Raw genomic sequence first — 57,671 nt, forward strand, 5'->3', positions numbered from 1 at the left:
CTTCTGGTTGGCAAATCAAGTGGTGTCAGAAGTGGCGTACAGCAATAAGAAATATTATCCTTTGCAGATTGATCCACGTACGATGCTGACGGTTAAGACGTGGTATGGCAACATGAATTCACCACGTTTGGTTGCAACGTGGGCATTGACGATTTAACGATTCTTGCAACGTCGACCACAAGAAGACGCGGACCGCTTGGTAGCAACGTGGGTCGGTCACGAAACACCAGGTTTAAACTTTGAACAGTTGGGCTTCCCAGCAACGTGGACGGAAGATGATTTTTATTTCTGGCAGATTGATCAATACGCAATCTGGTCAGAAGAATTGCAACGCGGTGCCAACACGCCATTGAAGTTGTTATGGGATTTGGTTGCCCACCGCCCATTGCTACCAAATAGCGTGCAAGCGTCATATAACGGCGTGATTGCCGGTCGCCCAATGGATGAGATGGTCCAGAGCCGTCGTTTGAAGATTGGGACGATTCGCGAACACTTGTTGACCGCGGCGATTTGGCTACCGATGAATGATTTTCCGTATAAGAACTATTTGACGCCGGATGTGGTTGCTCACTTTGAGCAAAACCTAACCGGACCAATTAACGATTGGGAGTTTAGCATGGTTCGTACATCTGACGATCCACTAGAATTCTTCCTATTCCGTTTGTATGAGATTTATTTGACGAAGCAAGAGGAGGCCGCTCGTGGATAAAACAGCATTGACTGCGGTTCTAAAAGAAAAGTTTGGCTTCGACTCATTTAAGCCGGGTCAAGCAGAAGTGCTTGAAGCATTAACTGCTGGAAAAAACACCTTGGCTATGTTGCCAACTGGTGGTGGTAAGTCATTGATTTACCAAATGATGGGGAATATGCGTGATGGTTTGGTTATCATCGTGACACCGTTGCTATCATTGATGCAAGATCAAGTTGCACGCTTGAATTATGCCGGCGAGTCAAAGGTGGTGGCCTTGAATTCAACGTTGCCACAGGATGCCCGTCGTACGATTTTGCGTAGTTTGGACCAATACAAGTTCTTGTTTGTGTCACCAGAAATGTTGGGACAAACTGTTGTGCAATCTGCTTTGCGTAAGGTGAAGATTAACTTGTTAGTGGTAGACGAAGCACACACGATTGTCAGTTGGGGACCAGATTTCCGACCAGACTACTTAGCGTTGCCACAAGTTCACAAGAAGCTTGGTCAACCACAATTGTTGTTGTTGACAGCTACGGCAACGCCAAAGATGATGAACGATATCACAGTGCCATTTGGATTGCCTGAATCAGACTGGTTCATTTATCGTCAATCCGTAGATCGCCCAAACATTTACTTGCACACGGAAACGTTAGCAAACGAAGGTCAAAAGCGTGAACGCTTGGCCGATTTGGTGCGCCAACTACAGGGACCAGGAATTGTTTATTTCTCAAGCCGTAAGTTGGCCACCTCAATGGCTGATTGGTTGGCAGAAAATACGGATCGTCGTGTGGCAGCTTACCACGCGGGACTTGATACGATGTCACGATACCGCATTCAACAACAATTTATGTTGGGCCAAATTGATGTTATTGCAGCGACGTCAGCTTTTGGGATGGGGATTGATAAGGATAATGTTCGTTATGTGATTCACTACCACTTGAGCAATGATTTGGCTAACTATCTCCAAGAAATTGGACGCGCTGGTCGTGATGGCGAGCAGTCAGCTGCCATTTTGTTGTATGTGCCTGGTGATGAAAACTTACAGCTTAATATGATTGATGGCACCATTCCGAACCGCGAAGTGGTCATGGGTTACTATGATAAGCGATTCGGTGCCGACGAAATCGGTCGTGACAAGGCTAACTTACTTGATTTTTATGCTAAGCAAGGCATGAATCCGGATGAAGTCGCAACGATGTTTGAGGCCCGTCGTCAACAGCGTCAACAAGATTTGTACAACTTAGTTAATTACGCAAAGTCTGATGCGGGGTTACGTCGTCAATTGTTGGATCACTTCGGGGATGATGCCAAGTCAAATGATGAGGCTAAATCGGTCGGTGTCGTTGATTGGCACCCAGAAGAGTTGGCCTTGGTTGCAACTGAAGCACCGGCAGAATTAGCAGGTGTGACGGATTGGCGCACGCAAGTCGCAAAACTTTTTAATTTAGGTTAAGGATTAGATGTGACACTCAATTTTGAATGCGAGTTAGTGTATGCTTAGTAGTATTCAAAAGAGAAAGTTAGGAGACCAATCATGACCGAGAAGAATAATGAACAACAGCCATGGGAGGCATCTTTTAAAGATGAAGCAACCGGTCAATACTCACGAACGCAAAACCGACGCAAGTCTCAACGCGTAAGTATGGTTGTTGGAATTTTGGTATTGATTGTGATTGCTCTGTCATTTGTGCCTGTCTATAAGTATTTGCAAGCGTTGAATAAGCCAGTTGATGCCACAACTAGCACTGAATTACCAGCAACGACTTCAACAAAGACAACCACTACTACGAGCAAAATTACGGAAACTGCAAAGTCAGAGTCACGTGCTAAGAAAGCGGCCAGTGCTTCTGAGAAGAAAGCGAAAGCAGCTAGTCAATCGGCAGCAGAAGCGTCAAGCAAAGCTGCTTCTGAATCAGCTGCTTCGTCATCTGAAGCCTCATCATCGTCAAGTTCAAGTTCAGAGTCTGACGGTAACACGGTGAAGTTTGAGTCTGGTACTTTGTATAGTTTCGCAGTTGCCAATGGGACGACGCCTGAAGCATTGTACTCATTGAACCCAGGATTGACTGCCTCAAATTATTCAACCTACTATGGTCAAGATTTGAAGGTCAAGTAATCTATAAAAGACACATTCCGATAGGAGTGTGTCTTTTATTTTGTGTGAATTTAACGTACAATTAGTTGTTATCTAAATGAGTGAGGACAATTGATTATGAATCCGATTCAAATCGCAATTGACGGACCAGCTTCTGCTGGAAAGTCAACGATTGCCAAAATCTTGGCATCAGACTTAAATTTTGTGTACGTTGACACTGGTGCAATGTACCGTGCAATCACGCTGGCTGCTTTTCAAGCGGGTGTGGATCCAAATGATGAATCAGGCGTAACAGCTCTGCTGCCTGACTTGACCATTACGTTCCAACCTGGTGAACCAGTGCAACGTGTCTTCTTGAACGGTCAAGAAGTAACCGAAGAAATTCGTTCAGTCGAAGTGACGGCCAATGTGTCAGCTGTTTCTTCGTATGCTGCTGTTCGTGAAGCGATGACAGCCTTGCAACGTGATATTGCGTCAGAAAATGGTGTTGTCATGGACGGTCGTGATATTGGAACAACGGTGTTGCCAAACGCGCAAGTCAAGATTTTCTTGATTGCATCGGTTGCTGAGCGTGCACAACGCCGCTTTAAGGAAAACCAAGCTAAGGGGATGGATACATCTCTTGCAGAGCTTGAGGCAGCCATTGAAAAGCGTGATTATCTAGATTCACACCGCGAGATTTCTCCTTTGAAGAAGGCGGATGATGCAGTTGAATTGGATACAACTGGCTTGTCAATCGACGGTGTCGTCGACGCAGTTAAGGCGATTATTGCGGAAAAGACGCAAAACTAACAAAAAACATAAAGAAAGTTGTAAAAGACTACTAGTAATTTATAAAAGGATTCGGTATAATAACTACTAGAGTCGTGTGACCAGGAGGATATATTGTAATGAACGAAGAGAACAACGAGCTATTGGCAGCTCTTGACAGCGTAGCCGAAGTTAAGGTTGGCGATGTAGTTAAGGGTGAAGTCTTGGCAATTGACGATGCTCGTCAAGTTATCGTAGGTATCGAAGGTGCCGGTGTTGAGGGTGTTATCCCAATGCGCGAATTGACGGCTGACCGTGATGCAAACGTTAACGACCTTGTCAAGGTTGGAGACGTATTGGACTTGGTAGTTGTATCAACTATCGGTTCTGACAAGGAAGGTGGATCATACCTATTGTCAAAGCGTCGCTTGGAAGCTCGTCGTGCTTGGGAAGAAATCGCAAGCAAGCACAATGTTGATGACATTGTGGAAGCACCTGTAACGCAAGTCGTTAAGGGTGGATTGGTTGTTGACGTTGAAGGTGTACGTGGATTCGTACCTGCTTCAATGATCGAGAACCGTTTCGTGCAAGATTTGAACCAATACAAGGGTCAAACTATCCGCGCGAAGATTATCGAGATCAACGCTGCTGACAGCCGCTTGATCTTGTCACGTCGTGACGTTTTGAACGAAGAGCGTTCAGAAGCTTTGTCACGCGTATTCAACGAATTGTCAGTTGGTGACGTCGTTGAAGGTAAGGTTGCCCGCATGACTAACTTCGGTGCATTCATCGACCTTGGTGGTGTAGACGGATTGGTACACGTATCTGAAATCTCACACGAGCGCGTTTCACAACCATCAGACGTTTTGTCAGTTGGTGAAGAAGTTAAGGTTAAGGTTTTGGGATTGGATCCTGAAAAGGAGCGTATCTCATTGTCAATCAAGGCTACGCAACCTGGTCCTTGGGAAGCTGCAGCTGCTGAAGCTCCAGAAGGAACTGTTTTGGAAGGTACTGTAAAGCGCGTTGTTGACTTTGGTGCCTTTGTTGAAGTGTTCCCTGGTGTTGAAGGTTTGGTTCACGTTTCACAAATCTCACACAAGCACATTGCTAACCCAAGTGATGTTTTGAAGGCCGGTGACAAGGTTAAGGTTAAGGTTTTGGAAGTAAACCCTGACAAGCAACGTTTGTCATTGTCAATCAAGGCTTTGGAAGAGGCTCCTGCACGCGAAGAGGGTTCAAACAACAACGACCGTCCTCGTCGTCAACGTCGTCCTCGCCAAGAGCAAGCACCAACTAACTACTCAACTTCAGAAGAAGAGGGTTCAGCTACGTTGGGTGACGCCTTTGGAGATATCTTCAAGGACTTCAACTAATAAGCTTTAAATAGCGCAAAAGATTAAGCGTGTGTTGGGTTGTCTCAACGCACGCTTAATTTCGTTAAAACACGATTTTCTACTGGTCACGACAACAGACAGTGCCGGTGAAAACCGGTACAATAGAGAATAGTAAGTAACCGCCAGTCATCCAATGGGTGATTGGCAGAAAAGAGGGTAACATGGGATTTCCTGTTGTGGCCGTTGTTGGCCGCCCAAACGTTGGTAAGTCTACGATTTTTAATCGTATTGCCGGCGACCGTATTTCAATTGTCGAAGATACCCCAGGTGTAACGCGTGATCGTATTTACACACGCGCTGAGTGGTTGACCCGTGAATTCCGTTTGATTGACACTGGTGGAATTGATATGGCTGATGAGCCATTCATGACACAAATTGTGCAACAAGCTGAAATTGCGATTGACGAAGCTGATGTTATTATCTTCATGGTTTCTGCCCAAGAAGGTTTGACTGAAGCTGACGAACGCGTTGCAAAGATTTTGTACCGTTCAAAGAAGCCTGTTGTTTTGGCCGTAAACAAGGTCGATAACATCGAGATGCGTTCAGAAATCTACGAATTCTACGCACTTGGATTTGGCGATCCATTCCCAATCTCTGGTGCCCACGGTACTGGATTGGGAGACTTGTTGGATGAAGTGGTATCTCACTTCCCAACGACTGATCAAGAAGAAGAAGACGATTCAATTCGCTTCTCATTCATTGGTCGTCCTAACGTTGGTAAGTCATCATTGGTTAATGCCATTCTTGGTGAAGAACGTGTTATCGTTTCAGATATTTCTGGAACGACGCGTGATGCCATCGACACGCGATTCACATCTGCTGAAGGCGATGAATTTGTGATGGTCGACACGGCTGGTATTCGTAAGCGTGGTAAGGTGTATGAGAATACTGAAAAGTATTCAGTTATGCGTGCCATGCGTGCCATTGATGATTCTAACGTTGTTTTGATGGTTTTGAACGCCGAAGAAGGTATTCGCGAACAAGACAAGCACGTGGCTGGATATGCCCACGAAGCTGGTCGTGCGATTATCATCGTCGTTAATAAGTGGGATACGCTTGAGAAGGACAACCACACCATGGCCGACTTCGAAAAGCAAATTCGCGATGAGTTCCAATACTTGTCATACGCCCCAATTATTTTCGTTTCTGCTAAGACAAAGCAACGTTTGAACAAGTTGCCTGAGTTGATTAAGCAAGTTAACGAGAACCACCAAAAGCGTGTACAATCAGCAACGTTGAACGAAGTTATCATGGATGCCTTGGCATTGAATCCAACGCCAACGGTCAACGGAAAGCGCTTGCGTGTTTACTACGCGACTCAAGTTGCTATCCAACCACCAACATTCGTGGTCTTTGTTAATGATCCTGAATTGATGCACTTCTCATATGCACAATTCTTGGAAAACCAAATTCGTAAGTCATTCGACTTTACTGGTACGCCAATTCACTTGATTAAGCGTGCTCGTACTTAATGAATGAGATTAAACCTCGTGGCGATTATCGTTGCGAGGTTTTTATTTGTCGGTGACCCAAGAATAACGAACGATTGATAAGTGCTGAAAAACAAATATTCAGTGAATAAAACATGAAAATGTGGGAAAAACCGCGTTATATCAACGTTTTTAGCACATTGTGGGTTGTTATGGGGTTTTAACTATGCTATTCTAAATAACGAAATCAAAGAACGATTCGTTCAATTTCGTACATTTGGGATATTCCATTAAGCTATTAAGCAGGAGGAACATTAGCATGGCTAACAAGCAAGATTTGGTAGAAAAGGTTGTTCTTTCAACTAACTTTACGAAGAAGGATGCAAATGAAGCTGTTGATGCAGTATTCGCTGCAATCCAAGAATTCCTTGCAAAGGATGAAAAGGTTCAATTGATCGGCTTCGGTAACTTCGAAGTGCGTGAGCGCGCTGCTCGTAAGGGTCGCAACCCACAAACTGGTGAAGAAATCGAAATCGCAGCTTCAAAGATTCCTGCATTCAAGCCTGGTAAGGCCTTGAAGGATGCCGTGAAGTAAGACTTCCTGAGAAAGAGGTGAGCCTATTGGCTCATCTCTTTTTTTCTATCAGTTCTCCATACTCTGACAATATTTTTTGTGCTAAACTACATGTATGACTTGTGAAGGGAAGCGAAGTTGATGGAGAATCCAAAGAAAATGGTGACGATTGCTGGCTCAGATATTTTAGCTGGCGGTGGGATACAGGCTGATTTGGCAACCTTTAATGAGTATGGCTATTTTGGGCTTAGCGTGATTACGAGTATTGTCACGGTGACTAAGGATGACTTTACGATTCATCCTGTGCCGTTGGACGTTCTTGATGCGCAACTTCAGTCAATCTTCGCTTTGGATGATATTGCTGGTGTGAAGGTTGGATTATTGCCGACTGTCGGTCACGTGCACATGGTGGCGGATTATCTACGTCGGTATGCGACGGACGTGCCGGTGATTATCGATCCGGTGATGGCTTTTAAAGAAACGGATGACGTGGATGTTGCCGAGTTGGTGGCAGCCTTCCAAAAGGACTTGTTGCCACTTGCATCTATGACGACACCTAACTTGGTTGAAGGCGAATTGCTTGCTGGTATTAAGATTAAGGATAAGGCCGACTTAGCAAAGGCTGCGGAAATTATTCGTGGCTTTGGTGCTGAGGCCGTTGTTGTAAAGGGAGGCGCACGCTTATCTGGTGATGAGGCGACTGATGTTGTCACAACTGGGGCAGAACCGACCTTTCTAGGCTCTCAGAAGCTCAACAGTGCGTTTAACAATGGGGCTGGATGTACATTTGCCTCAGCCATTGCGAGTCAACTAGCGACTGGTAAAACGCCGGTAGACGCGGTGAAAGATGCCAAAGATTTTGTTTATTGGGGAATTAAAAACGGTGTCGCATTAAACGATGATTTTTCGGTCGGCAATGTGTGGCAAGCTGCCCGCCGTTTAAGGGGTAAATAATATGAAAACAAAACAATTAACAATCGCAGCAGTTATTATCGCTGTTAATATTGTGCTGAGTTACGTTGTGAAATTGCCGACGCCAACTGGCTTCGTGTCGTTGGTTGAAACGGGAATTTTCATCGCTGCTTGGCATTATGGTTCAAAAACAGGGGCCTTTGTTGGAGGATTGACGGGCTTACTACTTGATTTGCTAGCTGGTTACCCACAATGGATGATTTTTTCATTCATTATTCACGGCCTCGAAGGTTGGGTGCTTGGGCAATTTGCGATGGATGAACGTATTGGCAAGCGTGTCTGGGGTAATTTCTTAGGTGGTTTGGTTATGGTCGTTGGGTACTGGATTGCCGGGGCATTCTTAATTTGGCTAACTGGTGGTGCCAAGATGACTATGCCAAGCGCAGCTTTGGCAAGCTTGACTGGCGTACCCGCAAATATCATGCAAGTCTTGGTAGGCTTCATTCTAGCGTTGTTGCTAAGTGTGCCATTCCGCAAGGTGTTGCGTAAATAATACAGAAAAGCTGTCATTTCGTAGGATGACGGCTTTTTTACTGCCCGAAAAAATGATATTGAACTGAACCCCAAAAATTGGAGTGAAGTTTAAGCAGATAACTGGTCGGAAAGATTTCGGTATTGAACCGGAGTTTTTCCGGCCAGTTTTGTTTTTATCCGCTTGTTGTTGTAGTAATAGACATAGTTAGTTATGGCGGACTTTAATTCGTCATAGCTTTGATAGTGGTTGTTATGTACCGTTCCTACCTTCAAGATGTGGAAGATACTCTCAGCCATTGCGTTATCTAGGCATGTCGCTTTGCGACTCATGCTTTGGAACACACGGTTAGTCTTTAACCGTGATACATACTCATAATTTTGATACTGGAAACCTTGGTCAGAGTGAATTGTCATTCGATAATTCAACTCTGGTCTGTTTTCTAGCAGCTCATCTAACGGCTGTGTGACAAACTCGACGGTTGGATTTAAATCGATATTCCAAGTGAGAATTTCACCACTATAAACGTCGATATATGCAGTGAAATAAGCACGTTCTGCCATTGTGCCTGATCCCCAGCGAACTTCCGTGACGTCAGTGAGAACCTTCTGATATGGACGGTCCGTTGTGAACCGACGGTTAACACGATTTGGTGATATGTGACCAACAGTGCCAGCGTAAGAATTGTACTTCCGTGTTAAACGTTTGAAAGCAGTACAGAGAAGCCCATTGATCTTCATGATTTTCAGCACAACCTTATGGTTGGTATTGAAGCCACGATTACTAAGTTCTTGTGTGACACGACGATAACCGTAGTCGGGGTTATCGTCACGAATTGATGTAATCGCATCGATCAACTCACGTGGATACTCCTTGTACGCACGCTTGCACGAATCGTGATAACTACTGCTAGACATCTCAGCTACTTGAAGAAGCAACTTTAATTTGCACTTCAATTCTTGCCTTAGCACAGTGATTACTACCGCTTTGTCTTGGTTTGTAATTTTTTCTTTTCCTGTGCTAAGGCCTCTAGTTTTTCCAGATAGGCCACCTTGATGCGAAGTAGTTCGTTCTCTTCTTCAAGCTGCTCTTATGATGAGATTCCGGACTAGTTTTTCTAGTTTGGTAAAATATCATCATAGGAGTATTTTTATTTATGGTTACACGTTATGAAGAGGACTTTAAAAAGTCCATCGTGGAGATGGTTAAAGCGGGCCGTCGGCCCGATGAATTATCCAAGGAATACGGTCCTTCAGCCGATTTAATTCGGAATTGGGTCAAAAAATATGCGCCTGTAGAAGTGAATGGCGAATCAATATCAGCTGATGAATTGAAGAAGTTGCGTAAGGAAAACGCAATTTTGAAAGAAGAGCTCGAAATTTTAAAACGTGCGGCGGTGTTGCTGGCAAAACATTAGTTTTGCGCGGTAGAAGTGTTGTTTTACCAATTATCCACAAAAATTTGGTACAGGGGCACCGCATCACACGCGTTCTGAGTGCTTTGAAAATTCCAATGTCCACTTACTCTGACTGGATCCATTGGGAGCCGAGCGCACAAGAAATACAACACAACAAATTGAGAATTGCCGTCGAATCAATTTACACAGCCAATAAAGGCATTTATGGTTATCGACGAATTGCTAAAACCATGCGCGACTTATTCAAACTAGCAATCAGCGACCGCTTTGTATGGCAATTGATGAGTGAAGCTGGCTTGAAATCGCGTATGCAAAAGCGATATAACAAGCCTACAACAGTCAATGACAAAGATCAGATGCCAAATCTCATTATCAATCTGGATGACCTAAGTGGCGTAATTACAACTGACATTACGTATATCCAGTTGACCGATAAGACATGGGTTTACATGGCTAGTGCATATGATCCGGAAGACCGTAAGGTGCTGTCGTATCGAATCGCAGATACGATGACAGCTCAACTAGCAACCTCAGTAATCGTTAAGGCGCTAAGACGAGGTGAAAAACCACTGTATGTGCATAGCGATATGGGAAGCCAGTATACCAGCGAATTGTTTGAAAATACACTGGAGTCCATAGGTATTAGGCACTCTTACTCCCGTAAAGGGCACCCTTACGATAATGCCCGCATCGAAAGTTTTCACTCGTTACTCAAGAGGGAGCTGATCTACCAACAGGATTTCGAGAGTATCGCTGATGTGCAAGCCGCTGTTGGATGGTACGTCAACTGGTATAACAACAATCGTATATCACTCCGTGATGCCGCCTAGACCAATTTCTAGATGACATAAACGCGATTATACAAATTTGCCTATACACCGGCGTTTACAAGCACTGACTTTGTGAAGTCCAAAAATCACTCTGACAAGTGCTTATTTGCTATACCCTCAGACTTGTGAAATTCAACAAAATCCAAACTAGACCACCGTAACTCCATAGCCTCCGGCAGGCACAGGGGCAAAACCCCTGGACCCCATTAAAAAATGACCCAAAATCTGTACGAAATCAGGTCATTTTGAAAAATTTTCGTGGTACGAGCCCTAGCGGGCTCTAAAAAGAGGTCCGGAGTCTTGACATCAGAGCCAGCTTCTTAATCTTGTCGTGTTCTTGCTTATTCATGGTTTGGTTCCGCCTTCGTTTATCAGGTTTTAGACGACCGGATTCCAACGCGCGTTCCCACTGCCAAATTTGAGCAGGAGTCCGTATACGGAACTTCTTCGCTGCTACAGGTAGAGAAGCGTGATGTTCTAATCGCCATCTTATAACCTTGATTTTAAAGGAGTATGAATAGTTTGTCTTGCTTCGACTTGGATTATTAAGACCTTCGATCCCAAGCATCTTAATGTTGGTTAGCCAATTAAGAATGGTGGCGTCACCTTTGATTCCAAACTTCTTCCGTATCTGCTTAGGTGGCACGCCTTTCAGATACATACTAACTGCTTCAAGTTGTACTTCCTTTGAAAACATAACAAAACCCCGTAAGTTAGATTTACTCCAACTTACGGGGTTCAGTTCATATTCTAGAAATCTAGGTTTTTTACGTTTTTGAAAGCAGGGTGAGTATGAGTAATAAAAAAGTAGCGTCAACTGGCGCAATTTTAGCAGCAAGTGTCCTCTTGATCGGGTTGATTATGCGATCACCCATTAAGACACTCCCCTTGATGTTAACGCAGATTTCAGGTGAGTTGGGCGTTGATAAAGGACAACTGGGTATTTTGACGACGATTCCGTTGGTCATGTTCCTGCTGATTTCTAATTTTGCATCAAAGACGATGGCGTTCTTTGGTTTAAAGAAGGCGTTGGGCTTGTCATTGGCATCAATCTTCTTGGGGACAGCATTGCGCTTGGTCGTGACGATGCCAACGATGTTGATTGGTACGGTTCTGGTTGGTGCAGGAATTGCGCACTTGAACGTCTTTATGCCAACGTTCGTCGCGTCATATTTCTCACATAAGGTGGGTGTATACACATCAATGTACTCACTTACGATTATGATCGGGTCAGCGACGTTTAGCCTATTGACGGCACCGGTGGTGGCAACGTTTGGTTGGCACGCCGTGATGTGGTTGCTGGTCTTGTTACCAGCCATTGTACTTGGTTTCTGGATTTATACGGCTTTGCGTGTGCCAGAAAAGGTACCTGCGACGCGTGGTCGTCACCACGACACTAACGCACCCAAGAAGAAGATTTGGACCAACATTAAGGCATGGCCATTCTTGGTTGTCTTCGGTGTACAAGCGATTATTAATTACACGGGTGTGGCCTGGCTGCCAACCATGATGGCGCAGCATCATGTTTCAGCCGGCTCAATCTCTGTGATTATGTCATTCTATTCATTTATTGGGATGCCAATTTCGATTTTGGTACCAAATATCCTGGTAAACATGCGTCGCAAGGGGACTTTGGTAACCATCGCAGTCGCTGCCGTGATGTCACTAATCGGTGCAGTGATGCTATTTGATCAAGAAACGTCTTCAGTTGTGTACTGGTTCTTCTTGACGATTTTGATTGGTTTTGCAACGTCATTTTTCTTCTTGTACACCATGACGATGTTTGCTGCTAAAACATCGTCACCAGTCGAAACGGCTCGTTTGTCAGGAATGGCCCAAGCTGGTGGATATTTTATGTCTGCTTTCGGCCCAATGTTGTATGGGATGGCCTTTACCGCTAATCCAAACGGGGTTATCCAAAACGTGGTTTATCTTGTGTTGGTGATTGTGATGATTATGGCTGCCGTGATGATGGCGATGACCAAGCATTTGTTTGATTAAATGATTACGAGATGTTGTTCAGTGGTGAACAACGTCTCTTTTTTGTATAATAAACATACGACAAAAATAATTTGGGGGACATTATGGCACGTAAGATTGGAATTATCGGCCTTGGCAACGTTGGGGCTGCGGTGGCGCACGGATTGATTGCACAAGGGGTGGCCGACGACTACGTCTTTATTGATGCAAATGAAGCGAAGGTAAAAGCTGATCAAATTGATTTCCAAGACGCAATGGCAAACTTGGAAGCACACGGTAACATCGTGATTAACGATTGGGCGGCTTTGGCAGATGCCGACGTTGTGATTTCAACGTTGGGAAACATTAAGTTACAACAAGACAACCCAACCGGCGACCGTTTCGCTGAGTTAAAGTTTACAAGTAGCATGGTCCAATCAGTCGGCACGAACTTAAAGGACTCTGGTTTCCACGGGGTACTGGTTGTGATTTCAAACCCGGTTGACGTGATTACGGCTTTGTTCCAACACGTGACTGGTTTCCCAGCTCACAAGGTTATCGGAACAGGTACTTTGCTTGATACAGCGCGTATGCAACGTGCAGTTGGTGAGGCGTTTGATTTGGATCCACGTTCTGTTTCAGGTTACAACTTGGGTGAGCACGGTAACTCACAATTCGTCGCTTGGTCAACGGTACGCGTGATGGGTCAACCAATCGTGACGTTGGCTGATGCTGGCGATATTGACTTGGCGGTCATCGAAGAGGAAGCGCGTAAGGGTGGCTTCACAGTCTTGAATGGTAAAGGCTACACGAGTTACGGTGTTGCAACGTCAGCAATCCGTATTGCCAAGGCTGTTATGGCTGACGCGCATGCTGAATTGGTTGTCTCAAACCGTCGCGATGACATGGGAATGTACTTGTCGTACCCAGCAATCATTGGTCGCGATGGTGTCTTGGCAGAAACGACGCTTGATTTGACAACGGATGAGCAAGAAAAGCTTTTGCAATCACGTGACTACATCCAACAACGTTTCGACGAAATTGTGGATACACTCTAAAAACACAAAAAGTGGCTTCAATCTGGTGATTGGACCACTTTTTTCTAATTGTGCATGAAAGGAAGGCTTATGAAGCTTTTGCATACTGCCGATTGGCATATCGGTAAAGAACTGGGTGGCTTCTCATTGCTAGAGGAACAAAAAGCCGCTTTTAAAAAGATTTTACAATTGGCGCTGGATGAACAAGTTGACGGTATTATTGTGGCCGGTGATTTGTATGACCGTGCCATTGCACCAACAAGTGCTGTGACGGCATTGGAGGCGATGCTACGCGAGATGAATTTGACGCATCATTTGCCAATTTATGCAGTTTCAGGAAACCACGATGGGGCAACGCGTCTGGGGGCCGGTCACGAATGGCGTGAACAAACTAATTTATACATCAATACGACTTTGGCAGAAGCTTTTACGCCGGTTGAAACTGAGGAAGCGCAAATTTTCATGCTGCCATTCTTAGAACCAACGGCTGCGCGTGTGTACTATCAAGTGGCTGAAGATGAAATTGCGGACTATCAATCGATTGAACAAGTCATGGCGCGTATTGTGCCCGAGATGGTCGCAAACTTTAATCCAGACAAGCGCCATATTTTGGTAACGCACTATTATGTGACGGGTTCAGACAACGAAGATTATGAATTTACGAGTGAGACGAACTCGCGTGTCGGCGGCCTGAAGGGCATTACGGCTGGACAATTTGCAGACTTCGATTATGTCGCCTTGGGTCATTTGCACTTGCGCGAAGCCAGTCCAACAAAGACGATTCGGTACTCTGGTTCACCAGTTAAGTTCAATACCAAGGAAGCTCAAACTGAAAAGGGTGTATACATTGTGGATGTGACCGCTGACGGCGTTGAGACCACGTGGCATCCGATTGCGCCGACGAAGGATTTGATTGTCTTGCAGGAAACGTTTGAAACGTTAACTGATCCAGCTTTCTATCAGCAATATGACCGCGCACATGCGAACTTCTTCAGTATTCGTATTCAAGGTGCTGCACAGTCTTCAAACGCGCGTGCAGATTTGACGGAGATTTACGGAGATGTTGTGGAATTACAATATGACATGCCGAAAATTGCTTTGGACCAGCAGGTTGTGCCGGAACCGGTTGATGATGATATTTCGAATGAAGACTTGATTGGTCAGTTCTACGAAGAAGTGATGGGTGAGTCGTTGACGCCAATGCAAGAAACGCTGGTGTCAGATACGTTAGTTGCGATTTCACAAGCGGAAGAAGGATAATATGCGACCTATTAAATTACATCTTGAATATTTTGGGCCGTACGAAGATACGACCGTTGATTTTGAACGTTTTACGGAATCGAAGTTGTTTTTGATTACGGGTGATACTGGTGCTGGTAAGACGACCATGTTCGACGCAATGACATATGCGTTATTTGGGGAAGGGACTGGTGATCGTAAGCCAGAAGCGATGCGTAGTGAGTTCGCACCAACCACGGCTGAAACGGCGGTGACGTTCTGGTTTGAGCATAATGGTCAGTACTACCGCATTGCCCGTAAGCCAACGCAACAATTAAAAAAGAAGCGTGGTGCCAAGTCAGATGACGATACGACGGAGCGTAAGGCTGAAGTGTCGTTTGCTGAAGTGGATGATTCTTTGCAAACACCGATTGCCGATTTGGGTGAAAAGACAACGCTAGTTAATGAAACCGTCCAAGAGTTGTTGCACTTGACGGCGGACCAATTCCGCAAGATTATTTTGCTACCACAGAATTAATTCCGTGAATTCTTGGCGGCTCAAAGTGATGACAAGATTACGATTTTACGTAGCCTATTTGGCACGGAAATTTTTGATGCGTTTACTGAAGCGTTGAAGAATCAACGTAAGGATACAAACAAGCAAATTGAAAGTTTGACGAATGAACTACGGGCAGCACTGAAGCAAGTCAGCTGGGATGTGCCAAACATCACTGAAATTGCGCCAACACCAACTGAACAGGTGGCCTACTTAGCTACTCAAGTTGCTACTGCACAAACAGCGGTTGCACAACAAACGACAGTTCATGAGCAAACGGTTGCTACTTTGACGACCGCGCAAGCTGCGTTACAAGCCGGTGAAAAGTTGGCTCAAGCAATTGAACGTCAACAGGCTTTGCAGGCACAGGCAACGCAATTAGCGACGCTAGCTGATGAAATCGCAGCTAAGCGTGCTGACTTGGCACTCTTGGATTGGGGGAATGGCCAACGAGATTTGGTTGCGAAGGTAGATGATGCCAAGCGAACAGTGCAACGATTGACTGAGGAGTCGACCCAGACCGCAAGCAAGTTAGTTGAGGCTGAAAAAGCGGTAGAAACGGCGCGTCAAGAACAAGCGACGTTAACAGCTGGTGAACCGGCGGTAGTCGCGCAACGCGAACGCTTGACGCTGGTGACAGAAACGTTACTACCAAATGCGAAGCGTCAAGCCGACTTACAAAAGACGATTAATACGTCCGAGAAACGCTTGACGGAATTGTATGATATGCAGGCTGGAACAGCTAAACATGTTGCAGAAGTTGAACAAAAGATGACGGATGCGAACGAGCGCTTGACATCACTAGCTGATGTCGCAACGCAACAAACCGCGTTGGCGGGATTTACTGGTCGTATCGCGTCGCTATCACAGGCCCAAACGCGTTTGAACCAACAGCAAGTTACCTTGGCAAACACGCAAGAAACATATGAAACCGCACAACACAAGTTAGCCACTGCGCAAACAACATTAGCGGAAGTGATTGCAATGCGTGAATCCAAGGCAGCGCTTCGTCGTAATGTGATGATTCAGCAATTGCATAATGAACTGAAGGTTGGCGAACCTTGTGCTGTTTGTGGTCAGATTTACACTGGTGAAAATGAAGATCCACATGCCGTCCAAACGACGTACGAAGATTTAAAGGTCGCCATAGCCGAAGTGGAAGAGGCCGAAACAGCTGAGCAACGTGCCATCGCGGATGAAGCGGGTGTGAAGGCATCGGTTAATGAGCTGGAAGACGCAGTTGCGAAGGAGACGACATCCTTTGGCCAAGCAAAGGCCGACCTAGCAGAAGAATATGAGACGCTTTATGCCGATTGGCGCCAAGTATTTCCAAATGATTTATTGCCGGATACGTATGATTCAGGTGTTGTGACTGCACGTTATGATGCCATGAAGGCTATGATCGAACAGAATGCGACGCTACAAGCTAAGACAACGCGCGAAATTACTGATTTGACATCAGAACTAGGCAAGTTGAAAGAGCAAGTTGCATCAACGTCGGCACAATTGCAAGAGCAAGAACGTCAATTAACAATTGACCGAGATGCATTGGCAAAATTGAACGCGTTAGGTGAGTTGAGAGATGTTGCAACTTATGAAGATGAGCGCCAAACGTTGGCCGCAGAAATTGCCGCTTTTGAGAAGCAACAACAAGTTGTGCAAGAAGCGGTTCGTAGCGCCCAACAGACGGTCCAGACGTTGCAAGGGCGTCAGGCGGAGCTAACGGCGGAATTGGAGGCTGCTAATGAGCAATTTGCGACGATGTCAGGGCGTTTGGGTGCTGAGATTAAAGCTGGCCCTGTAGCGGATGAGACAGCCTTTAAGGACTTGTTGGCGCGTTTGGATGCCGAAAAGTCGTTGATGACGACTTTGAGTGCAGAAATCGCGACGTATGACACGCAAGTTGCTGAAAATAAGCAACAATTGGAGGCGGTTACGACTGAAATTGGTGACCAAGCCGCACCTGACCTTACAGCGCTTCAAGCGCAGCAAGATGCTGCTAGCGAAGCGGAAACAATCGCGCGTGACCGCAAGGCTAAATTACAATTTGAGCTAGATAAATTGCGTAAGGAACACGAAACGGTCGTTGATTTGGAAGCACAAATTACGGCGATTACAGCTAAGTCAGCCGATTTGATTAAGTTGACGCAAGCGGTAGATGGCGTCAATGCCAAGAATCTTCGTCTTGAGCCGTATGTCCTGCGTAGTTTCCTTTATGAAGTGTTGGCGTACGCGAATGAACACTATATTGGTAATCTGTCAGCCGGGCGTTACCAATTTGTCCTATCCAACCGTCAAGCTGGTCGAGCAAACCAAAATGGTTTGGACATCGATATTTATGATCAAGACGCGGGTAAGGTACGTTCAACGAGCACGCTGTCTGGTGGTGAATCATTTATCGCAGCGCTGTCTATCGCACTTTCGATGGCCGAGGTTGTGCAACACCGTGCCGGTGGGGCGAAGATTGATGCGTTGTTCATTGATGAAGGATTTGGATCACTTGATGGGACCACACTGTCACAAGCGATGGAAGCACTGGCGTCAGTCGAACAAAGTGGCCGTTTGATTGGTGTTATCTCACACGTTGAGTCAATGAAACAGCAAATTCCACAGCAAATGGTGGTCACAAAACAAGGTAGCGGACGTAGCAAATTAACTTATCGTATGGTATAAAGTAGACTGAAAATGTAGGGGGCTTTTAGACCGCCGACGTGGCCAAGGCGGCTTTAACCGGTGCGTCTTTGGTCTTGCGCCTGACTAAAGTTGGGGGTTTTAGACCATCAGCTGCTGTGATAAGAGAATGTAACCGATTTCATGAAACTTTTAGATTGAAACGACTTTTTTTCTGGTTAATAATGGTTTTCGCACAGAGAAAAAGTAAGGTAAAAAAGTTTCATGAAGGAGGTGCGCTATGCTTTTTCTAGTTCAAAATCAGGACAGCCAAATCGTATTCCACTTCCAGGGTGAAAACGGCCACCAGGTTGAAAGAATTAACGCAACCGACTTATACACTATGGTGCCTCGTCGTCGCGCTGAACTATTAGTGACGCTAATGGCTGGTGATAATATGACGGATGTGATGCTGCTGAAGCAAGAAGCGGGTCTGGCGCAAGTGGACACGCAGATTTTAACAATTCACCAATTGCATGATTTAACGTTGGTTGAGTACAAAAAAGCTGATGCCCGCCAAGCCAATCGTGAAAACACATTGATGATGACAATGACATTGGTAATTGTGGCACCAATTTTGTATATGTTATTAGATTTGGTGGTACTACGTCGGTTTGGATTATCTGTTTTAGACGCTGAGATTGGGGCTTTTGGTATTTTGGCTGTTGTGTATGTGGCCTGGTTTATCATGACCTATACAAAGCTTGGTGAGCGCATTGAAGAATGGGTGATGATTCACTTAGCCCAAATTCGACGAACGGGTGAACAATAGCGTATAATACAGTTATTAACTGAAAAGAGGCATTTCACCCATGAAGAAGTCAGAAAAGCTAGCTAAGAAGCAAGCCACTCGTTTGACGAAGGAAACAGAATTGCAATTGAAGCGTGGATTGATTCACATTGAATTGGTTGATACGCCAGATGAAATTGCATCATTCTTGTCAGAAGATAAGTAATTAAAAAGCGCTGGCAAACGATTGTTAAAGTCGTTTGCCAGCGCTTTTATTAGTTGTACCAACCGTACGGAACTTCAGCGATTAGTTGATCGATAGCGAGTTGGTGTTGTACGTTATACATTTTTGGGTGACTAGCGAGTGGCACAAACTCCAATGCCAAAGTTTCATCCCCATCAGCTTGCAGTTCACCATCAACATGCGTGACTTCAAACAAAAACATTGGGATTTGCGCTTTGTCACCGCTCGGAAAGACGTGGTGGAAGTTTGTATCTACACCAACCAAAGCAGTAATTTCAACATCGATACCAGCTTCTTCTTTGAATTCGCGTTGCAAAGAAGTCATTGCTGACTCGCCCAGATTTTGCATTCCCCCAACCAGGCTCCAGCCAATCTCACCGTCGCCACGCTTCTCAAGGAGTACATTTGTTCTCGTTTCGTCGAATAAAATACCGGCCACACCAGGCATAATAATTTCATCGTGCCCGATTTTGGCGCGTAGGTCTTTGAAATAATTCTCCATTACCATTGTGAATACCCCGAATCGTTGTTTTCTCAATTGTATCCGTTCAGTCGCGGAATTTCAAAAAGCACTTTTGCCTGTGATACAATAGGCGTATTAAGACTACTAACCTTTACACAGGAGATTTTGGCATGACTTTTGATGAATTTAACATTGAATTGGGAACGGTGCTCTACCTTGATAGTGTTTCCGAGCGTGAGGAAGCTGAAATCGCTAAAGGGAAGTTGCCAGAAACTGACGTACATGCTGACTATCAAGCGCAGCGTGAAATGATTATGCGATCATTCTTGGCGTTTGCTGATTTGCCAGCTGAAGAGGGGGCGGTTGCCAAAGCTTTGGCGAACTTGCACACTGATCTATCAGATGGCGAACGCACAACGTTGTTAACCATTCGCAACCTACACAATCGTGAGGCGGTTGGCAACTTTACCGAAGATGATGCAGAAGAGCTTGAAGATGCGGTTGAAGCAGCTGAAGCTTACTTGATGAACCGCATGGCCGACGTGCTAGCTGACTAATAGAACGAGGACAACATGATGAAAGCACTGATTGTGCCCCAACCGATTGCAAATGACGTAATGCTTGGCCAACAAGCACTAATTGCCTTTCCGTATGCACCTGATGAAGGTGTAACAGAATTTTTGATGTTATCTGGTAAAGAGCCACTACCAGAAGAATATTCACTTGGTTTGGCAATGGGTTACCAACTTGGCATCGTCACGATTAATCGCGTGTCAAAGTCACGTGATGTCCCTGGTTTTTACGAATGGGAAGTCGCACCTAAGATGCTAGTGGCGCCCAAGGCAATGGACATTGCGCCAGATACGTTTGTTGATGTTGCGCCAACTGATTATGAAGAACTTGAATTGGAAACGATTGGCTTGTTCGCTTGGATTGCTGAGCCGCACGCTGACTTTAGCGAGGCGCTACAAGCCCATGCGGATGCTTTGATTGCGATTGGGTCAAAGCAAATGCCAGCCAAGTACCGCGAAATATTGGCACGTACTGGCTCATGGCAAGAAGTGGATGCGGCGTGGGAAGATGATCAATTCGAACATCGCAATCACCATATGTTGGAACATGGTATTCCAGAAATTAATTTTGGGCACACACACGCACATGATGACGTGCCAACATTTAAGTTGAAGTCAAAACACGATTCTGAATAGTAACGAAACGGGCCTCCCACGTGGAGGTCCGTTTTTTCGTCTAGTAACTCGGGTCTATATAAGCTAAAATTAAGGTTATCACAAACGAATTACAGGAGATTTTATGCTAACCTCATTTTTGGTTTTAGAAATTACCGCCCTGATCTCATTGATTTGGGCTTTGAAGTTTAAGATTACAAAATTAACATGGATTACGATGTTGATTGTGACAATCTTAAACGCGGGTTACGTGTACTGGTTGATGCCAGTACCAACGTTGTCACAATTGGTGATGCCAGTTGCGGTTAAATCGGCAATTGTCGTTGTGTGGGCGTTGATTACCGGCGCATCAGCACAAGTTGTACAACGCGTGACAAAGCGCGGCACACACATCAGCCTTGAAGGGTTGACGATTTGGCCATTCATTATTCCGATCATCGCATTCTTGATTTCATTGGGAGCTGGTGTTTCACAAGCGTTGACGGTGCGTCCAATGTACAACTCTGTGCAAGCGACGGTTAAGAAGGAAGCACCCTTGACTAAGGATGATCAACCAATCGCCTTGTCAGCCCAAGCCTCACAAAATATGATGAAGAAGGCTTTCTCTCAAGTGCCTGATTCTTCTATGTACCGTTTGGGGGATTTGTCAGCCCAATATATCAACGGTAAGCCATACTACGTGGCACCAGTTGAATTTAATGGCTTCATGTCATGGTTAATGAACCGGACGTTGCCAGGATACTTTATTATTTCGGCCACGGATATTAATGACACGGCCCACTTTGTGAAGGAAAAGCTGGATTACTCAGAGACTAGCTGGTTCTCACACAATATCGCACGTAAGATTTACATGCGTAATCCAAAGTACGCCCAAGTGGGTGAACCGATTTTGGAAATCGACAACAATAACCAAGCCTACTGGGTACAGACGTTGCTCAATGTGCGTTGGGCTGGTCAATTGATGTACGACGATATCCACGTGTCATTGACGAATGCGGACACGGGTAAGACGACAGTCTACAGCACAAAGGATTTGCCAGCATGGGTTGATGCCGGTGTGTCACCAGAAGCAGCAACGCGTATGAACCGTGCTTACGGTAATCCATATGCCTTCAACTTCCGTCACAAGAATCAAATCAAGCCAACTGAAAATGGTTCAGAAAGTGGCGTGACGCCAGTCTTTAACAACGACCGTTCAATTTCATACTTTGATGATTTCACAACGGTGACGTCAAATGCGGACTCCGACAAGGGATACTCATTGATCGACACACGTACAGGTAAGCTATCATTCTACACGGGTAAGAACGTCGGTATCATGGATTCTGATGGGGCGATTAAGGTTGCTAAGCAATTGCATCCCCAAAACAAGTGGCACGGTTCAAACCCAGTTATCATGAACATTGACGGTACGCCAACTTGGGTGGTATCAATGATGGACCAAAATGAGCGTTTCCGTGAGTACGCCTACATTAAGGGAGCTGACCAAAACGTCATTGGTGAAGGAGCAAATGCTTCTGACGCCTTGGCTGCCTACCGTAACGCCTTGGCTGGTAGTGTGCAAACAGCGAGCGCTAACGATGCCTCAATTAAGACGCAAACGATTACAGGTAAGGTTGCCCGTGTTAACGCCAACGCCACATTGGATGATAAGCAAGTCGTGATTTTCAAGCTTGAAAATGATGAGACGATGTACACGCTTGATCCTTCTAAGATGCAAAACGCCTTGTTGATGCAAGCAGGTGATGATGTCACGTTGAAGGTGAAGACGGTTAAGGGTGCATCAGTTGCTAATGTTATCAATTTAACAAACAACTCTTTGAAGTAGTTCATCAATCTCAGGTATAATGTAAGTAACGAGATTGAAAAAAGAGGTAGACATGATGGGCAAGGGAACAATCAAGTCAAATGATTTTGCACGCGGGGCAGCGTCAAAGGGTGCTGTTACCCGTGATCAAAAGTTGTCTGCACGTGAGGCTTTGTTGGCAAAAGCACGTGCTAAGGCCAAGGCTGCATCTGAAAATAAGTAGCATCGAGCGCTAGGTACCTTTTTGTTGGCATTCCTAGCGCTTTTTATGTATGATATATTATTGACTTTATCAAAGAAGGAAGAGTGGTACATATGGCAACATTTGCAGAACGAATGCTTGATGAATTGTCTGGTGGACAATTGGAAGATGCGAAGAAGTCATTCGCCTCATCACTACGTTATGATGATGATGACACGATTTATTCATTAGCAGAAGAATTGTATGGTTTGGGGTTCTCAACGCAAGCCAAGCGTGCATATCAAAAGTTGTTGGACAAGTATCCTGACGAAGATCAATTGCGCACGGCCTTGGCTGACATTGCGATTGATGAAGATAAGACGGATGAAGCGATTACTTATCTAGCCGAAATTTCACCTGATTCAACGGCTTACATTGAATCATTGTTGGTGTTGGCTGACTTGTACCAATCTGAAGGACTAAACGAAGCCGCTGAAGCCAAGTTGCGTGAGGCCTTTGACCTAGCACCTGAAGAAACGATTATTCAATTTGCTTTGGCTGAGTTCTACTTTGCCACGGGTCGTTATGAGACGGCCATTCCGTTCTACCGTGACTTGTTGAAGGCCGGTGAGCGTCGCTTCTCAGGTTTGGATATCGCATCACGTATTGGTGTTGCTTACGCTTTGACGGGTAATTTTGCGAATGCATTGGGTTACTTGGAGCAAATCAAGGATGCCGATTTGACGCCAGACGTGCGCTTCCAATTGGGAATGACGTACGCAGTTGATCCTGAAAAGGTCGACAAGGCCATCGATACGTTGGAAGAGTTGCAAGAACTCGATCCATCATACGCTGGTTTGTACGAGCCTTTGGGACAATTGTACGAAGACAAGAACGATTTGGAACAAGCTTTGATTACGTACCAAGCCGGTATTGCTGTTGACTCATTTAACACGCAATTGTACACGCGTGCTGCTGCCGTTGCACAAGCACAAGGTGAAGACGAAGAAGCTGACCGTATCTACCGTGAGGCCTTGGAGAACAACCCAGAAGATTTGACGTTGACGATTGGTTACTCAAACTTGTTGGTTGCCATGGGAGACCACGTTGGAAACATCAACTTGTTGAACGAGTTCTTGGCTGATGATGATGCCGAAGCTGATCCACAATTGTACTGGAACTTGGCGCAAAGCTACACGGCTTTGGAAGACTTCGAGATGGCAACGAAGTACTGGAACGCCGCTTTGCCATTCTTCTTGGACAACATTAACTTCTTGAAGCCTGCTTACTTCTACTTCCGTGAAGAGGGTGAAACGGCCTTGGCTGAAGAAGCTTTGTTCAATTACACGCAATTAGCACCTAACGACCTTGAGATGGCTGAACTATACGACCAACTCAAGGAGGAAAAGGGTCTCTAAAATTTAAATTGATGAAGCGCATGTGCTAGTTACATGCGCTTTTTCTTTGCGCATTTTTCACAGGTTCGAACAGTTTGTGAAGTTGAGGGTTATCGTGTTAATTCAGCCATTGAGACGTGATACAAAAGAAGTATAGAGAAAAGCATTTTGTATTAGATGGAAGGATACATACTATGTCACATGATTTGCTACGTCGACACGACGCATTTGGAGATTTGTTGGATAAGATGAACGCATCATTGATGCAAGCGCCAGCATTTGGAGCTGATGTAAAGTCAGACGTTGTTGAAAAGGATGATCACTATGAAGTGGTCGCCGACATTCCAGGGGTAGACAAGGATGACATCAAGGTTGATTATGAAGATGGCACGTTGCAAATTTCAGCAACGCGTCACGAAATCAAGGACCACTCTGACAAGGATGGGAACATTCTGCAATCAGAACGCAGCTTTGGTTCAGTCGGCCGTTCTTACTACCTACCAAACGTAGACCGCGAAAAGGTTTCTGCTAAGTACAAGAACGGGGTGTTACACATCACGTTGCCTAAGGCTGAAGTCGCTAAGAAGTCAGCGATTAAGATTGAAGATTAAAACCATATCGAAAACGTCGGTTTGTTTAGCAGACCGGCTTTTTTTGTGCTAAAATTAGAATATTATCATATTAGGAAACGAGGACACTGCCATGGATGCATTGCAATTATCACGACGATTGGCGACTGTAGCGTCATATGTTCGCGATGGTGCGCGTTTAGCAGATATTGGTTCTGACCACGCTTATTTGCCAGCAAACTTGTTGTTGAACAAGCACATTTCATTCGCGATTGCGGGTGAGGTGGCACAAGGGCCACTGGACAATGTCCAAACTGAAATTAACCGTCACCGCCTTGGGGATGTTTTGGTGCCCCGCTTGGCGAATGGCTTGGCTGCTGTCACGCCAGAAGATTTGATTGATACGGTCACGATTGCCGGTATGGGTGGTCGCTTGATTGCACAAATCTTGGCGGACGGTCACACAGACGGGCAACGTTACCAACGTTTGATTTTGCAACCGAACATCGATATTGATGTGGTTCGTACTTGGTTGATGGACAATGATTATCAACTTGAAGACGAAACGGTTGTTGAAGATGACGGCCATTTCTATGAGGTTTTGATTGCAGTCCCTGGTCATGCCGACTACTCTGAAACAGAGTTGAAGTTCGGACCATTCAACTTGGAAAAGCGTCCTGAAGCTTGGCAAACCAAGTGGCAACGTGAATATGACCGTGTGAAGACAATCATGGCTAAGTTGGAATCAGCTAACAAGCAAGATTCAGATGCATACCGTGAGTATCAACAACAAGTAACTGAAATTAGTGAGGCGTTGGGGTTATGAAAGCAACTGAGTTAATCGCCAAGATTGAAGCCTATGCACCACGTGACCTAGCCTGGGAACGTGATCCAATCGGGCTTCAACTTGGTGATCCAAATCAAGAGATTCATACAGTGATGACAGCACTCGATGTGCGTCCAGAGGTTGTGGCAGAAGCGATTGCGAATAATGTTGATTTCATTTTTGCACACCACCCAATGATTTTCCGCCCAGCGAAGAATTTGGATTTGTCGGTGCCACAAAACAGGATGTATGCGGATTTGATTAAGCATGACATTGTCGTTTATGCGGCGCACACAAATTTGGATGCAGCATCAGGTGGTATGAATGATTGGTTGGCAGAAGCACTTCAGCTGACTGATGTGACACCATTGATTCCGAATGCTGATGGCAAGACAGGCCTTGGTCGTATCGGGTCACTAGCGACGCCACAAACAGTGACAGATTACGCGACATTCGTGCGCGATTTGTTCAATGTGGCGCACGTGCGCGTGATTGCGAACGACATGAACCGTTCCATCCAACGCATTGCGGTGCTTGGTGGGGATGGCGGTAGTGAATACCCAGATGCCTTGGCAGCTGGTGCTGACGCTTATGTGACAGCTGATTTTTACTACCACACGGCGCATGATGTCTTGGCTGATGATTTTGTGGTGATTGATCCGGATCACCACATGGAGGCCATTGCTAAGGATAAGCTAGTTGAATTAGTAAATGCTTGGCAAACCGAAAACAATTGGGACCTAGACCGTGTCTTCGCCTCAACTGAAAACACGGATCCATATACGTATATTTAATTAAAGGGGAATTACTATTATGTCTGAAGAACTATATCCAAACTTGGTTGACCGTTTTATCCGTTACGTGAAGGTCAACACGCGTTCAAACGAAGAGTCAACAACGGTGCCATCAGATCCTAAGGAAGTTGCTTTCTTGGCTGATTTGGCTGAAGAATTGAAGGGTCTTGGCCTAGAAAACGTGCGTACGATGGCTGACGGTTATGTCTTTGCCGAATTGGCTTCAAACATTGACGCTGATGTGCCTGCAGTTGGTTTCATTTCACACGTTGATACGGCTGACTTTAACGCTGAAGGTGTTAACCCACAATTCGTTGAAAACTACGATGGTGAGTCTGACATCAAGTTGAACGACGACTACACGTTGTCACCAGCTGATTTCCCTTCATTGAAGAAGTACAAGGGACACACGTTGATTACGACTGACGGAACGACTTTGCTTGGTGCCGACGACAAGTCTGGTGTTGCTGAAATTATTTCAGCTGCTGAATACTTGATTGCCCACCCTGAAGTAAAGCACGGTAAGGTTGTCTTTGGATTCGGACCTGACGAAGAAATCGGTATTGGTGCCGATAACTTCCACGTTAAGGAATTCGGTGCTGACTTCGCTTACACAGTCGATGGTGGTCCATTGGGTGAGTTGGAGTGGGAGACGTTCTCAGCTGCAGCCGCTAACATTAAGATTCAAGGACGTAATGTGCACCCTGGTTCTGCCAAGGACACGATGGTTAACGCCTTGCAAGTTGCAATGGACTTGCACGCTGCTTTGCCAGCTGGTGATCGTCCAGAGTTGACGGAAGGTCGTCAAGGATTCTTCCACATCTTGAAGTTGAACGGTACACCTGAAGAAGCCGAAATGTCATATATCATCCGTGACCACGACCGCATCATCTTCGAAGAGCGTAAGCAAGCCTTGCGTGACATCGTTGAAAAGATGAACGGTGAATTGGGCGTTGAGCGTATCAAGTTGGATATGTACGACCAATACTACAACATGGGTGAAGTGTTGAAGGATGACATGACGTCAGTTGACTTGGCTGAGGCTGCTATGAAGGCTTTGGACATCGAGCCAGTTATCGAACCAGTTCGTGGTGGTACTGACGGTTCAAAGATTACGTTCTTGGGATTGCCAACACCAAACTTGTTTGCCGGTGGTGAGAACATGCACGGTCGTTTCGAATATGTTTCAACGAAGGTGATGCACCAAGCGGTTGATACGATCTTGAAGATTGTTGAATTGAACGCAGCAAAGTAATTTTAAATAATTTCAAAAGGCTAACTAGTTAATCTAGTTAGCCTTTTTGTTACAAAAAGTATGGTAATGGTAACGCTTACATGTTACACTAATCCTATTAACTGGATTTATTTCCAGCGTATTAGGGAGCATGAATTATGGCTAAGACATTAGCAATTAACGCCGGATCTTCATCATTGAAGTTCCAACTATTGGAAATGCCGGCTGAAACAGTGATTGCCAAGGGACAAATCGAGCGTATTGGTTTGCCTGAAAGTGTATTCACGATGAAGTTTAACGGGGAAAAGACTGAAATCGTCCGTGACATCGCTGACCACAAGGAAGCAATTGAAGAAATGCTTGAGCAATTCCGTGCACAAAACGTGGCTGACAAGAGTGAAATTACAGGTGTTGGGCACCGTGTTGTGGCTGGTGGTGAATGGTTCAACAAGTCAGTTATCGTGGATGAAGAAGTGTTGCACAAGATTCACCGTTTGGCGGACTACGCACCATTGCACAATCCAGCCAATGCAACGGGAATTGAAGTATTCCAAGAGTTGTTGCCAGATGCTATTTCAGTAGCAGTCTTCGACACGGCTTTCCATCAAACGTTGCCACGTGAGAATTACTTGTACCCATTGCCATACGAGTACTACACGAAGTATGGTGCACGTAAGTATGGTGCTCACGGAACGTCACACCGCTACGTTGCGGAACGTACGGCGGATATTTTGGGTAAGCCGCTTGAAGAGTTGAAGATTATTACGCTTCACTTGGGTGCCGGTGCCTCAATCACGGCCATCAAGGATGGTAAGTCATTTGATACATCAATGGGCTTCACGCCGTTGGCTGGTTTGATGATGGCAACGCGTGCTGGTGATGTTGATCCATCATTGATTTACTACATCCAAGAACGCGAAGGCTTGTCAAACGGCGAAATGTTGAAGATTTTGAACAACAAGTCTGGTTTGCTTGGAGTTTCAACGTTGTCATCTGACATGCGTGACTTGGAAGAAGTTGCTGATACCAACGAGCACGCTAAGTTGGCATTGGATATGTTCTTGAACCGCGTCATCCGTTACTTGGCTCAATACACATTCGAAATGGGTGGCGTTGATGCCATCGTATTCACAGCTGGTATCGGTGAGAACGCCGCAAACGTTCGTGAAGATATCATTGATCGTTTGGACTTCTTGGGTATTAAGTTGGACAAGGAAGCGAACAATGTCCGTGGTGTTGAACGTGTCATTTCAACTGATGATTCAACAGCTAAGGTATTGTTGGTACCAACGAATGAAGAGCTTGAAATCGCCCGCGATGTTGAACGTTTAAAGGCGCAAGCAGGTAAGTAATCGTTAAGGTTCGCCTGTTAGACTATTGTCATTGAAACCGAAAAGGGGGAGTCTAAGATGTTTACATTGATTATCATCGCAGTCATTGGCCTCTGGTTCTACGGCAAGCACCGCATCAAGCGTGCGGTGGCCCACGTTGAGCAACAAATGCCATTTTCTGATCAAAGCATGAACGGTTCACGCCGTGATGCCTTTGAAGGACAATTCGAAGAAATTAAAACTACGAAAATTAAGTAAGCAAATACGCCATAACGTACTCGTTATGGCGTATTATTTTTGCTATAATGGTTAGAAAGTTCTGATGTAGATGAAAAATAGATTAATCTGCGCGTATGGGACGTTTTAAGCGGTCGTCAGAGAACGGCCAAAACGATATAAGGGGACACTTCATGAAGAAATTGTTGATTGCTAACCGTGGGGAAATTGCCGTTCGTTTAATTCGAGCTGGTAAAGAATTAGGGATTAAGACGGTAGCTATTTTTGCCAAGGAAGATGAGTTTGCCGTTCACCGTTTCAAGGCGGATGAATCTTATCTAGTCGGTGAAGGTAAGGCACCGATTGCCGCTTATTTGGATATTGACGATATTATTCGAATTGCTAAGGAAACTGGCGCCGATGCCATTCACCCGGGGTATGGGTTCTTGTCTGAAAACGACGAATTCGCGACGGCTGTTGAAGCGGCTGGCATTAAGTTTGTCGGGCCACGCGTTGAACACTTGAAGATGTTTGGTGACAAGATTACGGCTAAGCAAGCTGCAATTAAGGCTGGTGTGCCAACGGTGCCAGGAACTGATCACCCAGTTGAATCAATTGAAGAGGCGTTGGCTTTCGGTGCTGAGCACGGCTATCCCTTGTTTGTTAAGTCAGCAGCTGGTGGTGGTGGTCGCGGTATGCGTGTGGTTGAACACGATGATGAACTGCGCGAAGCCTTTGAACGTGCTGCTTCTGAAGCCCAACAAAGCTTTGGTAAGGCTGAAATTTATCTAGAAAAGTATCTACAAGATCCTAAGCACGTTGAAATTCAAATTTTGGCGGATGAACAAGGCGAAGTCATGCACTTGTTTGAGCGTGACTCATCAATTCAGCGTCGTCACCAAAAGATTATTGAGTTTGCACCAGCGGTTTCTGTATCCATTGATATGCGTCGTCGTATCCAAGATGCCGCGGTCAAGTTGATGCAAAGTGTCGATTATCAAAGTGCTGGAACCGTTGAGTTTTTGGTTGATGGAGACGATTTCTACTTCATCGAAGTTAACCCACGTGTGCAAGTAGAGCACACGGTGACCGAAGAGATTACTGGCGTGGACATTGTGAAGTCACAATTGTTGATTGCCCAAGGTTACGGCTTGCACGAAGCGCCATTAAACATTCCGGCCCAAGATAAGTTGTTGGCGGTTGGCGTGGCAATTCAATCACGTATTACGACGGAAGACCCAGCCAATAACTTCATGCCTGATACCGGTAAGATTGATTGGTACCGTTCACCAGGTGGAACTGGCATTCGTCTAGATGCTGGTAATGTGTACGCTGGTGCCACTGTGACACCATTCTTTGACTCATTGTTGGTTAAGGTTGTGGCACACGGAACTGACTTCACTGAAGCAGTTGATAAGATGCAACGCGCCTTGAACGAGTTTGCCATTCGTGGAGTTAAGACGAATATTCCATTCTTGAAGAATGTTTACGCGCACCCAACGTTCCGTGCAGCTGATGCGCCAACCACGTTTGTGGACAAGCACCCAGAATTGTTTGAAATTGCGCCAGAAAAGGAACCCGATCGCAAGTTGTTGCGCTATGTCAGTGAGACAACGGTTAACGGTTTCCCAGGCATTGATCACGATTACCAGAAGCTCTATGAGCCATTGCATTATCAAGCAAATGCTGATTTGGTGTTGCCGTCTGATTTGGTAACGGCCAAGGACATCTTGGACGCCCAAGGACCAGATGCGGTGGCACAATGGGTGAAGAACCAAGATAAGGTTTTGTTGACGGACACGACGATGCGTGACGCGCACCAATCATTGTTCGCCACACGCATGCGTACGAAGGATATGTTGGCAATTGCGGATGAAACGCAATTGGTGATGCCGAACCTCTTCTCAAACGAGATGTGGGGTGGTGCCACATTTGATACGGCCTACCGTTTCTTGGGTGAAGATCCATGGGAGCGTCTCCGTGCATTGCGTGAGAAGATGCCACGTACATTGATGCAGATGCTGTTCCGTGGTTCAAACGCCGTTGGTTATCAAAATTACCCAGATAACGTGCTTGAAGAGTTTATTCGCTTAGCAGCAACGAACGGGATGGATGTGTTCCGTATCTTCGATAGTTTGAATTGGTTGCCACAAATGGAAAAGTCAATCCAATATGTGCGCGACAACAACAAGATTGCCGAAGTTGCGATGGCTTACACGGGTGATATTTTGGACCCAACGCGTAAGAAGTACACGCGTGATTATTACGTAAACTTCGCTAAGGAGTTGCAGAGTGCCGGTGCGCACATGATTGCGATTAAGGACATGGCGGGCTTGTTGAAGCCTGAAGCTGCTTATGAGTTGGTTAGCGCGCTGAAGGATGCGGTTGATGTGCCAATTCATCTTCACACGCACGATACAACTGGTAATGGTGTTTACACATATGCACGTGCGGTTGATGCAGGGGTGGATGTTATCGACGTCGCGATGTCAGCTTTGTCAGGTACAACATCACAACCATCGATGGGTGCAACGTACTATGCCTTGAGTGGCAACACGCGTCAACCAGAATTGAACATGCCAGCTGTTGAGCACATTAACAGCTACTGGGCCCAAGTTCGACCATACTACGGTCAGTTTATGAGCAAGATGGTTGGTGCCCAAACGGACATCTTCGAAGTCGAAATGCCGGGTGGTCAATACTCTAACTTGCAACAACAAGCGCAAGCATTGCGTTTGGGTGACCGTTGGGATGACGTGAAGACGATGTACGCTACTGTTAACCAAATGTTTGGTGACATCATCAAGGTGACACCGTCATCAAAGGTTGTTGGGGACATGGCGCTGTTCATGGTTCAAAATGATTTGACGCCAGAAAAGGTGTTGGCGGAAGGTCAAACGCTGGACTTCCCACAATCAGTTGTTGATTTCTTTGCAGGTGATCTTGGCCAACCGGTTGGTGGTTTCCCAGAAGATTTGCAACAAGTCGTGTTGAAGGGTCGCAAGCCATTGACGGTACGTCCTGGTTCATTGACGCCAGCGGCCGACTTTGAGGCGATGACGGCTGAAATCGAAGCGATTTTGAAGCGTAAGGCAACACCAGAAGAGATTATTTCGTACATCTTGTACCCACAAGTGTTTAAGGACTATGTGGCCAACCAAGAAAAGTTTGGTCCAATGACGTTCTTAGATACACCAACATTCTTCCAAGGGATGCGTGTTGGTGAGCGTGTGGATATCGAAATGGGACCTGGAAAGGTTGTTATCTTCCAACTCCAAGAAATTGGTGAAGTTGATCCAGAGGGTATGCGTACGTTGTACTTTGATGTGAACGGTACGCCAATTGAGATTGATGTGCTAGATGAATCTGTCCAAGTGACAACAGTTGCTCGTCGTAAGGCAGAGCCAACGAATCCAAATGAGATTGGCGCAACAATGGCTGGTAATGTGTTGTCAGTTCACGTTGAGAATGGTCAAGCGGTGAAGCAAGGTGACGTCATGATTGTGACAGAAGCCATGAAGATGGAGACAACTGTGCAAGCGCCATTCGATGGAACGGTTAAGTTTGTCCACGTTGCTGCTGGTGAAGCAGTGGCGGGTGGTGACTTGTTGATCGAAGTTGAACCAGGATAAGGAGAGTTCACATAAAAATCATATTCTTTGGCTAGAATGTACCTAAAGTAAGCGATGTAACATACTTTGGGGAACAGAGGGAAGAACATGTTTTTTAAGAGACGCGAACGCCTATTTCGGAACTGGTGGAACAGTGGTTTGCAGCCTGATGATGTTGAAAACGAGCTTAAAACGACGTACAACATCCATGAAAAATTGCTGATTGTAGCGAATATCGTGCTGTTTTTTCTAACAGCCGGACTATTCTACGGGGAATTGTGGCCCTACAGTGGCATCTCATTAGTTGCGCTAGTGGTTGCGATTGTATTACTCGCTATCAGGCTACTGATGCGAGCGGTCTTGTTTAACGATATCGTGCGTTACCGTGATTGGTATCATGTGCAGACACAGATTGAAAAGTTAATGAAATAACATAAAACGCAGTCAACTACTAGTTGTTGACTGCGTTTTTGCGTAAAATAGAATTACTGAAAAATGATGAGGTGAAGACATGCGACAATGGTGGCAAAGTAAATTAATTTTAGGCGTTGGCATGGTAGGCATGTTGCTATACGTCTTGCAGAGCGTGATTGCGACGATTATTTGGCCAGCGTATCGGATGGTCGCCTATCCATTGGCGATTCTCACGGCGCCTGATTCACAATATGCGACGGCATTTAAGGGATTGCAACTGATTGCTGGCTTATTGATTGCAATCAGTCTAGCAGCGCTATGGCGTTATTCACGCTATAAGGACTACACGGACTTGGTAAAAACGGTGCAACAGTTGATTCTGGTTTGGTTGGCTGGCGTCTTGTTAAACTTTATTTGGCCATTGAACAGTATCGTGGAGGCAGTTCTGCGACCGGCTGTATCAGCTCGTAATATCGTGTTTGGATTGTTAATCATCTTGCTTGGTTGGACAATCTGGCGCGTGGGGAGTGCGGCCCAAACACACGACATGACGACGTTGGCCAACGGCTTAAAGCTCTTTGCAATTTTGTACGTCCTATTTAATTTTTTGGAATTTGCAGTGACGTTAATTGGCTGGCAATTATCAGGATTCTTTGATGTGCTAGCGATTGACGTCTTAGCGGTTGCCATGGGATACATCAGTTGGTACTTCATGCGTTTAGCTGAATAACCCTTTTTTCTACCATCCGTTTAACACAGTGCTACACTATAAGTGTTGAAAGAGATATGAAATGAATAAATTCAGACTAACTCTGAAGGAGGATGGAAAGATGTATTTGACAATTACTGACGCTGCAATGGAAAAGATTAACCCAATTTTGAAGGCTGAGCCAGGTCGTCGTTTGATTATGATGTATGAAGACGGGGTTTCACCTTATTCACACCACGGTGAAGTTGCCATGCAAGTTTCATTCGTGTTCGCTGTTATTCGCGGTGATCAACCTTTGGAGCCATGGTTTGACGAGACAATCGATTCAAACATCGGCCCATTGCCAATCAAGGGTTACTCAAAGGACTACATGGTGCCAAACATGGTTTTGGACGTTAAGAAGTTCGGTGGGGTTGTGTTGCGTGGTGACGCTGGTGTTATCGATGATACGCCAGAAATTCGTGACGAAACTAAGGCAACTGATTAATAAAGAATTTTAATTAAGCATCTCGCTTTTGCGGGGTGCTTTTTTGTACCCTGTGTTGAAAGTTTGATTTGGGTTCGTGGCTTACAATGTGTATACTTGAAGTACTAGGACACATTGAAAGACGGGGATGTTTATTTGGCAAAAAAGAAAATTGTGATTGCAGGGGGCACTGGCTTTGTTGGTCAAGGGATTATCAGTGCATTATCACCAGAAAAATATGACATTCATGTACTGACGCGCCGACACGTAACAACCGATACCGAGTCAGTAACGTACCACCAAGTTGATTATCACGTAACTGATCAGGTACTATCAGTGATTGGGGATGCGGATTGGGTGATTGATGTGATTGGCATTCTGCTGCCGAATCCGATTAAGCATCAAACGTATGCCAATAGCAGCGTTTTACCGGCGGAATTTTTAATTGACGCTGTACGCGCCTGCCCAGAGGTTAAGTTCATGTTCGTGTCGGCCAATTACGCACCTTTCTTCATGGCACCATACATGCGTGCGAAGCAAGAAGTGGAGAATTACATGGCTTTGCGTTTGCCACAGCGAGCAACGACGCTGTATCCAGGTATTATTTATGATAGGAAACGCCAGATGAGTTATTACGTTGGTCGTATCTTGTCCAAGCTTCCCGCTAAGCGACTTCGACCAATTACGTTGGCTGCCTTGGCGAAGGAAGTGACGCGCATTCTAGATGGGCAAAATAGTGTTTTGGAAAAGCGACGCTAATTATTTCGAACTTATAAATCTATAGTCTGGTATAAGGTTGGTCTGTTTCAATATAATGTATACAAAGATTTTGAAACGGAGTGTAGCAATGATTAATCAACGAGCTTCAACGATAAACGTCAACCAAATGCGCGACATGCTAAGTACGTCGGGCCTAAATATCGGGGTAGAAGTCGAAGAACTCACGAAATTCGCCCGCATGTATCAAACGTACGAGTCTGCGCAACATGAGATTGCGACGAAATTAGAAAATCTTGATGCTGAGTTTCAAATGAACTATAACCATAACCCGATCCATCATTTGGAGGGACGTATGAAGGATCCGCAAAGTTTGTTTGGCAAGTTGCAACGGAAAAACTTGCCAATGACTGTGGATATTATTCCAGATAACATCTTTGATATCGCGGGTATTCGCGTCATCACGAATTATATTGATGACATTTACACGGTTGAACGTTTGTTAGTCGCCCAAGATGATGTCACTTTGTTAAAGCGCAAGGATTATGTCGAAAATCCTAAGCCAAGTGGCTATCGCAGCTTGCACTTAGTGGTTGAAATTCCCGTCTTCAGGTCGACGGGTGTTGAACGTGTACCGGTTGAGATTCAAATCAGAACAATCGGTATGGACATGTGGGCCAGTTTGGAACACAAGTTGCGCTACAAAACTGACGCAGAACGCGCTGACGAGTTCGCTGATAACTTGATTGGTTATGCGAATGAGCTGAATCAAATTGAGCAAAATTTCCAGAATATTCATCGCGAATTATAATGAATTGCCACGTTAAATTAAAATTACATTAGAAAATATGTTGACATTTTTTAATTTAGCAAATATACTTACTTTATCGACAACGACGAGATGAAGTAAGTCCTGAAAAAATCGCAGAGAGCCAACGGTTGGTGTGAGTTGGTATTTGGCAAGGGGTGAAAATGGTCTTTGAGTCAGAGTTAATGTGAGCAGATTTGCAAGCATTAACCGGGTGCGCCCGTTATCGCGCAAACGTATATCCGGCGACCGTTGACTAGTCCGGTCAGAAGGCGTACGTGTGAAGCCCTTTTTGGTAATAAAAAGGGAAAACTGGGTGGTAACACGATTATGTCGTCCCAGGATGTCCATTTGGATGTCCTGGGACTTTTTTTGTGGAAAATCCAACCGACAGCATCGAATTAACGCGGGATTCGATGTGAGTTGATGAATAATGAGGGGAAACAGGGATGAGTAGTAATCGAGAGAAAAATTTACAGGTATTATCGGATTTAGTTGCGATACCGAGCGTCTCGGCTCGTCGTGAGGGACAAGATGTCGCAGCAAAATATTTAAGAGATGTCTTTCGTGACGCCGGTGCAGAAGTTACGTATGATGACAGTTTTCCAGCGCCGTTTGTCCTCGCTAAGGTTTTAAGCAATCGACCAGATGCGAAGACGTTGGTGCTCTATAACCACTACGATGTACAACCGGAAGATCCAATTGCGCTATGGGAAACTGATCCGTTTACGTTAACCGAAAAGGATGGGCGACTATATGCACGTGGTGTAGCGGACGATAAGGGGCATATCACGGCACGATTGGAAGCAGTTGAAGATTACCTTGCACTGCATGAAACATTGCCAGTAAATGTGTACTTTGTAGTTGAAGGTGCTGAAGAGTCCGGATCTGAATATTTTAAGGATTACCTAGAAAAGTATGCTTATGAATTTGAAAATGTCGATTTAGTTATTTGGGAATCTGGTACCGTCCATGGTGATGATCGTTTGGAGGTGTTCGGGGGTAATAAGGGAATTATTACGTTCACGCTTTCAGCACAGACGGCGGCAGAAGATATTCATTCATCGTTTGCAGCAGTCGTTGATTTAGCGGCTTGGCGTTTGATTGATGCCATCGCGTCACTAAGAGGACAAGATGGTGAAATTTTAATTGATGGGCTTTATGAAACAGCTCGCGAGCCGAATGAACGCGAGCAAGCTCTAGTACGGGGTGGTGAAGTCACACCTGAAAGCTTGAAACGTGACCTTGGGTTAAGACGGCCGTTATTGACTGAGACGACGGGTGAGGATTTCTATGACAATTTGTTTTTTAAGTCCAACCTGAATATTGAGGGAATCCAAAGTGGGTATCAGGGTCCGGGTGTTAAAACAGTCACACCAGCAAGCGCGACTGCTAAGTTGGAAATTAGATTAGTGCCAGGCCAAGAACCACAAGATGTGTTTGACAAACTAGTGGATCAGCTAAAACGAAATGGATTTGGCGATGTTGAAGCGACGCTAACATTAGCAACGCCAGGATACCGTTCAGACATGTCAGCACCACGAATTTTGTCGTTGGTCACATTGGCTGAACAGCTGTACCAGACCGTCGAAGTGTCACCAACATCGGCTGGCACCGGCCCAATGTACTGGGCGAACAAATACATTGGCGCACCGATTGCAGCAGTTGGGTTAGCTTATGATGGTAGTCAAATCCATGCGCCAAATGAAAACATTCGGTCGAGCATCATGTGGCATTGGTAACCGCACTTATTGCGGATTATTCGGAAAAAGATTAAGGGGAAAACAGATGGTTAATAAGAAGATTTGGCTTGGGGCTGCTGTAACAGTGGCAACGACGATTGCGGTAGGTACGACAGTAATTAATCACGTGAAGGCTGATACTGATGATAAAACCGTTACAGTTGGTATTGTTGGTGATTCATCACGTGAGCTTTGGGAAAATGTGTCTAAGCGTACCGAGAAGAAGTATGGCGTGAAGATCAAAATCAAGGTTTTCAGTGACTATGTAAAGCCGAACCAAGCCCTTGTGGACGGCAGTTTGGATTTGAATGCCTTTCAAACGAAGGTGTTCTTTGATGATCAAAACAAGAAGCTGGGTAATAAGTTGGTCTCGATTGGTAAAACGGTGATTTCACCAATTCGTTTGTATTCATTGAAGCATGACAAGCTTGCTGATTTGAAGGATGGGGCACAAGTGGTAATTCCAAATGACGCGACGAACGAACAACGCGCGCTTAATTTGTTAGTACAAGCCAAGTTGATTAAGTATAATGAGAGTGTTGATACACCAACTGTAAAGGACATTACAGATAATCCTAAGAAGTTGGACATTGTTGAAATCGCGTCCGACCAAACTGTGTCAGCATTGAAGTCAGCAGACGCAGCGGTGATTAACGGTAACTACGCACAAGATGCTGGGTTAAAGACAAAAAATGTGTTGTTAACGCAAGATGTATCTAATCCAAAGACGGCATCGCCATACATCAACATCATTGCGGCGCGTAAGGATAAGGCCAAGACGAAAGCCTATCGTGAAATTGTTAAGGTTTATCAGACCAAGACAACTGAAAAAGAAATTAATAAGTTGTACAACGGGTTTGAAAGTGCAGCTTGGAATTTGAAGTAACTGCATCTAAAAAATGCGTGTTTTCCTTGATAAATCAAGCTTAAAACGCGTCAAGTAAAATTACTTGTCACTTTTTTAGGGAAAACACTTGAATTTTCTCAATAAACTGTGTAATATAATTATTTGTAATTTACTAGCTATATTGTAACGGCGCAAGCTTGGGGATTAGCCCAATGCAGCTAATCCTGTCGTTCAAATTAGTGGTGAGGGGCACCTCACAAATTAAATTCAAGGAGTTATGTTAATGCGCATTAACATTTTGTTGGAAGCCGCCGAAACTGGTGAGCGTATCTACTTGACTTCTAAGAACCGTCGTAACACGCCAGACCGTTTGGAGTTGAAGAAGTACTCTCCAAAGTTGCGTCGTGTCACTGTGTTCAAGGAGGTTAAGTAATCATGGCTAAGAAGTCAAAGATCGCTAAGGCTAAGAAGATTGAAGCAACTGTAGAGAAGTACGCTGCAAAGCGCGCTGCCTTGAAGGCTGCTGGTGACTACGTAGGGTTGTCAAAGTTGCCTCGCAACGCATCACCTGTACGTATGCACAACCGTGATAAGATTGATGGACGTCCTCACGCTTACATGCGCGAGTTCGGAATGTCACGTTTGAACTTCCGTCAATTGGCACACAAGGGCTTGATCCCTGGTGTTAAGAAGGCTTCTTGGTAATCTGCATTTTACCTTAAGTCTTAAAGAGAGCATCTACTTTCGAGTAGGTGCTCTTTTTTGTCCCATCGATTTGGAAAAGCGTTAATATAATTGTGTTGGAAGGCGCTTACAATTATTTCCAGGAAAATAAACCTTTTTATTTGTCTTAAGTGTTTGAAAGCGTTATACTAAACGTAAGTAATTATTTAATTAATCATCTTCATCGGCCTAGTTGTTTGGCTAGGGTGACGGAGAATAATTGTTTTTTCTAAACAGGAGGCTTATCTCATGTCAGATAAGAAGATTACAGCCGGTTTGGCTGCATTGAAGGTTATGGAAGGTTGGGGTATCGACACAATGTACGGTATTCCTTCTGGAACTTTGAGTGGATTGATGAACGCGATGAGTAATCCTGAGAACAACATCAAGTTCATTCAAGTTAAGCACGAAGAAGTTGGAAGTATGGCAGCTGCCATGCAATACAAGTTCAGTGGTAAGATGGCCGTTGCTGTCGGATCTGGTGGACCTGGTGCTACTCACTTGATCAACGGTTTGTACGATGCTGCTATGGACGCAACGCCAGTTTTGGCAATTTTGGGTTCAAAGCCATCACGTGAATTGGGAATGGATTTATTCCAAGAGTTGAACCAAAACCCAATGTACAACAACATCGCTGTTTACAACAAGCGCGTTGCTGTTCCTGAGCAATTGCCATACATGATTGACGATGCCATCCGCAACGCCATTTCAAAGAAGGGTGTCGCTGTTCTTGAAGTGCCAGCCGATTTCGGATTTGCTGAAATTGACGCTGAGATGAACTACGCTAACCCAATTTACTCTTCTGGTGATGTTTACAAGGAATACGACCCAGTTGCACCTAAGGCTGCTGATGTTGATGCCGCTGTTGAAATTTTGAAGAATGCTAAGCGTCCAGTAATCTACGCTGGTTTCGGAACAATTGGTCACGGTGAGCTTGTACAAGAATTGTCTCGTAAGTTGAAGGCACCTGTTTTGGTAACTGCTAAGAGCTACGAAGCATTCGATTACGACTTTGAGGGATTGATGGGTTCTGCTGGACGTGTTGCTTGGAAGTCAGGTAACGATGTTATCTTCGAAGCAGATACTGTTTTGTTCATTGGTAACAACTACCCATTCTCACAAGTTGAGAACTTCATGGCTGGTGTTAAGCACTTTATCCAAATCGACAGCAACCCAGCTCGTCTAGGACGTCGTCACAAGGCTGACGTTGCGATGTTGGCTGATGCCGGTTTGGCAGTTGAAGCATTGTTGGAGAAGGTTGAGCCAGTTGCTGAGTCAGCATGGTGGAACGCTGCTTTGAAGGATGCCCAAAACTGGCGTGACTACATGCACAAGATTGAGACGAAGACGGAAGGCCCATTGGAGGCTTACCAAGTCTACAACGCCATCAACAAGTACGCTGATGAAGATGCAATCTTCTCAATTGATGTTGGTGACACAACACAAATGTCAATTCGTCACTTGCACATGACACCAAAGAACATGTGGCGTACGTCACCATTGTTCGCAACGATGGGTATTGCCATCCCTGGTGGAATTGGTGCTAAGAACGTCTTCCCAGATCGTCAAGTATTTAATATCGCCGGTGACGGTGCCTTTGCGATGACTGATTTCAGATATCGTGACGGCAGTTCGTTACAACATGCCTGTTATTAACGTTGTTATGACGAACACGCAATACGGCTTCATCAAGGATAAGTATGAGGATACGAACACTTACCGTAACGATGAAATCGTTGACTTTGGTGATGTTGACTACGCCAAGATTGCTGAAGCACAAGGTGCCGTTGGTTTGACGGTTAACAGCATTGCAGACATCGATAAGGTGATGCAAGAAGCCGTTGACTACTACAAGCAAGGCCGTGTTGTTGTGGTTGATGCTAAGATTACGAAGGAGCGTCCAATTCCTGTTGAAGGATTGAAGCTTGATCCAGCCCTAGCATCTGAAGAAGAAATCAAGGCTTTCAAGGAGCGTTATGACGCACAAGAACTTGTGCCATTCCGTAAGTTCCTTGAAGAAGAAGGACTTAAGTCACAAGTTGTTAAGGTTAACGACGAAGACACGAAGTACAACTTCTAATTTAAGATAATATCGAAGCAGCTACAATTATGTGGCTGCTTCTTTTTTACGTTATGGGGCAAATTGCAAAAATGGCTAAGTCAACTCGATTTCGATTTGTTATAGTAAGTATGGGGGTTATTATGCGTACTTTTTATAACATTGCAGATTTGAGTTTGCCGGTAATGGCCGAACATCTTGGGGCTGAGTGGAATCAGGGGGTTATCATTCGTCACCAAGGCTTCCCACATTTTCATTGGTTACAAACGCAATCAGGAATGGGGGCTTTTTGGGTACGAGATAAACGCTATGAATTATCGCCCGGGATGGGGATTTTGATTGCACCGGGTGTGCCACATCGGTATGAGCCTTTGGGTAAACGGCCATGGCAAGTACGTTTTGCGACATTCCAGGGGCAACTAGTGGATGACTTACTGAAGCAAATGGTGAATAGCGAATTTGTTTTAGTTGAAGCAACAGAAGCCAAATTATATGCCACCTTACACGAGCAGTTAATGCAACAATTAGCAACTGATCCGGTAGATGATTTGGCTGTATCAACGACGGCTTATCGACTTTTGTTGGGCTTAACGCGTCAACAAAAACAAACCATCGATCAACACCAACCAGACTATCAACATTATGTTGGACCGGCTATCGCATATATGCAGAATCATTTTGCTGAAAATATGTCGATTGCCGAGGTAGCGGAAGCCTTATCGGTTTCAACGCAGTATTTGAATCGTGTATTCAAACGTCTCGTCCAACAAACACCGAATGAGTATTTGACCCAAATCAGAATTAGTAATGCCAAAAAATTGCTGATTTCCCAGCGTCATTTACGTGTCGAAGCGGTCGCTAATCTAAGTGGTTATCAAGACCCTACGTATTTCGGTAAAGTTTTTAAAAAGCAAACCGGTGTTAGTCCGTTAAATTATCGCCAATGGCAAACATGAAATAGTGAACCAGCAGTTTTCTGCTGGTTTTTTTGTGCGACAATTCACAAGGTTTCAATAAATCATGATATTTGGTTATAAAAGTGCCTTTTTAGCAAATGAAAGCGCTTTATTATAAGTGAGTAGGTTAATTATGAAACCAAATATCGGGGGATATAAGCATGAAAAATGTGAAGCAGTATCTGTCTTATGCGGCAGGTGCGTTTGGACACGATGCGTTCTATGCAACGCTTAGTACGTATTTTATGATTTTTGTGACGGGTCAATTATTTGATACGCCAGATAAAGCGTTTAATAATCAAATGATTGGTTGGGTGACAACGATGATTGTCGCCATTCGTTTGATTGAAATTGTGTTTGATCCAATTATTGGGGGAATTGTTGATAACACACGGACACGATGGGGAAAGTTTAAGCCATGGCTGATTATCGCAGGATTTATTAGTTCATTCTTGCTGGTGGTTATTTTTACTGACTTTGGGGGCTTAGCAACATCACACCCATTCCTTTACTTGGTATTGTTTGGGATTGTGTTTGTTACGTTGGATGCGTTTTACTCATTTAAGGACATTGCTTTCTGGTCAATGTTGCCAGCTTTGTCATTGAATAGTAGTACGCGTGAGAAGTTTGGAACGGTAGCCCGCTTTGGGTCAACGCTAGGTCAACAAGGTGTACAAATCGTGGTTGTGCCATTGGTTATGTTCTTCTCAATGGCCTTTGCCGGGGCACATACTGAAACAAAGACTGGTTGGTTCTGGTTCGCCATTGTAATTGCGGTCATCGCTTACCTTGGTGCTTTGCTAACTGCAGCCGGCACTAAAGAAGAGGACAATGTCGTCCGTCAAAATACGGAAAAAGTTGGTGTACTTGAAGTCTTTAAGGTTGTTGCAAAGAACGATCAATTGATGTGGCAAGCCGTTTCTTACATTATGTTCGCGCTTGCGTATGTTGTCACAAACTCACTATTGTTGTACTATTTCAAGTACGTTATGGGTGCTGACAATGAGTTTTACTTGGTTGGTATTTTCACAGCAATTGAAGGGATGATTTCAGTTGCCATCTTCCCAACATTAACGAAGTTTTTGGCTCGTCGCACTATTTTCTTTAGTGGAGCGGTTGTGATGTTAGCTGGTTACTTGTTGTTTATGGTCGCAGGTAACAATTTGGCGTTGGTTTTGACGGCTGTCACGATGTTCTTTATGCCATACCCAATCATGTTCTTGGTTGTGTTGATGACCATTACCGACTCAGTGGAATATGGTCAATGGAAGCTTGGCACTCGTCACGAATCAGTGACATTGGCAATTCGACCATTGTTGGATAAGTTGGCAGGTGCGTTCGCTAACGGTGTTGTCGGATTCGCTGCGGTTGTAGCCGGGATGACTGGTAGCGCTAAGCCATCAGATATCACTGCACATGGCCTAAGTATGTTTAAGATGTTTATGTTCTATGGTCCAATGGTCTTGATCATCGTGTCAGTTTTGATTTACTGGCGTAAGGTGACGTTGACTGAAGCACGTCACGCTGAGATTGTGGCGGAATTGGAAGCACGTTTGAAGGAGAATTAAAATGGTTTATGAATTAAATCATGAGTTAGCACAATCATTCGAGAAGCGTTTTGGCTATGAGCCGGCGAAGTTGTACTTTTCACCAGGTCGCGTGAATTTGATTGGTGAACACACCGATTATAATGGGGGTCATGTTTTCCCAGCTGCAATTAGTGTTGGGACGTATGGCGCGATTGCACCACGTGATGATCAAGAGATTCGCACCTATTCAGCGAACTTCCCAGAGGCTGGGATTCAATTGATTGCATTGGATGATATCGCATTGCGTCAATATGATACATGGATTAAGTACTTGCGCGGTGTGATTACTGAAATGGCCAAGTTTGGCTACCCCGTAACAAAAGGGTTTGACTTGGCAATTGTTGGTGACATGCCAACAGCATCAGGGCTGTCATCATCAGCTTCATTGGAAATGTTGCTCATTAATATGCTAGCTGATTTGATGGGATATGAGAATGATAAGTTGACCATTGTGAAGATGGGGCAAGCAGTTGAAAATGATTATCTTGGACTAAAAACAGGTATTATGGATCAATTTGCTGTCGCCTTTGGTGAAGACGAACAGGCCATCTTCTTGGACACGAACACGCTTGAATATGAGATGGTACCGGCCGAGTTTGGTGAGTATCGTTTGTTGGTCATGACGACTAATAAGAAACGTGAATTGGTTGATTCAAAGTACAACGAACGTCGTGCGGAGACGGAAGCAGCATTGGCTTTGCTCCAAGAAAGTGTTGATATCCAAACGTTGGGTGATTTGACGACGGACCAATTCCTGGCAGCGTCAGCGTCATTAACGGCTGATAATGAGGTCATTATGCGTCGCGCGCGTCATGCCGTGACTGAGAACCAACGTACGGTAGAAGCAAAGGCAGCTTTGCAGGACCACGATTTGGAAACGTTCGGGCAATTGTTAACAGCGTCGCACAATTCGTTGCGTGATGATTATGAAGTAACTGGTGTTGAGCTAGATACACTGGTCGACGCAGCGTTGGCACAAACTGGCGTGCTAGGTGCTCGTATGACCGGTGCTGGATTTGGTGGTTCAGCCATCGCGTTAGTTGAAGAAGCCCGTGTACCTGAAATCACGGCAGCAGTTGGTGAAGTCTACACCAACAAAATTGGCTACCAGCCATCATTTTTCGTCGCCGAAATTGTTGCTGGTACGCATGAAATTAAGTAGAGGAAGTCGTTATGTTAGATTCACATAGTAGTCAATTGGTCTTAGATTTCGTGGCATGGGGTGTTAAGCTACAGGCCTATTCAGAAATGGAAACAGTTTATCGGACTAACTTAGTCTTGGCTGAACTCGGTCTAGATGGGATTGTTGATGGACAGACAGGGAATACTGAGCGCTCGCTAAGTGAATTGACGACATTGTTGCTGGATATTTCTGATAAGTCACCCGATGAGCGTTGGCAACTAGATGTGATGCGAGCACGCTTGTTGAACATTGTGACGCCAACACCTGATCGACTACAAAGCAATTTTGAAAAGTTGTATGCCCAGAGCCCTGAAAAAGTAGTTGCTTATTACTATGACTTAAGCCGGGCCATTGAAAACGTTAAAGTAGCTGATATTCAAAAGAATATTGCCTACGAAGCGGCATCTGATTTTGGTGATTTGGAAATTACGATTAATTTGTCCAAGCCGGAGAAGACGACAGCAGAAATCAAGGCGGCCGCGGCTGCACCAAAAGCGGCTTATCCGCCAACTGCCTTGGATTATACGAATGAAGGGTACGCCGGCTCGATTACACAAGCACCGCGTGCAACACATCGCTTTATTCGTAAATCATTGCAAGGGCAAACATGGGGCTGGCATTATTCGCCATATGCATACTTTGGGGAGCATGCGATTTTTGTTGACTTTGAACGCGAGACGATGGTGATCAATCAAGCAACGTTTGAAAACTTGCTGACGATTGTTGAACGCTATCCAATGTACTTTGTGGGCTCGAATGCGGATTTGCCAATCGTTGGTGGATCAATTCTGTCACAAGAACATTTTCAAGGTGGACGCCATGTCTTTCCGTTGATGAAAGCGCCGACAGAATGCGAAATTCCAATGCCGGCCTTCCCGGATATTCGAGCTGATATTGTCCGTTGGCCGATGACAACCATTCGTTTAACGGCAACCGATAAAGAGAAGCTAGTAGCAGCCAGCGAATTTATTCGTGAAGCTTGGCAAGGGTACTCGGATGACCGTTTGGATATTCATGCGACGAGTGAACGTGGTGAACAACAGCATACGGTGACGCCGATTGCAATGAAGCGTCCGGGATTATACGTCATGTATTTGGTTTTGCGTGATAATGGGACGTCAGCTGAATACCCAGAAGGCATTTTCCATCCCCACCCAGACGTGCAACACATCAAGCGTGAAAATATCGGCTTGATTGAAGTGATGGGGTTGGCTATCTTGCCAGCGCGTTTGAAGGATGAACTCAGTGATGTTGAAGCATTCTTACTTGGTGAGGTAGGCATCGAACAGGTCGCTGAAGGGCACCGACCATGGGCTGAAATGTTGGCCCGTGAACATGCGGTGACGCCTGCCAATGTCCATGAAATTGTGCAACAAGCCGTTGGAAAGGTGTTTGCTGAAGTGCTGACTCATGCAGGGGTCTATAAGTATGACGCAAGTGGTCGTGAGGGACTGAAGCGCTTTATCGCACATCTAACAGCAGCAGGTAAATAACAGTCAAATGGCACTTCCAACAGTGTTGGAGGTGCCATTTTTCAAAAATGATTTGTAAGCGCATACAAAAGAGGAGGGAAACATGGAAGCGAAACTTGAATGGTTAGATGATCCGCGTGTATTCCGTGTTGGCAAACTGCCAGCACACAGTGATCACGAAATCTATCGAGATAAGGCAGATTACAAGGCAGGAAACCAAGCTGATACGTTGTCACTGGATGGAGAGTGGGATTTTCATTACGGAGCATCACCGCGTGAACGAACGGAACAGTTTTATGATCCACAGGCGGTAGCGACGCGGGCAGAATTTAATAAAATTTCGGTCCCTGGCCACATCCAATTACAAGGATATGGTCAGATCCAATACATTAACACACTGTACCCATGGGATGGGCAACAATACCGTCGTCCACCATTTATGGATGGGGATACACAAGGGATGCCGGGCATTTTCAGCGACGCGCCGGATAATCCGGTTGGCGAATATGTTAAGGTCTTTGACTTACCAACGCACTTTGAAAATAAGCGGATGCATATCACATTTGACGGTGTGGAACAGGCGATGTATCTGTGGGTGAACGGTTACTTCGTGGGCTATTCTGAAGATAGTTTTAGCCGAGCTGAGTTTGACATAACTGAACAGTTACATGCAGGACAAAATATGATTGCAGTAGCTGTCTATAAGCTAAGTACGGCAGCGTTTATTGAAGATCAAGATATGTTCCGCTTCTCGGGTATCTTCAGAAGTGTGCGGTTGCGGGCATTACCTGAAATTGACGTGACAGACGTCGCTATTAAGCCAACTGTACATGGTCGCAACGGCATGGTTGATGTCACGTTGCAGTTATCAGCAACAACACCAGTGACGGGTAACGTTCAGATTGCAATTTTGGACCATAATCAGCAATCACTATTAGAAACGAAGATTAGTGCTGCCGAGCAAGTGCGTCTGGCAGACTTGCTTGTGCCAGACATTGCACTGTGGTCTCACCAACAGCCAAATCTTTATCGTTTGCAAGTGACAGTGACCAATGGAAGTGGTGACGAGGTTGCTTTTGTGGATTATCCATTTGGCTTCCGAACGATTGCAATCGGCGCTGATAATCAGTTGCAGTTGAATGGACAACGCTTGTATCTGAATGGGGTAAACCGTCACGAATGGTCGCCTGAAACGGGGCGTGCGCTTAACGAAGCCGATATGCGCCAGGATATGCGTGTTATTCAAGAAAATCATATCAATGCAGTGCGAACATCCCATTATCCAAACCAGGTGCCTTGGTATTTCATGGCCGATGAAGCCGGCATTTATGTAATGGCGGAAACGAATTTGGAATCACACGGTACCTGGCAGAAGATGGGACAAGTTGAACCATCCGTTAACGTCCCTGGTTCACATGTGGCTTGGCATGATGTCGTGATGGACCGGGCACAGAGTAACTATGAGCAATTTAAGAATCACGTGTCGATTCTATTTTGGTCGCTTGGTAATGAATCGTATGCTGGTGATAACATCGCTGATATGAATGCGTACTTTAAGCAGGTTGATTCAACGCGACTAACGCACTATGAAGGGGTCTTCCATAACCGGGAGTATGACGACCGAATTTCAGATGTGGAAAGTCGGATGTATGCCTCGCCGGCTGATATTCGGACATATCTGACTGAACAACCTAAGAAGCCTTATCTAAACTGCGAGTTCATGCACAGCATGGGTAATTCAGTGGGAGACTTTGACGAATATATGGCCTTGTACGATGAGTTCCCTGCATATGGTGGCGGGTTCATTTGGGATTTCAAAGATCAGGCGTTGTGGCAAGACGATCCAATTACGGGGCAACGATTTTTAGCCTATGGTGGTGACTTTAACGAGCGCCATTCTGATTATGAATTCTCAGGTAACGGTATTGTCTTTGCCGACCGTCAGTTGAAGCCAGCAATGCAAGAGGTGAAATATTTCTATGAGCGATATGAAAACAAATAAATTGAAGGTTGTGTATGGTGATGGCGTCCTTGGGATTCATGCAGCCGATACGCATTACCTATTCAGTTATGAAAAAGGTGGCTTGGAATTGTTGCGTGTGAACGACGTTGAGTGGTTGTACCGTGTACCAAAACCAGCCTTCTGGCGTGCAACCACGGATAATGACCGTGGTAATGGCTTTTCAACTAAGAGTGCGCAATGGTTTGGCGCCGACCAGTTCACTACGGCCGTTGATTTCAACGTTATAGTCGACGGGGTTGAAATTGCCAAGCCCGTGGCGCCTGAAAACAATCGTTATGATAATCAGCAAACAGCCGACCAAGTAAAAATCACGTTCACCTATCAGACACCAACTTCGCCACAAACGACGGTATTGGTGAGTTATGAGGTAGTTAACGGTGGTGAGTTAACCATTACCGCAACCTATTTTGGTCAGTCGGAGTTGCCGGAGTTGCCAGCTTTCGGGTTGCGACTCGTAATGCCCGCGCCAGTTACTGGTTTCACGTATCAGGGGTTGTCGGGTGAAACGTATCCTGATCGTTGGCAAGGTGGTGAACCGGGTATTCATCAAGTTGACGGTCTACCGGTTACGCCATATTTGGTGCCACAAGAGATGGGGATGCATATTAAGACGGACTGGGTGACATTAACCCACAATACTGGTTCTCATTTACGTGTGGATAAGACAGATAATCAATTTGCCTTTTCAGCATTACCATACACGGCGGTTGAATTAGAATCAGCAACCCATCAAAATGAATTGCCACCGGCTCGTCGAACGGTTTTGACGGTTTACGGCGCAGTTCGCGGTGTTGGTGGTATCGATAGTTGGGGCAGCGATGTGCAACCAGCATATCGATTGCCAAGTGACCAGGATTATTCAGTGAGTGTGACAATATCCGTTAACTAAACAAAAGGCGTGCCAATCGGTACGCTTTTTTCTTATGCCTTGTTGTCGAATGTCGTTAATTTCGATATATTTTTCAAGTGCAACCGTCAGTTGCTTGGCGATATACCGGCATTCTTGTAAAGTTAAGGGGTAGGAATGAGGAGGATACGAAATGAAGATTGGTGAAAATATTCAACTGCATCGTGAGCAACATGGGATGTCACAACAAGAGTTAGCGGACAAATTGGGAGTAACCCGGCAATCAATTTCAAAGTGGGAAAATGACACAGCGCTGCCAAGTTTCAAAAGCGTGTTGATGATTGGGGATGTGTTTAATCTTTCGTTGGATGAGTTGGTACGTGGGGATGATCGGTTGATTGAGGAGTATGAGCACGAAAAGGGATTTAATCTCCTGCCAACAGAAATTATCGTTTTTTCATTGGTGGGTACAGGAATAGTAGGTATTATACTGATAATGATTTGGCCAAATATCACGATAAATGATTGGCCTGGCGCGGTGTTGCAATTAGCGCAACTCGTAGCTTTCATAGGCTTCGTAAAAACGGCACCTTGGGGACAAATCAATCAAATATTGAAGGACCGCAAAGTATTTGTGTGGTTAGTGTTATGGCTTAGTCTAATTCTGTTGCCATATATGGTGGATTTCTTTCAAAGTTTTGTTACGGCTTGGATAACGAGTGTTAAAAACGGCTCACTTGGATAAAATACCAGTCGTTGTATTAGCACAATCTAAAATGTTACCATTAACGTACAATCTGAAAGTGAGAATGAACATGAATAATGACGTTGAAGTAATGTTGTACGTAAGTGATGTGAACCGTGAAGCGGATTTTTGGGTATCATTGGGATTTGTTGAGCGTGATCGTCAAGATATGGGCGAGACTGAAATGGTGCAAGTGGCACCTTCAGAAGACGGCGCATTCGCGTTGAATATCTTTGACCGTGAGTTTATCAAGGAGAACTCACCTGAAGTCGTTGATAACGTACCTTCAATCATGTTTCACGTCAGACGACGTGGATGCGTTGTACAACAAGATGACAGAATTGAATGTCGAAAAGGGCGAATTAGTCGAAATGGGTCTCCAAAAGGTCTTTAATTTCGCGAACCCAGACGGTCTATACTTCGGTGTTTCAGGTATCTAACCGGGAGACAAAGTCAGCATATTTGCTGGCTTTTTTCTTTTTATCGGAATTTCCGCTGGTTGCGAAGCTGTTTTCCAAAGTGCAACCTATAGTTGCTAGTAATTTTAGATTTTTTCCGGTAGATTTTACTGTAGTAAATTAGCGGAGGAACTATCATGAAATTTGGTGAGAACATTCAATTGCAACGTGAAAATCACAATATGTCACAACAAGAACTTGCAGATATTCTGGGGGTTACGCGGCAATCTGTTTCAAAGTGGGAAAACGATACTTCCTTGCCAAGTTTCAAGAACGTGCTGGCGATTGGAGCGTTGTATGATGTTTCATTGGATGAATTAATTCGTGGGGATGAACGGTTGGTTGAAAAATTTGAGGATCGTAGTGCTGGTCATTATACGCCGGTTGAAATCATCCTATTTACGCTGATTGTAGCCAGCGTAGTGGTATTCATCTTAAGGAATTTCGATGCCAAATTAGCGAATTGGCCTTACTTGGTAAACATGGCGTTCTATACTTTACAATTGATTGCTTTCATAGCTGTGCTTATCATGGCGCCGTGGCAACGCGTTAATGAGTTACTCCGCCAGAATAAGTGGTTCTTTTTTGTGGTACTGGTTTGGGTATTGTTAGTATTCACGCCAGATATGGTCGATTTCTTTAGAGGGTTTTTAGATGGCTTTTTTGGAAGTGTGAAGCAGTATTGATGCACAAAAAATAAAGGACTTGGTATAGTACCAAGTCCTTTATTTTATAGGTTCGCGTGTTGTGCGTCAGTCATTTCAGTGGCAATCTTGGCCATTTCATCAACTGATTCGTGCATCCCCGTAGCAATCCAGCGGATGGCCAAAGCCAACATACCAGAAGCAGTAAAGTCAGACACATAGTCAATTGACATTGAGTGACTAGCTTGGCTACGGAACAATTCCGCGTACAAGCCGTGCATGATATCACGCAAAGGTGGGTAGAATTGTTCGCGAAGGCCGGCGTTTAACAAAACTGCAATTGCCATACCATTAGCTTGCACGAATCCGAAGAATTCGCGTGCAATGATTTCGCTTTCCAACGGTAGGGCAGCGGCTTCCTTCGCAAAGTCATCTGTAAGTTGTTCTACAATCGTCTTGATGACTGCTTCCTTTGTACCAAAATGGCGATAGAAAGCCATCCGTGACACGCCTGCCATGCGGGTAATTTCAGTAACCGCAAGTTGGTCATAGGACTGGCTTTGCAACAAAGTCAGCGTTGCATCAATAATTTGATCGTCAGTCTGCTGACGAATACTCTCCGTTAACATGTTCTTCATGCTTCTAATATACCGAGTAAAACGACTAGCTGTCAGTGATAACCGGCAATCGCAAGGTGACCTTTACTCGCTTTACTAATCCTTTGAAAATGCCATGAAAACTAAAAAACAAGGCTACAAACGTAACCTTGTCTTAATGATTCGTTAATCAAATCGGCCGCATTAACGGCGTTGATCAATATAGTTTTTCAATTCAGGTGACAAAACCGTCTTAACCTTCGCTAAGTCAGCCTGGTTCGTTGCACCAACCATGGCGTAAAGCTTTGCCAAGTGGTTTTGCCAACGAGTGATTTCGGTAATCAAACCATCAGTGCCTTCATTTAGCACAGTGTGCAAGAAGTGACCAGCAACACCAACTGCTTTGGCACCAAGGATTTGGGCCTTCATGACATCCAATGGGTCTTGAATACCACCAGTAGCAAATACAGTAGGCGCGTTTTCAACCAATTGTGCCTCAAGCAAGCTTTCAGCAGTGGTTTGACCCCAGTCGTAAAGGTAGCCGTGAGCAGCCGTCATTTCACGATTGCGGCGATCTTCAATCACAGCGAAGTTCGTCCCTGAACGACCACCTAAGTTGACGTATTGGGCACCTAAGTCACGAATTTGCGCAATCGTTTCTTGTGACATACCGAAACCGACTTCCTTTATAATGACAGGAACAGACACGGTTTCGATAATGCGCTGTAGCTCTTCAGCCCAAATGTATTCACGATCACCTTCAGGCATGACCACTTCTTGTGCAACGTTGATGTGAACTTCAAGGGCGTTGGCTTGAATCATATCAACAACTTGTTGGGCGTGTTCGGCCGTGTGACCAGCGCCGATGTTGGCCATCACGAAGCCATCGGGGTTAATTTCACGAACTGACTTAAACGTGGCGATTGCTTCAGGATCCTTCAAAGCGACACTTTGTGAGCCAACAGCCATGGCCAAACCAGTTTCCTTGGCAGCGGTTGCCAGTTGAGCGTTCACTTTACCAGTCTTTTGGCTACCACCAGTCATCGCTTCGATGTAGAAGGGAGTTGTAAAGTTAAAGTAAGGGTCCATCACACTTAAATCAACGTCGGCGACGCGTGTTTCTGGCAACCCTTGGTGAATAATGCGAACGTCGTGCAATGATGACGTTGGGGCATTACGACGGAATTCGGCTTCCGCTAGAGCTAGGTGTTCATCTTTGCGGTGTGCGTGGGCAATTCCATAATCATTTTCTCCTATAAAGTTGCAATTGAGAGTGGTAGCGGTTGGATGCCAGCTGCAAGCCAGGCTTGCGTGAGCGCTTTAGCAACCAACGGATTGTTCGTAATGGCAATCCCGTTATCACCGCCACCAGCACCTGATATTTTAGCACTTGCACCAAGCTCACTCGCGGTTGAAAGGAGTGTTAACAGTTGTGGTGTCATGTATGATAACCCAACTTGGCTGGTATAAGTGAATAGTTGTTCTTGATTCAAACGAAGCGCCGTGGCGACCTTATCGTAGTCCATTCGACGCAGGCCCTCAACTAACATGTTAACAAGTGGCGCCGTGTTTTGGGCCAATAATTGTTTAGCATGTTGCTTATCAACTGTTGTGGCGCCTTGTGCCAACAGTTGTTGCGTATCTGCTGGTGCGCCTGTCCAACCAACTAACAGTTGCCAGTCAGCAGGAAAACCAAGTCGTTCAAGACGAAGGAGTGGCCAGTCGCGAGCGATGATTTCTGAGAAATAACGATTACTGTCAATCCATTCAGTTATAACCTCAGTATCAAATTTGCTATACAAAACCACGCCACCGAGACTGGCAGCAGCGATGTCACCCATTGAACCAGCTTTGAAGTTTGGCGTCGTCAATGTAATTAATGCCGCCAACTTAAAGCGTTGTTCAGGGGTCATTGGCAGTTCGTAGTCGTCAATGACGGCTTTAATAAGCGCGACTACGACGGCGGCTGATGAACCAAGGCCAAGTTTTTGACCATTGTCGGCATTTAAATGACTCTTAATGGAAACGGTCAACCCTGTGACAGGTTGACCGTTGTCAAGAAGATAATCATTTAATACCTGCAAAGTGCGAATCACAAGGCGCCAATCATCAGTGAGGGGCAAAGTTGGAAGTTCGCTAACTGGCCAATTTTGCTCGCCTAATTGATCACTGGCAACCACTAATTGGTCATCCGTACGACGCGTGACATCAGCAGTGACAAATCGATCAACTGCGATAACAACACTGGGTTGACCACTAAGCGTGACCGCGTATTCACCGGCAAGATAAAGCTTGCCAGGAGCTTTAGCAGTTGTCATTAAATTTCATCTCCTTCAACGATTTTGATTCCAGGGCCAGGTGTTGCAACCTTAATTTGCACACCTGGCAACTCGGCTGTAAGTGCCGTAAGAATCGTGTCAGTATCTGATGGTTGTGAAATCAACTTAACGTTTGGACCAGCATCCATGGTTGCGTACACAGGGACACCTTGTTCACGTAACTTCTGCGCGATAGTGATGATTGTCCAAGACGTATCCGTTAAGTAGTTGAAAGGAGGGACTGATGTGGCATTGGTTGCATGCATCATCAGTGCATCTGTTTCAGCAAGTTCACCAATTGCGGTTAAGTCATGTGCCTTAATTGCAGTTGTCATATCGTCAACGTGATTATTCGTGTAGTCAACCCACGTTTGATACATCGGTGATGTCGTGAGTGCATGTTGCATGCCACCACGAGAGTCAACCTTCTTAGGTTGATCACTTACGATAACCGTCAATAACTGAATTGGCCAATCGACGTTTTCTTGGAACGCGTGGGCAACTGACGTTTCGCTATCAGTACCACGTTCCCAGATGGCAAAACCACCAAAGATAGAACGTGAAGCTGAGCCGGAACCCTGTCGCGCAAGGCGTGACAAGTCTGCATCTGACAGTGTCAAACCGGCAGCTTTACTGGCAGCACCAGCTAACGCAGCAAATGCTGAAGCTGAAGAAGCCAGGCCGGCGGCAGTAGGGACGTGGTTGATTGAGTGAACATGAGCGAAACGGGTTTCGCCAGCTAATTCACGGACCATATCAAGGAAACGGATAACTTTCGTTGCCCCTTTGCCAGTCAATGGTTCACCATCCAACGTCAGTTCATCAGCGCTCAAAGTATCGTCAAACCAGACTGTTGTATCAGTATAAAATTCATCCAACGTGAGGGACACAGAGGTCGTAGTTGGCATGATGAGTTTTTCGTTTTGCTTACCCCAGTACTTTAGCAACGCAATATTTGTGTGCGCGCGGGCAGTTACATGCATCATGAGTTATCTCCTACATTTGTGGGTAACGTTGAGCCCAAACTTCTTGTGCGCCAGCCGCTTCAAGCGCTTGGATGATGCGTTGTACATCTTCATCGCTTTGCGCAAGGGCGAGCATAGCACCGCCAACACCACCGCCAGTTAACTTAGCGCCGAGGGCACCAGCTTGATTGGCAGCGTTGATTAATTCATCAAGCTTTGGGTGAGAAACACCTAAAGCTGACAAGTGAGATTGGGCGTCGTTCATGTGACGACCCAATGATTGAATATCGTCATTAGCTAGGTCTTCGCGGGTTTCACGAGCGATTTGACCTAGTGCGTCGATGTGCGGACGCGTTGCTTCGGGTTCGTTATCAAGTTGCTCACGGACCACTGAGACGGCAAGACCAGTTTGGCCATGTACGCCAGTGTCAGCAATGATTAATGTCCCGTGAAGCGCCATTGACATTGGCTCAGGCTTTTCACCCTTTACAAACCATACCGGTACATCGTGTGCGGTTGTCGCAGCATCAATACCAGATGGTGAGCCGTGTGTAATGGCTTCTTCAATGTTGGCCCAGCGTTGTAGTTCAGCATCGCTTAATTCTGTCTCGAAGAACGCAAAGAAAGCACGCACAATGGCGATCGCTGAGGCCGCAGAAGACCCCATACCACGTTCTTGTGGAATGCTTGACTGGATACGCAAGGTAAAAGGCGTCTTGATAGCGTTGAAGTGACGGAGCAAACGGACAATCAATTGTCGTACGCCTTCATATACTTCTGCCATGGTCGCTAGAGGGCCTTGATACCCTTGAGCGATTACAATTTGTCCTTCTTCACGAGCCTCGATTGTAGCTGTCATGGCCAAATCCGGTAGGGGTAAGGCAATGGCAGGTTGGCCGTAAACGACCGCGTGTTCACCAAGTAAAATCACCTTGGCGTGGCTAGTACCAGTTGCTAGCTTTTCCACTGTAAAATCACCAATCCATTCTCTAATTGTTTTTTCAAACTGCTATTATCATACCAAAACCCATTATATTAGGGAAATAAATGTGAAAATTCATGATACAATTAGGGTACTACTAAAAGAAGGTCGTGGTACGCTCTGATGCTAAATCGAGACATCTATGCGGTTGTCGATCTAGAGACAACCCGTACAACGAGCGAATTGGGCCGAATCATTCAGATTGCGGTCGCATTCGTACAAAATAAAAAAGTCATTAACCAATTTTCAACGTTGGTTAACCCTGGCGAGCAAATTCCACGTAACATTACCCAATTAACGGGTATCACACAAAGTATGGTGAAGGGGGCGCCTTTTTTTGAGGACGTCGCCATGACACTACATGCCATGCTACAAGGCACAATTTTTGTGGCCCACAACGTTAACTTTGATTTGCCGTTTTTGAATGCTGAATTTGAGCGTGTGGGATTAACAGGATTGAAGAGTACTGCTTTGGATACGGTGCCGCTAAGTCAAATTTTGTGGCCCACTGCGCCAGGATATCGTTTGGTTGATATGACCAACTACCTAGCGCTGGAACACAGTCACCCGCACCAAGCGGACAGTGATGCGTTGGCAACAGCCGATTTGCTTATTGCGATTTTGAATGGGCTGAAGGGTTGCCAATGTTGACACTACAAACGTTGGCGGATTTGCCACTGGTTTTGCCACGTGACACGAAGACAGTATTTGAAAAGGCTTTGGCCAAGAATCAAGCCCAGCCACAACCATTACCAGCGCACTTGCAAGTGATTGATGGATTAGCATTGCGTCGCTTCTCTGATCCGGCACCGTTGGTCACAGGACATGCACCGGCTTTCCCAGCTAAAAAAGCTGCAAAAGAACAGTTGTATGGCAAAGAACTGGCGTACCGTGAGCAACAAGCAAAGTTGATGAATGCGATTTACACGCATTACACAGAAGCTGAGTTATCAAATGAACCTGGTAAGACGGCATTTGTTGCTGAGGCACCAACGGGAATGGGAAAGACGTTGGCTTACTTGTTGCCATATGCTTATCTAGCGGATGAACAACAGAAGCAAGTAGTTGTTGCTGTGCCAACAATTACGCTGCAACAACAAGTGACCGATACGATTAATACGACGTTGAAGGACATTTTGCCATTTGAAGTACGTGGGGCGAGCCTGAAGGGACGTACGCACTACTTGAATTTGCAAAGTTTCAAGCGTGCTTTACGCGTCGACGAAGGATCGACGTCATTGCAATTTATCAAGGCACAAATCTTGGTTTGGTTAACTGAAACCTTGAGCGGTGATTTTGACGAATTGAATTTGATTAATCCGCAGCCAGACTTTATGGCTAAGTTGTCACAGCCGGCCAATAATCCAGCTGGGTCACCTTACTATGGACACGAATTTAGCGAACGTCAGCATGTCTTGGCTGAGAATGCACAATTCTTGGTTGTTAATCATGCGTACTTGGCTGAATATGCCCAAGAGCTGGGAACGACTGAAGATTTACCATACTTGGTGATTGACGAAGCCCAGAACTTGCCAAATGCCGTTCTAGAACAAAGCCGTCACCAATTGCCATTCCAAGTTTGGTTGACGCGTGTTCAAAACGCGACGAATTTGATTTTGCGTGATAACGATCCCTCGATTGGGGTGATTTTGAATCGCTTAGTCGGTGGGCAACAATTGAAGTCTCGTTTCTTGCAGCAATTGGAAGTGCTCTCAAGTGAGTTGCCAAAGCTACAAGTTGCGTTCTATCGTCG

59 protein-coding genes, 1 pseudogene and 1 other annotated feature (2 of these 61 running past the window's edge) are annotated in these 57,671 nt (G+C 45.2%); of the genes and pseudogenes, 52 read left to right on the top strand and 8 right to left on the bottom strand.

Annotated features, from left to right (window positions below; all coding sequences use genetic code 11):
* From OIT45_RS10365 to OIT45_RS10410, 10 genes are all read left to right on the top strand, one after another.
* Positions 1 to 157, top strand: partial view of a hypothetical protein gene (locus tag OIT45_RS10365; RefSeq protein ID WP_264340060.1) — the 3' end only. It extends 272 nt beyond the left edge of the window; 157 of the gene's 429 nt are visible here — the last part of the coding sequence; the start codon falls outside the window, past its left edge; it ends in the stop codon at positions 155 to 157.
* A 6-nt stretch (positions 158 to 163) separates the two neighbouring features.
* Positions 164 to 709 (top strand): hypothetical protein, encoded by a 546-nt coding sequence (locus tag OIT45_RS10370; protein WP_264330384.1) that lies wholly within the window; start codon positions 164 to 166, stop codon positions 707 to 709.
* Complete coding sequence (locus OIT45_RS10375; protein WP_264340061.1) at positions 702 to 2,144, top strand: RecQ family ATP-dependent DNA helicase; 1,443 nt, start codon at positions 702 to 704, stop codon at positions 2,142 to 2,144. Before OIT45_RS10370 ends, OIT45_RS10375 begins: the two co-directional genes overlap by 8 nt.
* Before the next feature lie 81 nt (positions 2,145 to 2,225).
* Positions 2,226 to 2,807: a LysM peptidoglycan-binding domain-containing protein gene (locus OIT45_RS10380; RefSeq protein WP_135797974.1), complete on the top strand. Its 582-nt coding sequence runs from the start codon at positions 2,226 to 2,228 to the stop codon at positions 2,805 to 2,807.
* Positions 2,808 to 2,903: 96 nt separating this feature from the next.
* Positions 2,904 to 3,578, top strand: a complete 675-nt coding sequence (cmk, locus tag OIT45_RS10385) for a (d)CMP kinase (protein WP_135797973.1) — start codon at positions 2,904 to 2,906, stop codon at positions 3,576 to 3,578.
* 98 nt (positions 3,579 to 3,676) lie between these two features.
* Positions 3,677 to 4,909 carry a 30S ribosomal protein S1 gene (gene rpsA / locus OIT45_RS10390; protein ID WP_003607663.1) on the top strand — a complete coding sequence of 411 codons (1,233 nt, stop codon included), beginning with the start codon at positions 3,677 to 3,679 and terminating at the stop codon, positions 4,907 to 4,909.
* 182 nt (positions 4,910 to 5,091) lie between these two features.
* A complete protein-coding gene (der, locus tag OIT45_RS10395) occupies positions 5,092 to 6,402 on the top strand; it encodes a ribosome biogenesis GTPase Der (protein WP_264330383.1) in 1,311 nt (436 codons plus the stop codon).
* Between the two features lie 277 nt (positions 6,403 to 6,679).
* The gene (locus OIT45_RS10400) at positions 6,680 to 6,955 is read left to right on the top strand and encodes an HU family DNA-binding protein (RefSeq protein WP_003607659.1); all 276 of its coding nucleotides are present in this window, start codon (positions 6,680 to 6,682) and stop codon (positions 6,953 to 6,955) included.
* Between the two features lie 120 nt (positions 6,956 to 7,075).
* Complete coding sequence (locus OIT45_RS10405) at positions 7,076 to 7,888, top strand: bifunctional hydroxymethylpyrimidine kinase/phosphomethylpyrimidine kinase (protein WP_199404498.1); 813 nt, start codon at positions 7,076 to 7,078, stop codon at positions 7,886 to 7,888.
* 1 nt (position 7,889) lies between these two features.
* The gene (locus tag OIT45_RS10410; RefSeq protein ID WP_199404499.1) at positions 7,890 to 8,399 is read left to right on the top strand and encodes an ECF transporter S component; all 510 of its coding nucleotides are present in this window, start codon (positions 7,890 to 7,892) and stop codon (positions 8,397 to 8,399) included.
* 89 nt (positions 8,400 to 8,488) lie between these two features.
* Here OIT45_RS10410 and OIT45_RS10415 read toward each other — a convergent pair whose 3' ends face one another.
* A complete protein-coding gene (locus tag OIT45_RS10415) occupies positions 8,489 to 9,349 on the bottom strand; it encodes an IS3 family transposase (RefSeq protein ID WP_264329905.1) in 861 nt (286 codons plus the stop codon).
* A 185-nt stretch (positions 9,350 to 9,534) separates the two neighbouring features.
* On the opposite strand from OIT45_RS10415, the gene OIT45_RS10420 reads away from it, so the two are divergent.
* Together OIT45_RS10420 and OIT45_RS10425 are read left to right on the top strand one after the other, a co-directional pair.
* Positions 9,535 to 9,795 (top strand): transposase, encoded by a 261-nt coding sequence (locus OIT45_RS10420; RefSeq protein ID WP_264329950.1) that lies wholly within the window; start codon positions 9,535 to 9,537, stop codon positions 9,793 to 9,795.
* 2 nt (positions 9,796 to 9,797) lie between these two features.
* Positions 9,798 to 10,625, top strand: coding sequence for an IS3 family transposase (locus tag OIT45_RS10425; RefSeq protein WP_264329899.1), 828 nt, complete (start codon positions 9,798 to 9,800; stop codon positions 10,623 to 10,625).
* Between the two features lie 280 nt (positions 10,626 to 10,905).
* Here the strand turns inward: OIT45_RS10425 and OIT45_RS10430 are convergent, their stop codons facing one another.
* The gene (locus OIT45_RS10430) at positions 10,906 to 11,322 is read right to left on the bottom strand and encodes a helix-turn-helix domain-containing protein (RefSeq protein ID WP_264330381.1); all 417 of its coding nucleotides are present in this window, start codon (positions 11,320 to 11,322) and stop codon (positions 10,906 to 10,908) included.
* A 95-nt stretch (positions 11,323 to 11,417) separates the two neighbouring features.
* On the opposite strand from OIT45_RS10430, the gene OIT45_RS10435 reads away from it, so the two are divergent.
* The 7 genes from OIT45_RS10435 to OIT45_RS10465 all read left to right on the top strand — a co-directional run bounded on the left by OIT45_RS10435 (position 11,418) and on the right by OIT45_RS10465 (position 19,021).
* The gene (locus OIT45_RS10435; RefSeq protein WP_199404179.1) at positions 11,418 to 12,626 is read left to right on the top strand and encodes an MFS transporter; all 1,209 of its coding nucleotides are present in this window, start codon (positions 11,418 to 11,420) and stop codon (positions 12,624 to 12,626) included.
* A gap of 83 nt (positions 12,627 to 12,709) precedes the next feature.
* A complete protein-coding gene (locus OIT45_RS10440) occupies positions 12,710 to 13,642 on the top strand; it encodes an L-lactate dehydrogenase (protein WP_199404180.1) in 933 nt (310 codons plus the stop codon).
* 69 nt (positions 13,643 to 13,711) lie between these two features.
* Positions 13,712 to 14,881, top strand: coding sequence for an exonuclease SbcCD subunit D (locus tag OIT45_RS10445; protein WP_199404181.1), 1,170 nt, complete (start codon positions 13,712 to 13,714; stop codon positions 14,879 to 14,881).
* 1 nt (position 14,882) lies between these two features.
* The gene (locus tag OIT45_RS10450; protein ID WP_264340062.1) at positions 14,883 to 15,377 is read left to right on the top strand and encodes an AAA family ATPase; all 495 of its coding nucleotides are present in this window, start codon (positions 14,883 to 14,885) and stop codon (positions 15,375 to 15,377) included.
* Between the two features lie 12 nt (positions 15,378 to 15,389).
* On the top strand, positions 15,390 to 18,068 hold the full coding sequence (locus OIT45_RS10455; protein ID WP_264340063.1) for an SbcC/MukB-like Walker B domain-containing protein: 2,679 nt from the start codon (positions 15,390 to 15,392) through the stop codon (positions 18,066 to 18,068).
* Positions 18,069 to 18,306: 238 nt separating this feature from the next.
* On the top strand, positions 18,307 to 18,837 hold the full coding sequence (locus OIT45_RS10460; protein ID WP_135797928.1) for a hypothetical protein: 531 nt from the start codon (positions 18,307 to 18,309) through the stop codon (positions 18,835 to 18,837).
* A 40-nt stretch (positions 18,838 to 18,877) separates the two neighbouring features.
* Complete coding sequence (locus OIT45_RS10465) at positions 18,878 to 19,021, top strand: hypothetical protein (RefSeq protein ID WP_003607649.1); 144 nt, start codon at positions 18,878 to 18,880, stop codon at positions 19,019 to 19,021.
* Between the two features lie 49 nt (positions 19,022 to 19,070).
* Here the strand turns inward: OIT45_RS10465 and OIT45_RS10470 are convergent, their stop codons facing one another.
* Positions 19,071 to 19,547, bottom strand: a complete 477-nt coding sequence (locus tag OIT45_RS10470; RefSeq protein ID WP_199404183.1) for an NUDIX domain-containing protein — start codon at positions 19,545 to 19,547, stop codon at positions 19,071 to 19,073.
* 125 nt (positions 19,548 to 19,672) lie between these two features.
* Between OIT45_RS10470 and OIT45_RS10475 the strand changes: the two genes are divergently transcribed.
* The 31 genes and pseudogenes from OIT45_RS10475 to OIT45_RS10625 all read left to right on the top strand — a co-directional run bounded on the left by OIT45_RS10475 (position 19,673) and on the right by OIT45_RS10625 (position 51,099).
* Positions 19,673 to 20,059 carry a hypothetical protein gene (locus tag OIT45_RS10475; protein WP_199404184.1) on the top strand — a complete coding sequence of 129 codons (387 nt, stop codon included), beginning with the start codon at positions 19,673 to 19,675 and terminating at the stop codon, positions 20,057 to 20,059.
* A gap of 15 nt (positions 20,060 to 20,074) precedes the next feature.
* Positions 20,075 to 20,710 (top strand): hypothetical protein, encoded by a 636-nt coding sequence (locus OIT45_RS10480; protein ID WP_242458263.1) that lies wholly within the window; start codon positions 20,075 to 20,077, stop codon positions 20,708 to 20,710.
* Positions 20,711 to 20,813: 103 nt separating this feature from the next.
* On the top strand, positions 20,814 to 22,517 hold the full coding sequence (locus OIT45_RS10485; RefSeq protein ID WP_264340064.1) for a hypothetical protein: 1,704 nt from the start codon (positions 20,814 to 20,816) through the stop codon (positions 22,515 to 22,517).
* Positions 22,518 to 22,569: 52 nt separating this feature from the next.
* Complete coding sequence (locus tag OIT45_RS10490) at positions 22,570 to 22,719, top strand: hypothetical protein (protein WP_156696876.1); 150 nt, start codon at positions 22,570 to 22,572, stop codon at positions 22,717 to 22,719.
* 92 nt (positions 22,720 to 22,811) lie between these two features.
* The gene (locus OIT45_RS10495; protein WP_199404186.1) at positions 22,812 to 24,095 is read left to right on the top strand and encodes a tetratricopeptide repeat protein; all 1,284 of its coding nucleotides are present in this window, start codon (positions 22,812 to 22,814) and stop codon (positions 24,093 to 24,095) included.
* A gap of 173 nt (positions 24,096 to 24,268) precedes the next feature.
* Positions 24,269 to 24,685: an Hsp20/alpha crystallin family protein gene (locus OIT45_RS10500; RefSeq protein ID WP_003607632.1), complete on the top strand. Its 417-nt coding sequence runs from the start codon at positions 24,269 to 24,271 to the stop codon at positions 24,683 to 24,685.
* 91 nt (positions 24,686 to 24,776) lie between these two features.
* Positions 24,777 to 25,469, top strand: a complete 693-nt coding sequence (locus OIT45_RS10505; protein WP_112464169.1) for a tRNA (adenine(22)-N(1))-methyltransferase — start codon at positions 24,777 to 24,779, stop codon at positions 25,467 to 25,469.
* Positions 25,466 to 26,263: a Nif3-like dinuclear metal center hexameric protein gene (locus OIT45_RS10510; protein WP_199404187.1), complete on the top strand. Its 798-nt coding sequence runs from the start codon at positions 25,466 to 25,468 to the stop codon at positions 26,261 to 26,263. Before OIT45_RS10505 ends, OIT45_RS10510 begins: the two co-directional genes overlap by 4 nt.
* Positions 26,264 to 26,282: 19 nt before the next feature.
* Positions 26,283 to 27,518: a peptidase T gene (gene pepT / locus OIT45_RS10515; protein ID WP_056973270.1), complete on the top strand. Its 1,236-nt coding sequence runs from the start codon at positions 26,283 to 26,285 to the stop codon at positions 27,516 to 27,518.
* A 137-nt stretch (positions 27,519 to 27,655) separates the two neighbouring features.
* Complete coding sequence (locus OIT45_RS10520; protein ID WP_199404188.1) at positions 27,656 to 28,849, top strand: acetate/propionate family kinase; 1,194 nt, start codon at positions 27,656 to 27,658, stop codon at positions 28,847 to 28,849.
* Between the two features lie 57 nt (positions 28,850 to 28,906).
* Positions 28,907 to 29,086, top strand: coding sequence for a hypothetical protein (locus tag OIT45_RS10525; RefSeq protein WP_003607627.1), 180 nt, complete (start codon positions 28,907 to 28,909; stop codon positions 29,084 to 29,086).
* Between the two features lie 152 nt (positions 29,087 to 29,238).
* The gene (locus tag OIT45_RS10530; RefSeq protein ID WP_199404189.1) at positions 29,239 to 32,676 is read left to right on the top strand and encodes a pyruvate carboxylase; all 3,438 of its coding nucleotides are present in this window, start codon (positions 29,239 to 29,241) and stop codon (positions 32,674 to 32,676) included.
* 87 nt (positions 32,677 to 32,763) lie between these two features.
* A complete protein-coding gene (locus OIT45_RS10535; RefSeq protein WP_003607624.1) occupies positions 32,764 to 33,087 on the top strand; it encodes a hypothetical protein in 324 nt (107 codons plus the stop codon).
* 79 nt (positions 33,088 to 33,166) lie between these two features.
* On the top strand, positions 33,167 to 33,799 hold the full coding sequence (locus OIT45_RS10540; protein ID WP_135390938.1) for a hypothetical protein: 633 nt from the start codon (positions 33,167 to 33,169) through the stop codon (positions 33,797 to 33,799).
* Between the two features lie 100 nt (positions 33,800 to 33,899).
* Positions 33,900 to 34,265, top strand: a complete 366-nt coding sequence (locus OIT45_RS10545) for an iron-sulfur cluster biosynthesis family protein (protein ID WP_003607622.1) — start codon at positions 33,900 to 33,902, stop codon at positions 34,263 to 34,265.
* Between the two features lie 135 nt (positions 34,266 to 34,400).
* Positions 34,401 to 35,003 (top strand): NAD-dependent epimerase/dehydratase family protein, encoded by a 603-nt coding sequence (locus OIT45_RS10550; protein ID WP_199404190.1) that lies wholly within the window; start codon positions 34,401 to 34,403, stop codon positions 35,001 to 35,003.
* An 88-nt stretch (positions 35,004 to 35,091) separates the two neighbouring features.
* On the top strand, positions 35,092 to 35,772 hold the full coding sequence (locus tag OIT45_RS10555; protein ID WP_199404191.1) for a GTP pyrophosphokinase family protein: 681 nt from the start codon (positions 35,092 to 35,094) through the stop codon (positions 35,770 to 35,772).
* Positions 35,773 to 35,845: 73 nt separating this feature from the next.
* Positions 35,846 to 36,113 (top strand) — a binding site (T-box leader).
* Between the two features lie 105 nt (positions 36,114 to 36,218).
* Positions 36,219 to 37,511, top strand: a complete 1,293-nt coding sequence (locus tag OIT45_RS10560) for a M20/M25/M40 family metallo-hydrolase (RefSeq protein ID WP_264330376.1) — start codon at positions 36,219 to 36,221, stop codon at positions 37,509 to 37,511.
* A 46-nt stretch (positions 37,512 to 37,557) separates the two neighbouring features.
* Positions 37,558 to 38,397: a MetQ/NlpA family ABC transporter substrate-binding protein gene (locus OIT45_RS10565; protein WP_003607618.1), complete on the top strand. Its 840-nt coding sequence runs from the start codon at positions 37,558 to 37,560 to the stop codon at positions 38,395 to 38,397.
* Positions 38,398 to 38,641: 244 nt separating this feature from the next.
* The gene (gene rpmG / locus OIT45_RS10570; protein ID WP_002827335.1) at positions 38,642 to 38,791 is read left to right on the top strand and encodes a 50S ribosomal protein L33; all 150 of its coding nucleotides are present in this window, start codon (positions 38,642 to 38,644) and stop codon (positions 38,789 to 38,791) included.
* A gap of 2 nt (positions 38,792 to 38,793) precedes the next feature.
* On the top strand, positions 38,794 to 39,063 hold the full coding sequence (rpsN, locus tag OIT45_RS10575) for a 30S ribosomal protein S14 (protein ID WP_003607614.1): 270 nt from the start codon (positions 38,794 to 38,796) through the stop codon (positions 39,061 to 39,063).
* Positions 39,064 to 39,330: 267 nt separating this feature from the next.
* Positions 39,331 to 41,161 (top strand): annotated as a pseudogene (gene spxB / locus OIT45_RS10580) (pyruvate oxidase).
* Between the two features lie 122 nt (positions 41,162 to 41,283).
* Positions 41,284 to 42,096 carry an AraC family transcriptional regulator gene (locus OIT45_RS10585; protein ID WP_056973261.1) on the top strand — a complete coding sequence of 271 codons (813 nt, stop codon included), beginning with the start codon at positions 41,284 to 41,286 and terminating at the stop codon, positions 42,094 to 42,096.
* A 161-nt stretch (positions 42,097 to 42,257) separates the two neighbouring features.
* On the top strand, positions 42,258 to 43,664 hold the full coding sequence (locus tag OIT45_RS10590; RefSeq protein ID WP_087045637.1) for a glycoside-pentoside-hexuronide (GPH):cation symporter: 1,407 nt from the start codon (positions 42,258 to 42,260) through the stop codon (positions 43,662 to 43,664).
* Between the two features lies 1 nt (position 43,665).
* The gene (locus tag OIT45_RS10595) at positions 43,666 to 44,847 is read left to right on the top strand and encodes a galactokinase (protein ID WP_199404192.1); all 1,182 of its coding nucleotides are present in this window, start codon (positions 43,666 to 43,668) and stop codon (positions 44,845 to 44,847) included.
* 11 nt (positions 44,848 to 44,858) lie between these two features.
* Positions 44,859 to 46,361, top strand: coding sequence for a UDP-glucose--hexose-1-phosphate uridylyltransferase (locus OIT45_RS10600; RefSeq protein WP_264340065.1), 1,503 nt, complete (start codon positions 44,859 to 44,861; stop codon positions 46,359 to 46,361).
* A gap of 82 nt (positions 46,362 to 46,443) precedes the next feature.
* A complete protein-coding gene (locus tag OIT45_RS10605) occupies positions 46,444 to 48,342 on the top strand; it encodes a glycoside hydrolase family 2 protein (RefSeq protein WP_199404194.1) in 1,899 nt (632 codons plus the stop codon).
* Positions 48,329 to 49,252 (top strand): beta-galactosidase small subunit, encoded by a 924-nt coding sequence (locus tag OIT45_RS10610; RefSeq protein ID WP_264340110.1) that lies wholly within the window; start codon positions 48,329 to 48,331, stop codon positions 49,250 to 49,252. The genes OIT45_RS10605 and OIT45_RS10610 overlap by 14 nt, the downstream gene beginning before the upstream one ends.
* 151 nt (positions 49,253 to 49,403) lie before the next feature.
* Positions 49,404 to 49,955, top strand: coding sequence for a helix-turn-helix transcriptional regulator (locus OIT45_RS10615; RefSeq protein WP_199404195.1), 552 nt, complete (start codon positions 49,404 to 49,406; stop codon positions 49,953 to 49,955).
* 70 nt (positions 49,956 to 50,025) lie between these two features.
* Positions 50,026 to 50,349, top strand: a complete 324-nt coding sequence (locus OIT45_RS10620) for a VOC family protein (protein WP_242458265.1) — start codon at positions 50,026 to 50,028, stop codon at positions 50,347 to 50,349.
* A 201-nt stretch (positions 50,350 to 50,550) separates the two neighbouring features.
* On the top strand, positions 50,551 to 51,099 hold the full coding sequence (locus OIT45_RS10625; RefSeq protein WP_199404196.1) for a helix-turn-helix domain-containing protein: 549 nt from the start codon (positions 50,551 to 50,553) through the stop codon (positions 51,097 to 51,099).
* A 44-nt stretch (positions 51,100 to 51,143) separates the two neighbouring features.
* Here OIT45_RS10625 and OIT45_RS10630 read toward each other — a convergent pair whose 3' ends face one another.
* From OIT45_RS10630 to mvk, 5 genes are all read right to left on the bottom strand, one after another.
* Positions 51,144 to 51,686: a TetR/AcrR family transcriptional regulator gene (locus tag OIT45_RS10630; protein ID WP_003607597.1), complete on the bottom strand. Its 543-nt coding sequence runs from the start codon at positions 51,684 to 51,686 to the stop codon at positions 51,144 to 51,146.
* Positions 51,687 to 51,857: 171 nt separating this feature from the next.
* Positions 51,858 to 52,889 (bottom strand): type 2 isopentenyl-diphosphate Delta-isomerase, encoded by a 1,032-nt coding sequence (gene fni / locus OIT45_RS10635; RefSeq protein ID WP_264340111.1) that lies wholly within the window; start codon positions 52,887 to 52,889, stop codon positions 51,858 to 51,860.
* A gap of 17 nt (positions 52,890 to 52,906) precedes the next feature.
* Positions 52,907 to 53,971 carry a phosphomevalonate kinase gene (locus OIT45_RS10640; RefSeq protein ID WP_199404197.1) on the bottom strand — a complete coding sequence of 355 codons (1,065 nt, stop codon included), beginning with the start codon at positions 53,969 to 53,971 and terminating at the stop codon, positions 52,907 to 52,909.
* A complete protein-coding gene (gene mvaD, locus OIT45_RS10645; RefSeq protein WP_135388110.1) occupies positions 53,971 to 54,957 on the bottom strand; it encodes a diphosphomevalonate decarboxylase in 987 nt (328 codons plus the stop codon). The genes OIT45_RS10640 and mvaD overlap by 1 nt, the downstream gene beginning before the upstream one ends.
* A gap of 10 nt (positions 54,958 to 54,967) precedes the next feature.
* A complete protein-coding gene (gene mvk, locus OIT45_RS10650) occupies positions 54,968 to 55,903 on the bottom strand; it encodes a mevalonate kinase (protein ID WP_003607593.1) in 936 nt (311 codons plus the stop codon).
* A gap of 138 nt (positions 55,904 to 56,041) precedes the next feature.
* On the opposite strand from mvk, the gene OIT45_RS10655 reads away from it, so the two are divergent.
* Together OIT45_RS10655 and OIT45_RS10660 are read left to right on the top strand one after the other, a co-directional pair.
* Positions 56,042 to 56,569, top strand: coding sequence for an exonuclease domain-containing protein (locus OIT45_RS10655; RefSeq protein WP_264340066.1), 528 nt, complete (start codon positions 56,042 to 56,044; stop codon positions 56,567 to 56,569).
* A protein-coding gene (locus OIT45_RS10660) for an ATP-dependent DNA helicase (RefSeq protein WP_264340067.1) crosses the window boundary here: on the top strand, positions 56,563 to 57,671 show its start. The gene runs 1,189 nt beyond the window's last position; 1,109 of the gene's 2,298 nt are visible here — the first part of the coding sequence; it begins with the start codon at positions 56,563 to 56,565; its stop codon lies beyond the right edge, outside the window. Before OIT45_RS10655 ends, OIT45_RS10660 begins: the two co-directional genes overlap by 7 nt.

Origin of the sequence: Weissella sp. LMG 11983 (genome assembly GCF_025908495.1) — a bacterium.
GTDB lineage: Bacteria > Bacillota > Bacilli > Lactobacillales > Lactobacillaceae > Weissella > Weissella fermenti.

Coding starts and splice junctions, on each gene's coding strand:
- OIT45_RS10380 (WP_135797974.1), top strand. CDS start 2,226: ATGACCGAGAAGAATAATGAACAACAGCCATGGGAGGCATCTTTTAAA.
- OIT45_RS10485 (WP_264340064.1), top strand. CDS start 20,814: ATGCTAACCTCATTTTTGGTTTTAGAAATTACCGCCCTGATCTCATTG.
- OIT45_RS10600 (WP_264340065.1), top strand. CDS start 44,859: ATGTTAGATTCACATAGTAGTCAATTGGTCTTAGATTTCGTGGCATGG.
- OIT45_RS10615 (WP_199404195.1), top strand. CDS start 49,404: ATGAAGATTGGTGAAAATATTCAACTGCATCGTGAGCAACATGGGATG.
- OIT45_RS10450 (WP_264340062.1), top strand. CDS start 14,883: ATGCGACCTATTAAATTACATCTTGAATATTTTGGGCCGTACGAAGAT.
- OIT45_RS10525 (WP_003607627.1), top strand. CDS start 28,907: ATGTTTACATTGATTATCATCGCAGTCATTGGCCTCTGGTTCTACGGC.
- OIT45_RS10430 (WP_264330381.1), bottom strand. CDS start 11,322: ATGTTTTCAAAGGAAGTACAACTTGAAGCAGTTAGTATGTATCTGAAA.
- OIT45_RS10560 (WP_264330376.1), top strand. CDS start 36,219: ATGAGTAGTAATCGAGAGAAAAATTTACAGGTATTATCGGATTTAGTT.
- OIT45_RS10585 (WP_056973261.1), top strand. CDS start 41,284: ATGCGTACTTTTTATAACATTGCAGATTTGAGTTTGCCGGTAATGGCC.
- OIT45_RS10420 (WP_264329950.1), top strand. CDS start 9,535: ATGGTTACACGTTATGAAGAGGACTTTAAAAAGTCCATCGTGGAGATG.
- rpsA (WP_003607663.1), top strand. CDS start 3,677: ATGAACGAAGAGAACAACGAGCTATTGGCAGCTCTTGACAGCGTAGCC.
- OIT45_RS10510 (WP_199404187.1), top strand. CDS start 25,466: ATGAAAGCAACTGAGTTAATCGCCAAGATTGAAGCCTATGCACCACGT.
- cmk (WP_135797973.1), top strand. CDS start 2,904: ATGAATCCGATTCAAATCGCAATTGACGGACCAGCTTCTGCTGGAAAG.
- OIT45_RS10630 (WP_003607597.1), bottom strand. CDS start 51,686: ATGTTAACGGAGAGTATTCGTCAGCAGACTGACGATCAAATTATTGAT.
- OIT45_RS10490 (WP_156696876.1), top strand. CDS start 22,570: ATGATGGGCAAGGGAACAATCAAGTCAAATGATTTTGCACGCGGGGCA.
- OIT45_RS10475 (WP_199404184.1), top strand. CDS start 19,673: ATGACTTTTGATGAATTTAACATTGAATTGGGAACGGTGCTCTACCTT.
- OIT45_RS10405 (WP_199404498.1), top strand. CDS start 7,076: ATGGAGAATCCAAAGAAAATGGTGACGATTGCTGGCTCAGATATTTTA.
- OIT45_RS10460 (WP_135797928.1), top strand. CDS start 18,307: ATGCTTTTTCTAGTTCAAAATCAGGACAGCCAAATCGTATTCCACTTC.
- OIT45_RS10565 (WP_003607618.1), top strand. CDS start 37,558: ATGGTTAATAAGAAGATTTGGCTTGGGGCTGCTGTAACAGTGGCAACG.
- pepT (WP_056973270.1), top strand. CDS start 26,283: ATGTCTGAAGAACTATATCCAAACTTGGTTGACCGTTTTATCCGTTAC.
- OIT45_RS10620 (WP_242458265.1), top strand. CDS start 50,026: ATGAATAATGACGTTGAAGTAATGTTGTACGTAAGTGATGTGAACCGT.
- OIT45_RS10605 (WP_199404194.1), top strand. CDS start 46,444: ATGGAAGCGAAACTTGAATGGTTAGATGATCCGCGTGTATTCCGTGTT.
- OIT45_RS10470 (WP_199404183.1), bottom strand. CDS start 19,547: ATGGTAATGGAGAATTATTTCAAAGACCTACGCGCCAAAATCGGGCAC.
- OIT45_RS10555 (WP_199404191.1), top strand. CDS start 35,092: ATGATTAATCAACGAGCTTCAACGATAAACGTCAACCAAATGCGCGAC.
- OIT45_RS10640 (WP_199404197.1), bottom strand. CDS start 53,971: ATGACAACTGCTAAAGCTCCTGGCAAGCTTTATCTTGCCGGTGAATAC.
- OIT45_RS10480 (WP_242458263.1), top strand. CDS start 20,075: ATGATGAAAGCACTGATTGTGCCCCAACCGATTGCAAATGACGTAATG.
- OIT45_RS10530 (WP_199404189.1), top strand. CDS start 29,239: ATGAAGAAATTGTTGATTGCTAACCGTGGGGAAATTGCCGTTCGTTTA.
- OIT45_RS10400 (WP_003607659.1), top strand. CDS start 6,680: ATGGCTAACAAGCAAGATTTGGTAGAAAAGGTTGTTCTTTCAACTAAC.
- OIT45_RS10655 (WP_264340066.1), top strand. CDS start 56,042: ATGCTAAATCGAGACATCTATGCGGTTGTCGATCTAGAGACAACCCGT.
- der (WP_264330383.1), top strand. CDS start 5,092: ATGGGATTTCCTGTTGTGGCCGTTGTTGGCCGCCCAAACGTTGGTAAG.
- OIT45_RS10540 (WP_135390938.1), top strand. CDS start 33,167: ATGCGACAATGGTGGCAAAGTAAATTAATTTTAGGCGTTGGCATGGTA.
- OIT45_RS10440 (WP_199404180.1), top strand. CDS start 12,710: ATGGCACGTAAGATTGGAATTATCGGCCTTGGCAACGTTGGGGCTGCG.
- OIT45_RS10495 (WP_199404186.1), top strand. CDS start 22,812: ATGGCAACATTTGCAGAACGAATGCTTGATGAATTGTCTGGTGGACAA.
- OIT45_RS10535 (WP_003607624.1), top strand. CDS start 32,764: ATGTTTTTTAAGAGACGCGAACGCCTATTTCGGAACTGGTGGAACAGT.
- OIT45_RS10520 (WP_199404188.1), top strand. CDS start 27,656: ATGGCTAAGACATTAGCAATTAACGCCGGATCTTCATCATTGAAGTTC.
- OIT45_RS10465 (WP_003607649.1), top strand. CDS start 18,878: ATGAAGAAGTCAGAAAAGCTAGCTAAGAAGCAAGCCACTCGTTTGACG.
- OIT45_RS10445 (WP_199404181.1), top strand. CDS start 13,712: ATGAAGCTTTTGCATACTGCCGATTGGCATATCGGTAAAGAACTGGGT.
- OIT45_RS10625 (WP_199404196.1), top strand. CDS start 50,551: ATGAAATTTGGTGAGAACATTCAATTGCAACGTGAAAATCACAATATG.
- OIT45_RS10610 (WP_264340110.1), top strand. CDS start 48,329: ATGAAAACAAATAAATTGAAGGTTGTGTATGGTGATGGCGTCCTTGGG.
- OIT45_RS10590 (WP_087045637.1), top strand. CDS start 42,258: ATGAAAAATGTGAAGCAGTATCTGTCTTATGCGGCAGGTGCGTTTGGA.
- OIT45_RS10500 (WP_003607632.1), top strand. CDS start 24,269: ATGTCACATGATTTGCTACGTCGACACGACGCATTTGGAGATTTGTTG.
- OIT45_RS10545 (WP_003607622.1), top strand. CDS start 33,900: ATGTATTTGACAATTACTGACGCTGCAATGGAAAAGATTAACCCAATT.
- OIT45_RS10595 (WP_199404192.1), top strand. CDS start 43,666: ATGGTTTATGAATTAAATCATGAGTTAGCACAATCATTCGAGAAGCGT.
- OIT45_RS10505 (WP_112464169.1), top strand. CDS start 24,777: ATGGATGCATTGCAATTATCACGACGATTGGCGACTGTAGCGTCATAT.
- mvaD (WP_135388110.1), bottom strand. CDS start 54,957: ATGATGCATGTAACTGCCCGCGCGCACACAAATATTGCGTTGCTAAAG.
- rpsN (WP_003607614.1), top strand. CDS start 38,794: ATGGCTAAGAAGTCAAAGATCGCTAAGGCTAAGAAGATTGAAGCAACT.
- OIT45_RS10435 (WP_199404179.1), top strand. CDS start 11,418: ATGAGTAATAAAAAAGTAGCGTCAACTGGCGCAATTTTAGCAGCAAGT.
- rpmG (WP_002827335.1), top strand. CDS start 38,642: ATGCGCATTAACATTTTGTTGGAAGCCGCCGAAACTGGTGAGCGTATC.
- OIT45_RS10410 (WP_199404499.1), top strand. CDS start 7,890: ATGAAAACAAAACAATTAACAATCGCAGCAGTTATTATCGCTGTTAAT.